This is a genomic window from Microbacterium sp. SCN 71-21, assembly GCF_001725695.1.
Classification (GTDB): Bacteria; Actinomycetota; Actinomycetes; order Actinomycetales; family Microbacteriaceae; genus Microbacterium; species Microbacterium ginsengisoli.
Window position 1 is genome coordinate 1 of the sequence record NZ_MEGA01000003.1, and the last position, 56,049, is coordinate 56,049.

Consider the following 56,049-nt stretch of genomic DNA (forward strand, 5'->3'; position numbering starts at 1 on the left):
AACGCCGCAGGCGCAGCCGGTTCTGGGCGAGCAGGATGCCGAGGAAGACGATGAGTGCCCCGACGGGCTCCTGCCACGAGACGCCCTCGCCGAGCACGATGACGCCGAGCACGACGCCGACGACGGGCGTGATGTAGGTGACGGTCGATGAGCGGGTCGGGCCCCAGGCGCGCACGGTGTTCTGGTTCCAGACGTAGGCGACGCCCGTGCCGAGGAACCCGAGCAGCAGCATGCTGCCGACGACCCCCACGTCGAGGGTGATCGGGGTGAGCGCGACGACCGGGGTGAGGAGCAGCATGATGACCGCTCCGAGCCCGATGTTGAGCAGCGAGAACACGAGCGCGGACATGCCGGTGTTCGCGACGAAGCGGCGCATGTACGCGAGGCTGAATCCGTAGCAGGCGGTCGCACCGAGCAGTGCGAGCTGCGCGACGATGTCATGGCCGAGGTCGAGCCCCTGCCAGGGGCCGATGATGACGACCACGCCGAGGATGCCGACCCCGATGCCGACCAGCTGCACGGGCTTGAGACGCTCTACGCGGAACAGGAGCCCCGCCATGATCGCGGTCATGATCGGCGTCGTCGCGTTGTAGATGCTGCCGAGCCCGCTGCTGACGTGCTGCTCGGCCCACGCGAACAGCAGGTAGGGGGCGACGCAGAAGGTCACAGCGAGCATGAGCATGTGCCCCCACACGCGTCCGAATGCCGGCAGCCGCTCTCGGCGCCACAGCACGATGGCGGCGAGGGCGAGTGCACCGAGTACGAGACGGCTCCACACGATCTGCACCGGCGACAGGCCGGTGAGTCCGACCTTCATGAACAGGAAGCTGGCGCCCCAGACGATGCCGGTGAGGACGAACTGCACGGTCGTCGACGCGGCGCGGGTGGGGGCCCGGGTGGGGGGAGCGGTGGTGGCCACCCCCGGCACACTACGCGGGGGTGCGGACGCTGCACATCCCGTGCCACTGCGACGTCGGATATCCGCCGGAGAACGGCGGGATCGCGTCGATCAGGGCACGGGGTGCGCGGCGTCGTACGCGCGGAAGCCGGGCGACAGGCGCACGAGCACGGCGACGATCCCGATGATGAGGAATCCGCCGAGCAGCGGCGGGAACCACAGTGCGGTGAAGGTCGCGAGCGTGCCGGCGTAGAGGGCACCGATACGGGGTCCGCCGGCCACCACGACGGTGAAGATGCCCTGCAGGCGTCCGCGCATCGCGTCGGGCACGGCCGACTGCATCATGGTGGAACGGTAGATCGCGCTGACGTTGTCGGCGGCTCCGGAGACGGCGAGCACCGCGGCGCCCGCGGCGATCAGCACGACGTTCGGGGTGTTCGGGCCGACCGTCTCAGGCGCGAACGCGCCGAGGGCCGCGGCGGCGAGCACCGCGCCGAAGGCGAGGATGCTTGCGCCGTAGACGATGATCGACCGCTCGATCCCGAGGCCGTGGTGCCGATAGCGTGCGATCGGTCCCGACAGCAGGCTCGACAGCAGGGCGCCGAGCGCGACGGCGGCGGTGAGCACGCCCGTCGTGATCGCGCCACCTCCGAGCAGCACGGCGCCCACGGCGGGGAAGAGGGCGGTCGGCTGTCCGAACGTCATCGCGGTGATGTCGAGGATGTACTGCAGCCGGATGTTCCCGGCCTTCCGGAGGAATCCGAGCCCGTCGCGCAACGACTCGAGGCCGGGTCGCGCGATCGTGCCCTCGGGGCGCAGGCGCGGCAGGGTCCACAGGCCGAGGAACAGCGACGACATGAGCAGCACGTCGACCGAGTACGTCCAGGCGTACCCGACGGTCGCCACCAGCACGCCCGCGAGCGCGGGACCTGCCATCACCATGATGCCGACGGTCACGCCCTGCAGTGCGGCGGCCGCCGGGAGGAGGTCGCGGGGCAGCAGGCGCGGCGTGATGGCCGACCGTGTGGTCATGACGATCGAGTTGGCGGCGGAGTTCACGACACTCAGGAGGTACAGCGACCAGAGACTCTCGACCTGCGTCCACGCGAGTGCGGCGATGAGGGCTGTCGACACGAACGTGACGGATGCCGCGATGAGGGCGACTGCGCGCCGGTCGAACGCGTCGGCGAGCATGCCGCCGTAGAGGCCGGCGAGCACCATCGGGATGAGCCCGGCCACCGCGATCATCGACACCGCGAAGGTGTCGCCGGTGAAGTCGTAGACCTGCAGCATGACGGCGACGATCGTCAGCTGGCCGCCGAGGCCCGACAGGGTCGCTCCCACCCAGAGCCGCGCGAAGGCGGGCACCGTGGTGAGAGGGCGGATGTCGATGAATGCGCTGCGGCGGGCGTTCACGATCGGGTCGAGGGGGATGAAGACGAACGCACGCGTCGAGCCTAGTCGTGCCGGATGTCGCGGCCCGCTGCCGCGGTCGCGGTGGCCGCCCGGCGCTGGTAAGCTGTTCCGGTTGCCGTTCGATCGGCCGCGGAGAAAGAGAGCTCGCACATTCGGTGACGGGCACCGCGCAACGAGGAGAAAGGGGATCGCTCTATGGCACTGGAACAGGACGTCAAGAAGGCGATCATCGAAGAGTACGCGACGCACCCCGGTGACACCGGATCCCCCGAGGTGCAGGTCGCTCTGCTGACGCAGCGCATCAAGGACCTCACCGAGCACCTCAAGGAGCACAAGCACGACCACCACTCGCGTCGTGGTCTGTTCCTGCTCGTCGGTCAGCGCCGTCGTCTGCTCGGCTACCTCCAGGACATCGACATCGCGCGTTATCGCTCGCTGATCGAGCGTCTCGGCCTTCGCCGCTGAGTCACCCGGCGTACATCGTCTTCTGAGGCCCGTCCCACGGTGTGGGGCGGGCCTCTGCTCGTTCCCCGCGCCTCGCCCTTCGTCGCTCGCAGCGCACGGCGGGTGTGACGACGATCGGCCCGCCCCCGGAAGGGGCGGGCCGATCGTCGTCAGGTGTCAGACTCGTGCGGCGCGTGCGGCGACGAGGTCGGCGTGCCAGCGTTCGGCCACGTCCGGATGTGCGCGAAGGCGCGACTTGAGGGCGTTCTCGCCGTAGGTCGCGAAGATGGGGTTCGTGGGGTCGTCGGTTACGCCTCGCGCCTGGGCGGCGAGCTCCGCCGGCAGGTCGATGATCGGCAGCTGAGCGTCGAGGGTCGGGTTGAAGAAGAACGGAACCGAGATGCGCTCGTCGGGGTACCGGGGCGAGATCACACGGTGGTTGGTCGCCTTCAGGTAGCCCTGCGTCGCATATTCGAGCAATTCGCCGATGTTGACCACGAACGCGCCCTCGACCGGCGGGGCGTCCACCCATGCGCCGTCGCGCTCGACCTGCAGCCCGCCCTTGCCGGGCTCGACCCACAGCAACGTCAGCACGCCGGAGTCCTTGTGGGCGCCGACTCCCTGCTGAGGCGTCGGGTCCTCCTTGCCGGGGTACCGCACGATCTTGATCAAGGTGGAGGGCTCACCGAAGTGCTGGTCGAAGTACGACTCCTCTGCGCCGAGGGCCAGTGCCCATGCCCGCAGCAGCGTCCGCGCCACGTCGCTGAGGCGCTCGTGCCAGTCGAGCACGACCTCCTTGAGCTCGGGCAGGTTCTCGGGCCACAGGTTCGGTCCGATCAGTCGCGCATAGTCGGGCGCGTCGGCATCCGTGATCGGTTCGCGCTCGGGCCCGATATCGATCTGTTCGCGCCAGTCGACCTTCCCCTGCGTGCGCTCGCCCCCGACGCGGGTGTAGCCGCGGAACTGCGGCGAGTTGAGGTTCTCGATCGCCAGCTTCTCGGCCTCGGGCAGGGCGAAGAGCTCCTTGGCGACCCGCAGCAGCCGCGCTTCCTCGGCGGGAGCGATGCCCGTGCCGGTGAGGTAGAAGAATCCGACGTCGTGCGTCGCGGCCCGAAGTTGCGCGCGGAATTCAGCGGCCTCAGCCTCGCCCTGGCGCAGCAGAGAGAAGTCGAGCACGGGAAGCGAGAGATCGGTCATGCGTCGAGGCTATGTCGGAACAGGCCGCACAGCTCGTTTGTTGCACCCCGTGACCGGAGCGCTTGCGCGGGGGCGCGCAGGCCGGGCGATAGCCTTCGCTCCGAAGGGGAGGGGCCGCATGACGACACTCGGCGACGCCGCAGAGCTGGATGCCGCGATCGGCGCCGTCGACTGGGCCGCCCTCCCGCCGGGTGTGGTGCGCGCCGACCTCGATGCGCCGAGCGGTCGCCTTGCACGCATCGTCGCCGGCGCTGAGGATGCCCCGCGGGTGCTCCTCGTGCCCGGGGCGACAGGCTCGAAGGAGGACTTCCTGCTGATGATCCCGTCGCTGCTCGCGGCGGGCTATCGCGTGGAGTCGTACGATCTCGCCGGCCAGTTCGAGTCGGGTGGCGCGGGTCCGGAGAACCTCGACCCGCCGCGCGCGCATTACGACTACGACCTGTTCTACGCCGACCTGCGGGCTGTGCTCGATGCCGGACGCGCGCCCGCGCATGTGCTGGGCTACAGTTTCGGGGGTCTTGTGGCACAGGTGCTGCTGGTCGCGCAGCCCGAGCTGTTCGCGTCGCTCGCGCTGCTCACCTCGCCGCCCGACGTCGGCCAGGTGTTCCGCGGGGTGAAGCGCATCGGACGGTTCTCGGGGGCGACCTCGCCGCACGCGGGTGCGTCGCTCATGCTGTGGGGCATCCGCAACAACCTCAACCGGGTGCCGCCGGAGCGCATCGCCTTCGTGCGAGAGCGCTTCGCGCAGACGCGTCGGGCGAGCGTCGACGACATCGTGGGGCTCATGAAGCGGATGCCGGATGTCGCGGAGGCTGTCGCCGCCCTGCCGTTGCCGAAGCTCGTGGCGACAGGCCGTCACGACCTGTGGCCGGAAGCGCAGTATCGGGAGTACGCGGCGCGGATCGGGGCATCCATCGCGGTCTACGACACCGGGCACAGCCCGTGCGAGACGACGCCGCATCAGCTGGTGCGCGATCTGCTGGGCCTGTACGGCGAGACCGATCAGACCCCGCGGGAATAACCGTGGACGCGAGGTGTTTCACAAATTACATTCACGTGCATACAATCGTGAGTACGTAGACGAAAGCGGGACACCATGAGCGAGAACAGCGCACCCACCCCCGCCGTGCAGTTCGGCATCTTCACCGTGAGCGACATCACGCAGGATCCGACCACGGGCACGACCCCGAGCGAGGCCGAGCGCATCCGCGCGACCCTCACGATCGCGAAGCACGCGGAAGAGGTCGGGCTCGACGTCTTCGCGCTCGGCGAGCACCACAACCCGCCGTTCTGGTCGTCCTCGCCCACCACGACCCTCGCCTACATCGCCGCCCAGACCGAGCGGCTCATCCTCTCCACCGCGACGACGCTCATCACCACGAACGACCCGGTGAAGATCGCCGAGGACTACGCGATGCTGCAGCACGTCTCCGGCGGCCGCGTCGACCTCATGCTCGGGCGCGGCAACACCGGCCCGGTCTACCCCTGGTTCGGCAAGGACATCCGCCAGGGCCTGCCGCTCGCGATCGAGAACTACGCGCTGCTGCACAAGCTGTGGCGCGAGGACGTCGTCGACTGGGAGGGGAAGTTCCGCAGCCCCCTGCAGGGCTTCACCTCGACCCCGCGTCCGCTCGACGGCGTCGCGCCGTTCGTCTGGCACGGCTCGATCCGCACCCCCGAGGTCGCCGAGCAGGCCGCCTATTACGGCGACGGGTTCTTCGCAAACAACATCTTCTGGCCCGCCTCGCACTTCCAGCGGCTCATCACGCTGTACCGCGAGCGCTTCGCCCACTACGGCCACGGCACCGCCGAGCAGGCGATCGTCGGACTCGGCGGTCAGGTGTTCATGCGCCCGAAGTCACAGGACGCCGTGAGCGAGTTCCGCCCGTACTTCGACAACGCCCCCGTCTACGGCCACGGCCCGTCGATGGAGGACTTCACCGAGATGACCCCCCTCACGGTCGGGTCGCCGCAGCAGGTCATCGACCGCTACGCCGGCATGCGCGACCTGTTCGGCGACTACCAGCGACAGCTGTTCCTCATCGACCACGCCGGCCTGCCGCTGAAGACCGTGCTCGAGCAGCTCGACCTGCTGGGCTCCGAGGTGGTTCCCGTGCTGCGCAAGGAGTTCCAGACCAACCGTCCCGAGACCGTCCCGGATGCCCCGACCCACGCGTCGCTCGTCGCCGCGGCCTACGACGGCGCCGCTCCGCGCGAGGCGCGTCCGCGCGCGAACCGCGGCGACAACCTCACCCACGGTTCGCCCTATGAGGACACCAAGGAGCGCGCCGGCGCCGCCTTCGGCGCCGCCGCGACCCGGACGGGGGCCTGAGATGACCGCCCGCCGCATCGCGGTCGTCACCGCGGGATTGTCGAACCCGTCGTCGACGCGCATGCTCGCCGACCGCCTCGCCGCCGCGACAGTGCGCCAGCTGTCGGAGCGGGGGATCGAGGCATCCGTCGACACGTTCGAACTGCGCGACTACGCCCACGACATCACGAACAACCTGCTGACCGGCTTCGCGCCGGCGCCGCTCGAGACGATGATCAACACCGTGGTCTCGGCGGACGCGCTCATCGTCGTCACCCCGATCTTCTCGACGAGCTACTCGGGACTGTTCAAGTCGTTCATCGACGTGCTCGACCCCGACGCCCTCACCGGCACCCCGGTGCTCATCGGCGCGAACGCGGGCACCGCACGGCACTCGCTCGCGATCGACTACGCGATCCGGCCCGTGTTCGCCTACCTGCACGCCCAGCCGGTGTCGACGGGGGTGTTCGCGGCGTCGTCCGACTGGGGTGGCGCGGGCGACCAGGTCGCGCCGCTCGCGTCGCGCATCGAGAAGGGCGCCGCCGAACTGGCGGAGGCCATCGCACTGCACGCCGAGAAGGCGGCATCCGACCCGTTCGACCCGTCGTCGTACCTCGGCGAGGGCCGCTCGTTCGGCCACCTGCTCGGGGGCCTCGCGGGGGAGTGACCCCCGCGGGTCAGGCGATCTCTGACTCGACGAGCGTCTTGAGCGTGCCGAGGCCGGTGAGGAACGTGTTCGCGAGCATCTTGTCGAGGAACAGCTTTCCCATGATCCAGGTGCGCACGTTCACCTCACCCGACACGATCCAGTGCACATCGACACCTCCGGCGGCCGCCGGAGTGATGGAGAACACCACGTCGGAGGTCGAGGGCTTGGGCGTCCAGAAGGTCATCGCGACGTTGAGTCGCGACGGACGCTCGGTGCCGGTAATCTCCATGCGTCCCTTGCCGAGGCGCTTTCCCTCGTAGAGGAACACCGAGCCGACTCCGCTCGTGGGGCCCTCGTTGCTGGTCACGGTGGTCGGGTCCATCGTGGGGAACGGGTTCCAGTCGTTGAAACGGCCGAGCTCGTTGATGCGGTCGAAGACGGCTTCGGCGGGGGCGTCGATGTGCTCGACGACGTCGACGTATTGGCGAGGCATGGCGCTCACCCTAGTGGGTCGGCCGGTGGCGTGTCTGCGGGCGCGGTCGGCACGACCCCGCGCCGCGCGAGCGCAGCATCGACGACGAACCCGATCGCCAGCGCGACCACGATCGAGACGAGCACGGCGACGATCGGGCCGCCCGGCAGCAGCACCGCTGCGGCCGCCCCGATGAGCGCCTGATAGGCCGCCCAGCCGAGGGCGGCCGTTCCCGTCACGCCGAGATAGCGAGCGGCGGGCACGTGGGACGCCCCGGCGACGAGATTCACGGCGAGGCGGGCGAACGGGATGAACCGGGCGGTGAACACCACGGCCCCCGCGCGTCGGTGCAGTCGGGCCCGCGCCCAATCGAACGCCGCGCGGATCTTCGGCCGCTGCATCCATCGCCATCGCTCTAGCCCGACCGTGCGCCCGATCAGGTAGCAGCACGTGTCGCCGGCGAATGCGGCGACAGCCGCGACCAGGATCACCGCGACGATGAACGGATGCCCCGTGGCCACCGCCAGCGCGCCGAACGCCGTCACCGCGGTCTCCCCGGGGAGGACCACCAGGAAGGCGTCGCCGAACACGAGCGCGGCCAGCAGGGGGAGCGCCCACGGGCTCTCGGCGAGCCCGGTCAGCCAGTCGTCGACCATCGGATGCCCACGATCCCAGGCGGGAGTCGACACGTCGGGGAACCCTCGGTGACCGGCGGTGGGAACCTGGGTGAACACTCGGCGATCGCGGCCGATTCGGGGCATCCGCGTGTCGTAGGCACCCCACCCTGGTGTCGTGAGAGTCGCGCTGGTCGCTGAATCCTTCCTCCCCCACATGAACGGGGTCACCGGCTCTGTGCTCCACGTGCTGCGGCACCTGGGCGAGGCCGGGCACGAGACCCTCGTCATCGCCCCGAAGGCGCCCGACACGATCGGCGCCGTCGATGCCGCCCGCACCGAGCTGCTGCGATCGGTGCCGATGCCCTCCTATCCGCAGGTGCGTCTCGTGTTCGCGCGGGCCGCCCGCATCGCCGGGATCCTCCGCGACTTCCAGCCGGACGTCGTTCACCTCGCATCGCCCTTCGTGCTGGGCTGGCAGGCGCTCGTCGCCGCCGACGGTCTGCACCTGCCGTCGGTCGCGATCTACCAGACCGACGTCGTCGCCTACGCCCGGAAATACGGCCTGCCGAAGGCGACCGCCCTCGTCGAAGGCCACGTCACACGCCTGCACCGTCGCGCGACCTCGACTCTCGCGCCCTCGACCGCCTCGATCGCACAGCTGAACGAGCTGGGCGTCGACCGGGTGCGGATGTGGGGGCGCGGCGTCGACGCCGAGCGATTCGCGCCCGAGCGGCGCAGCGATCTGTGGCGCGCGCGCACGGCCCCCGGCGAGCAGCTCATCGGCTACGTCGGGCGTCTCGCGCCCGAGAAGCAGGTGGAGGACCTGCGGGCCGTCGCCGACATCCCCGGCACCCGGCTCGTCATCGTCGGCGACGGGCCCTCGCGGGCGCAGCTCGAACGCGAGCTGCCGCGCGCGATGTTCCTCGGCCACCTGGGTGGCGACGATCTCGCCCGCGCGGTCGCGAGCTTCGACGTCTTCGTCCACCCGGGGGAGAGTGAGACCTTCGGTCAGACCATCCAGGAGGCGCTCGCGAGCGGGGTGCCGGTCGTCGCGACCGGGCGCGGCGGCCCGGTGGACCTCGTGCACTCGAGCCTCGACGGCTGGCTCTATCGGCCGGGAGACCTGGGCGACCTGCGCGCCCGGGTCGAGGATCTCGTCGGCGACGACGCAAAACGCCGCGCGTTCTCCCGGGCGGCGCGCGAAGGCGTGAGGGAGCGCACATGGAGCGCGCTCGTCGGCCGGCTCGTGCAGCACTACGACGAGGCTCGGGACATGCGACGCATCGATGACGCGCTCTTCGTGCGCGCCGCGATCCGCCCGGAGACCGTCGCACGCACGGCCCCCGCGCCGCATCCGATCGCGTGGCACCGCTACGTCGCCCTCGGCGACTCGATCACCGAGGGCCTGTGCGACACCTCCCGTATGCCGGCCGGAATGTACCGGGGCTGGGCCGACCGGCTCGCGATGCTGCTCGCGCACGGATCGGCGGGCGCCGCGCCGTTCCGGTTCGCAAACCTCGCGGTGCGCAGCCGCCGCGTGCGCGACCTCGAGACCGATCAGGTCACCCGAGCTCTCGGCCTGCGCCCGGACCTCGTGTCGATCCTCATGGGGGCCAACGACCTCGTCGGGCACGGCGCCGACCCGCTCGCGCTCGCCGCCCGCCTCGAGGCGCAGGTGCGTCGCCTGCGGGACGCCGGCGTCGACGTGCTGCTGGTCACTCCCTTCCTTCCGCGGCGCCGCGCGGCGCGGCTGTTCGCGCGACGGTTCGCCGTCTACGCCTCGGAGCTGCGGCGCATCGCTCGCGACACCGGGTCGATGCTGCTCGACACCGAGGCGCATCCGGCGCTCGGCGACCTCGACATGTGGGCCGACGACAAGGTGCACATGCGCTCCCGCGGCCACCGCTTCCTCGCGTACCGGGCGGCGGAAGCGCTGGGGGTGCCCGATGCCGAGGCGCTCGGCGGGCTCGATGCCGCCCTTCACGCCGACGACGACGCCCCGGATCCGCACGGCTGGCTGCGCCGGCACGCGCTGCCGTGGATCTGGCGCCGCCTGCATGGGCGCACCGCGGGGGACGGGTTGTCGGCCAAGCACGACGACTACGTCGACCTTCCGGTCGGCGGTGACGGCGTGCGAGGCCGCGTCTGAGGCTCAGTACCAGCCGGTCGCCTGCGAGTGCGCCCACGCACCGCAGGGGGAGCCGTAGCGCGCGCTGATGTAGGCGAGGCCCCAATTGATCTGCGTGTTGCCGTTGGTGCGCCAGTCGGCTCCGGCGGTGGCCATCTTCGAGCCCGGCAGCGCCTGCGGGATGCCATACGCCCCGCTCGAGGGGTTCAGGGCGTTCGCCCGCCAGCCCGATTCGCGATTCCACAGCGACACGAGGCACGAGAACTGGTCGGATCCCCAGCCGTACGCCCCTATCGCGCCCCGGGCGTAGGCCTGCGCGCCGGCCGGATCGACGACGACACCGTAGTCGGTGCCGCCGGACGACCCGGAACCCGACCCGCCTGATCCCGCCCCGCCGGTTGACCCTGACCCGCCCGACCCGGACCCCGCCCCGCTCGACCCCGACCCAGACCCGCCGCTCGGTGCCGTCTGCGGCGGTTGCGCCGCGACCTGCTGCGCGAGCAGGTACTGCTGCTCGAGTGCGGCCGACGTGTTCTTCAGCGAGGCGAGCTGGGCGATGAGCGTCGCCTGCCGTGCGAGGGTGCGGCTGACGGATGCCGCATCCGCCGCCGCCGCGGCCTGCGCGGCCTGCGCGGTGGCCGTCGCCGCATCGGCCGCCTGCGCGCGAGCTGCCTGCGCGGCATCCGCCTGCGTGCGCAGCGTCGATGCAAGGCCGGCCGTGCGGGTCGCCTCGCCGAGCACGACCTGCCAGGTCGCGCCGAGGCGATCGAGCAGAGAGAGTCGGGAGAGCAGGTCGGTCGGGTCGGCGCTCGTGAGCAGCCGCGCGAGCACCGGGCCGTCGGTCTGCGTGCGGTAGAGGGTGGCTGCGAGTGTCGCGGCCGCAGTGGTGGCGCGGCGGGCCGCGGCATCCGCTGTCGCGCTCTGCGCCGCCAGGTCGTCGGCGCGCGCGGTCGCAGTCGCGAGCTCGGCGGCGGCCGCGTCGGCGGCTGCCGTGGCGGTCATCGCCGCGGTCGAGGTCGCCGCCGCCTCCTGCTGCGCGCTCGCGAGGATCTGCTGGATCGTGGCGATCTCGGCCTGCGTCGCGGCCACCGATGACTTGGCCGCCTGCACCTGCGCCCACGTGGGATCGTTCTCCGCGCCGTCGGCCGCGGTCGGTGCGGAGATTCCCACCACGAGCCCGAGCACCGCGGCCACCGCGACCGCGCCGGCGCGGTGAGCGATGTGCCCGATCGATCCCACCATGTGACCGACGCTAACCGGCTCGACGGGACCCCGCCACCTCGTGCGCCTCACCGCACCCAGCGGTACTCCGACTCGGGACGACCCGGGCTGCCGTACCGGGCGGCGCGCTCGATGCGCCCTTCCCCGGCCAGGTGCTCGAGGTAGCGGCGCGCCGACACCCGCGACATCCCGAGCAGTTCGCCGGCCTCGGCGGCCGAGAGCGGCCCGTGTTCGCGCACCGCATCGATGACCCGCCGCAGCGAGGTCTCGGCGAGCCCCTTCGGAAGGGATGCCGCGACCCGCGGCCGCGACGCGCCGAGCACGCCGTCGATCTCGCTCTGGGTGGCCGCGCCCGTCGCCGACGCGACCCGCTCGCGATAGTCCCGGAACGGCTCGACCCGTTCGCGGAACGCCGCGAAGGTGAACGGCTTCACCAGGTACTGCACCGCACCGAGAGCGACCATCTGCCGCACGACCTCGGCGTCGCGCACGCTCGTGACCGCAACGACGTCCACGTCGACGCCGGCGGCGCGAGCCTGGCGCAGCACGTCCACGCCGGTGCCGTCGGGCATGGTGACGTCCAGCAGGACCAGGTCGATTCCGCCCGGCGGCGGCTGCTCGACCAGCGCTCGGTGGGCTGCGCGCGCTGACGTGCACTCGGCGACGACCTCGAAACCGGGCAGTCGTTCGACGTACGACCGGTGCAGCTCGAGGGTGAGCGCCTCGTCGTCGACGATCATCACGCCGATCACGCGGCGCCTCCGCCCGGCAGCGTCACGGTGAACCGGCTCGGCGTCGTGCCGATCTCGACCGTGCCGCCCGCGTCGCGCACGAGGGCGCCGACAAGCGCCAGGCCGACCCCGCGTCCGCCCGCGCTCGCGGCCTTCGTCGAGAACCCGCGCTGGAAGATGCGCTCGCGCAGTTCCGCCGGCACCCCGGCCCCGCTGTCGGCGACCTCGATGATGAGACCCGTACCCGATACGTCGGGGCTCAGCCGCGTCGACACCCATCGGGGTGTGGGGCCCGCAGCCGCGGCATCCAGCGCATTGTCGACGAGGTTGCCGACCAGCGACACCATCTCCATCGGCGGCAGGAGGCCGCCGGGAGCCTCCGCATCGATGTGGGTCTCCCAGCGGATGCCCCGCTCCGCCGCCTGGGACGCCTTGCCCAGCAGCAGCGCTCCCACCGCCGGGTCGCCGGACGTGCCTGCGGCGACGTCGACGAGCGCCTGCGACTGCCGCGACGCCTCGGTCAGGAGCGCGATCGCCTCGTCGATGCGGCCGAGCTCCACCAGGGAGGCGGCGGTGTGCATGCGGTTGCCGTGCTCGTGGGTCTGCGCACGCAGGGCCTCGCCGAGCGTGCGCATCGACTCGTACGAGGAGAGGGTCTCGCGCACGCCCCGGGCCGACAGGTCGCCGGTCACGCGTCGAGTCACCCGGCGCACGACGAGCGCGACGGCGAAGCCGGCGGCGACGGCCACGATCGCGGCGATCGCGACGACGGGGAGCCGCTCGAGGAAGAGTGCGCCGATGCTGCCGGTCGTGACCCCGACCGACACCCACCCCACCAGCCGTCCGTCGTCGTACACGGGCGTGATGGTGCGCAGCGACGGGCCGAGCGTGCCGGTGTACTCCTCGGTGAAGGTCGCCGGCGGCTGCGGGATCGTGCCGATGTAGGTCTCGCCGATCACCGACACGTCGCGATGGGTGACGCGGGTGCCGTCGGGCTCCATGATCGTGATGAAGTCGATGCGGGCATCCGTCATGACCCGTGCGGCGACCGGCTGCAGCACCGCCGTCGCGGCCGTGCGGGTGTCGTCGGCGAGCGCGTTCTGCACCGCGGGCGTGTCGGCCAGCGCGAGTGCCAGGGTGCGGGTGACGCGCTCCGACTCGGCGGTCACCGACTGCTGCGTCGTCCACAGCAGCACCGCCGCGAGAGCGGCGGTGACCACGATGACCGCGATCACGAGCGCGACGAACACCACGGATGCCGCGCTGCGCGCTCGTCGTCGAATCGCCACGGTCCGATCCTCCCCGATCAGCGCCGGGTGGGGGCGCGTTCACTACGACCATAAGTTCCGGATGCCGCGCCCCCCGGCCGACGCTGGGCACACCCCGCGCGGCTCGCGTGGGTGAGACGACGACGTTTCGACCCTGGAGGCCCTCATGGCTCGCATTCCCCGCACCACCGGCATCGCCCTCCCCGCTCCGCCTCCGCGGCTGCGGCGCCTCGACAAGCACACCTGGCTCTACGTAGCGGTCATCGCCGCCGTCGTGCTGGGCGCGATCCTCGGGCTCGCCGCCCCCGGGTTCGCCCGGGCGCTCGAGCCGATCGGCACCGGCTTCGTGAGCCTCATCAAGATGATGATCGCGCCGATCATCTTCTGCACGATCGTGGTCGGGGTCGGCTCGATCGCGAAGGCCGCGACGGTCGGCAAGATCGGCGGTCTCGCCCTCGTCTACTTCCTCGCGATGTCGACGTTCGCACTCGCGATCGGCCTCGTCGTCGGCAACCTCATCCACCCGGGCGAGGGCCTGAACATCAAGGGCGCGACCTATGCGGCGCCGAGCACCGAGGGCACGAGCACGCAGGACTTCATCCTCGGCATCATCCCGACCACCTTCTTCTCGGCGTTCACCGGCGGCAGCGTCCTGCAGGTGCTGTTCCTCGCGCTGCTCGTCGGCTTCGCGCTGCAGGGCATGGGGGAGCGGGGCAAGCCCATCATGGACTTCGTAAAGAACCTGCAGGCGCTCGTGTTCCGGGTGCTGGGAATGATCCTGTGGCTCGCCCCGGTGGGCGCGTTCGGTGCCATCGCGGCGGTGGTCGGCAAGACCGGCGTGCAGGCGATCCTGAGCCTCGGCGTGGTGCTCGTGGCGTTCTACGTCACGTGCTTCCTGTTCATCGCGGTCGTGCTCGGCTCCCTGCTCGCCGTCGTCGCCCGCGTCAACGTGTTCTCGCTGATCCGCTACCTCGGCAGCGAGTACCTGTTGATCGTCGGCACCTCCTCGAGCGAGTCGGCGCTGCCGCGGCTGATCGCCAAGATGGAGCACCTCGGCGTCTCTAAGCCGGTCGTCGGCATCACGGTGCCGACCGGGTACTCGTTCAATCTGGACGGCACGGCGATCTACCTCACGATGGCGTCGCTGTTCATCGCGACGGGCATGGGCACGCCGATGTCGATCGGTGAGCAGATCAGCCTGCTGGTGTTCATGATCATCGCGTCCAAGGGTGCGGCGGGCGTCACCGGCGCCGGTCTCGCAACCCTCGCGGGCGGACTTCAGGCGTTCCGCCCGGACCTCGTCGGCGGCGTCGGCGTCATCGTCGGCATCGACCGGTTCATGTCCGAGGGGCGGGCGGTCACGAACTTCACCGGCAACGCCGTCGCGACGGTGCTCATCGGCACCTGGACCAAGCAGATCGACGCCGACCGGATGCGCCGAGTGCTGCGCGGCGAGCTGCCGTTCTCGGGCGGCGTCGGCGACGACCACGGCCCGGCAGGTGCCACCCCGGTGGCCGAGCCTGCGCCCGAGCGCATCCCCGCGGGCGTGCGCTGAACGGCAGCGGGGGTGCGGGTGTCCCTATCCGCACCCCCGCTCAGACGGGCCGGACTGGTAAGATCGGCGCGGATGCCTCTGCGGCATCCTCACAACTGAACACCTGCTCGCACACGCGAGCACAGGAGCAGGCCGGCAGGAAGCTGGTCCCCTGTGGTGGGTTCCTCGATCCGGATGCTGCGGCCCCGGCGGCGGGTGATCTTCTACTGGTGGCCAGCGCAGGCGTTAGGCATCACACTGCCCGCGCTCATAACTGCCTGTTCCTGCTCCTTCGCATGCCCTCGCCGGCGACACGCGCCCGCGAGGATAAACAAAGAAGGAGAGACCTCTTGGAAGGTCCTGAAATCACCGCGACCGAAGCCGTCCTCGACAACGGCCGCTTCGGCACCCGCACCATCCGCTTCGAGACCGGACGCCTCGCCCAGCAGGCGCAGGGTTCGGTCGCCGCCTACCTCGACGAGGAGACGATGCTGCTGTCGGCCACCAGCGCCAGCAAGCAGCCGCGTGAAGGCTTCGACTTCTTCCCGCTGACCGTCGACGTCGAGGAGCGCTCGTACGCCGCCGGCAAGATCCCCGGCTCGTTCTTCCGCCGCGAGGGCCGCCCCTCGACCGAGGCGATCCTCGTCTGCCGTCTCATCGACCGCCCGCTGCGCCCGTCGTTCGTCGACGGCCTGCGCAACGAGGTGCAGATCGTCATCACCGTGCTCTCGATCGCCCCGGGTGAGTTCTACGACGCCCTCGCGATCAACGCCGCGTCGGCCTCCACCCAGATCTCCGGCCTGCCGTTCTCGGGCCCGATCGCCGGTGTCCGCCTCGCGCTCATCCCGGGTCACGGCGAGCACGCCGACCAGTGGGTCGCGTTCCCGACCGCCAAGCTCCTCGAAGACGCCGTCTTCGACCTCGTCGTCGCCGGCCGTGTGCTTCCCGACGGCGACGTCGCGATCATGATGGTCGAGGCCGAGGCCACCGAGCACAGCTGGAACCTCATCAAGGCCGGCGCCACCAAGCCCAGCGAGGAGATCGTCGCGCAGGGCCTCGAGGCCGCCAAGCCCTTCATCACCGAGCTCGTCGCGGCCCAGACCGCCCTGGCGAACACGGCCGCGAAGGAGATCCAGCCCTACCCGGTGTTCCTGCCCTACTCGCCCGAGGTCTACGACTTCGTCGCGGCCCGCTCCTACGACGAGCTCAAGGGCGTCTACCAGATCGCCGACAAGATCGAGCGCCAGAACGCCGACGACGCGATCAAGGACCGTGTGAAGGCGGATGTCGCCGCCGCCGTCGAGGCGGGCGAGCTCCCGGTCGCGGCCCTCGCCGAGGTGGGTGCCGCCTATAAGTCGGTCACGAAGAAGATCGTGCGCGGCCGCATCCTCTCCGAGGGTGTGCGCATCGACGGTCGCGGCCTCGCCGACATCCGTCCGCTGGACGCCGAGGTCGAGGTCATCCCGCGTGTGCACGGCTCCGCGATCTTCCAGCGCGGTGAGACTCAGATCCTGGGTGTCACGACGCTGAACATGCTCAAGATGGAGCAGCAGATCGACTCGCTGTCGCCCACGACGAGCAAGCGCTACATGCACCACTACAACTTCCCGCCCTACTCGACCGGTGAGACCGGCCGCGTGGGCAGCCCGAAGCGTCGCGAGATCGGGCACGGCTTCCTCGCCGAGCGCGCGCTCGTGCCGGTGCTGCCGACCCGCGAGGAGTTCCCGTACGCGATCCGTCAGGTCTCCGAGGCCCTCGGATCGAACGGCTCGACGTCGATGGGCTCCGTGTGCGCCTCGACCCTGTCGCTGCTGAACGCCGGTGTGCCGCTGCGCGCTCCGGTCGCGGGCATCGCGATGGGTCTCGTCTCCGACGAGGTCGACGGTCACACCCGCTACGCGGCGCTGACCGACATCCTGGGCGCGGAGGACGCGCTCGGCGACATGGACTTCAAGGTCGCGGGCACGAGTGAGTTCGTCACGGCGATCCAGCTCGACACGAAGCTCGACGGCATCCCGTCGGAGGTCCTCGCGGGCGCCCTCACCCAGGCGAAGGACGCGCGTCTGCGCATCCTCGAGGTGCTGACGGCTGCGATCGACGGTCCGGATGAGATGGCGCCGACCGCTCCGCGCGTGATCAGCGTGCAGATCCCGGTCGACAAGATCGGCGAGCTCATCGGCCCCAAGGGCAAGACGATCAACGCGATCCAGGACGAGACCGGCGCCGACATCTCCATCGAGGAGGACGGCACCGTCTACATCGGTGCTGTCGACGGCGCGTCGGCCGAGGCCGCGCGTGCGCAGGTCAACGCGATCGCCAACCCTCACAACCCGGAGGTCGGCGAGCAGTTCCTGGGCACGGTCGTGAAGATCGCGACCTTCGGTGCGTTCATCTCGCTCCTTCCCGGCAAGGACGGCCTGCTGCACGTCAGCGAGGTGCGCAAGCTCGCCGGTGGGAAGCGTGTCGAGAACGTCGAGGACGTCCTCTCGGTCGGTCAGAAGCTGCTCGTGCGCATCACGAAGGTGGATGACCGCGGCAAGCTGTCGCTCGAGCCGGTGCTCGACGACCAGGCCGCGGCGGATGCCGAAGAGGCTCCCGTCGAGGACTGATCACCGTCCCTGACGACTGCCCGCCCGGATTCTCCGGGCGGGCAGTCGCCGTTTCAGGCCGGAAGAGGCGTGATCAAAGCGTTATGGCGCGTTCACTCCTCGGACGCGTGGGAGCGCCTCGGGTACTCCGGTGTGCCCTAGCCTCGAATCACGCGCGGGGGGCGACCGCGTCGCCGGCGCGAGAAGGGGGCTGCGCATGGCCTGGGACGACCGACTCCTCGGTCGCTCGCGTGCGCCCGAGACGCCGCACCCGTCGGCGCCGATCCCCGTGCAGGGTCCGGCCGTGGGGGCCGGGCTTCGTATTCCGCTCGGGGAATCAGGGTTCTCCGTCTTCCCGCTGATCCTCGGCGGCGGCGACTTCGGGTGGACAACCGACCTGCCGACCGCTCACCAGGCGCTCGATCGCTACGTCGAGCTCGGCGGAAATGCGGTGCACACCTCCGACAGCTACGGCGCCGGACGCAGCGAGCACATCGTCGGCAGCTGGATCGAGTCCCGGGGCCTGCGCGAGAGCGTGGTCGTGACCGCGAGAGTGGGCGCGCACGAAGACCACCCGGGTCTCGGGCCGGTGGCACTCGTGCGGGGCGTCGAGGCGACGCTCACCCGTCTGCGCATCGATGTGATCGACGTGCTCTACCTCGATGCGACGCGCGATTCGACTCCGCTCGAAGAGGTGCTCGCCACGGTCGACTGGCTCGTCGGCGCGGGCAAGGTGCGCGCGGTGGGGGCGTACGGCCTGCGGCCCGAGGCTCTCGTCGAGGCGCGTATCTACGCGTCCGCGGGCTATCCGCGTCTCACGGTGGCCGACGTGCCGTACAACCTGGTGAGGCGCAGCGAGTTCGAAGGCGACATGAGGCTCGTCGTCGGTGCGCAGCAGATCGCGCTGACCCCGTCTCATCCGCTCGAGCACGGCTTCCTCTCGGGTGCGCAGAGGCAGCGCCAGCGCATCGTGCTGAGCGTGCGCGCCGCGCAGCTCGCCTCCAACCTCAACCGGCGCGGCACCCGTGTGCTGCGGGCGATGGACGGCATCGGCGCTGAGCTCGGCGTGTCGAACGCGGCGATCGCGATCGCCTGGCTGCTCGCGCAGAGCTCGGTCGTGGCACCCATCGTGAACGCGCAGGATGCCGATCAGGTGAGTGATCTCGTGCAGGGTGTCGGGGTGCGCCTGACGCGCGCGCACCTCGCCGAACTCGCCCGCGCCCTCGACTGAAAGCTCGATTAGGGTGGAAGGCGGCCTTGCGGCCCCCGGATCCCGATGAAGAGAGCTGAGACGTGACGCACTACCTCTACCTCGTGCGGCACGGTGAGCATCAGGACGCTCAGCACGGTCTCGAAGACGGCCCGCTCTCGCCCCGCGGCCGCCGGCAGGCAGAGCTCATCGCCGACCGCCTCTCGGGGGTTCCGTTCGATGCGGTGTGGCATTCGCCGCTGCTGCGCGCGGCTGAGACGGCGCGGGTGATCGCCGAACGACTGCCGTCGATCGACCCGCAACCGTCATCGCTGCTGTTCGATTGCATTCCGAGCGGTCCGAGTCCCGAGATGCCGCCGATCTTCGAGCCCTTCTTCGGCGGGGTGAGCGAGGAGGAGATCGATGCGGGGCGCGCGCAGATGGGCGACGCGACCGCGATGTTCCTGAGTCGCAAGCCGCAGGCCTCTCACGAGCTGATCATCACGCACAACGTCGTGATCGCCTGGTTCGTGCGGGAGGTCATGGAGGCGCCCGAGTGGCGATGGATGACCCTCAACCAGGCCAACTGCGGCCTCACCGTGCTCGCTCAGCGCACGGGCCGTCCATGGGTGCTCGTGTCGCACAACGACCTCGCTCACCTGCCGTTCGAACTGCGCACGGGGCTGCCCGAGGTGCCCCTGGTCTGAGCGGATGCCGCGGCATCCGCTCGCCACTCAGAGCCGCTTGCCGTACCAGCGCGTCGCGTTGGGGTTGTCGTTGTAGGGCGGGATCGTGACGAATCCGCTCGAGTCGTAGAGACCTGCCGCCGCCGTCAGAGAGTGGTGGGTGTCGAGCACGAGCTCGGTGGCGCCGAGCCGGCGCGCCTCGTCCTCGAGGGCATCGAGCAGCAGGCGTCCCCACCCGCGCCCCCGGCCGGTCGGTGAGACGAAGACATTCTTCACCTCGTACCGGATGCCCGCCTCACCATCGGCGATGCGGCGCACGCCGCCGCATCCGACCGCGACACCGTCCTCGTCGATCGCGAGGAACACGCCCGCGGGTGGCACGAACGCCGCCGGGTCGGGGAACGTCGTACTGTAGCCGCCGCCGGGGAAGGTGTCGGTGCGCATCGAGAAGTACTCCTCGAGCAGGGCGTGCACATCGGGATCGGCGGGGGAGACGACGCGGGCGCTGGCCATGCGCTCGAGCGTACCGGCCGCCCGTAGGCTGATCCCATGACCACACGCGTCGCCATCGTCGGCGGGACCGGAAAGCTCGGTCGCGTCATCCTCGAGGTCGTCGAGTCCGAGCCCGACTTCGCCGTGCACGCGGTGCTCTCCTCACGCGACGACATCGCCGCGATCGACGGCGCCGACCTGGTGGTGGATGCCTCGACCCCCGCCGTCTCGATCGACGTCGTCCGCGCCGCGATCGAACGCGGCATCAACGTGCTCGTCGGCACGAGCGGCTGGTCGGCCGAGCGCATCGCCGCGGTGCGGCCGCTCGTCGACGCACAGGGCACCGGCGCCGTGTTCATCCCCAACTTCTCGCTCGGCTCCGTCGTCGGCTCGGCGCTCGCCGCCGTCGCGGCGCCCTTCTTCGCGTCCATCGAGATCGTCGAGGCCCACCGCGACACCAAGGTCGACTCGCCGAGCGGCACCGCCGTGCGCACGGCCGAGATGGTCGCGGCGGCCCGCTCCGAGGTGGGGCCGGTGCAGGCGCCGCACGTCGACCAGCGGGCGCGCGGTCAGCGGGTCGCGGGCGTTCCGGTGCACTCGCTGCGTCGCCCGGGTGTCGTGGCACGCCAGGAGGTCATGCTGTCCGGCCCGGGGGAGACGCTCACGATCGTGCACGACACGGCCGACCCGGCCGCGGCCTACGCTCCCGGCATCCGCCTGGCCCTCCGCGCCGCGCGTGACGCCCGCGGCGTCGTGATCGGGCTCGACAGCTTCGTCGACCTCGGCATCCGTCTGCCCGGCGCCACGCCGACGACGTCAGGCCCCGGTATCGCCGACGGCGTGCCCGGTCAGGTCGCGCGGGCGACAGACGTATGACGACCCGCATCGGCGTCGCGATCATGAGCGCCGCACTGCTTCTCTACATCGTTCTGGTCGGGCAGCGGGCAGTGCTGTTCATCGCGACCGGCGAGCCCATCGCGATCGCTCTCGGCGTCGCCCTCATCTTCTTCCCGCTCCTCGCGGTCTGGGCGCTCGGGCGGGAGCTGTGGTTCGGGCATCGCGCCGCGGTGCTCGGACGCACCCTCGAATCCGACGCGGATCTCCCCGAGGAAGAGCTCACGACGCTGCCGAGCGGACGGGTCGTGCGGGCAGAGGCGGACGCCGCCTTCCCGCGCTATCGCGAGGAGGTCGAGGCGGCCCCCGAGGACTGGCGGGCGTGGTACCGCCTCGGGCTCGCGTACGACGGCTCCGGCGACCGGCGCCGGGCGCGCGCCGCGATCCGTCGGGCGATCGCCCTCGAGCGGCGGGGACGCCGCGGCATCCCCTCGACCTGACCGGGATCGCGTCGGGGGCGGTTTCCGGCCGGCGGCGTCAGGCGGCCGGTACCGCGGCGGCGACCGCGTCGTCGACGGTCGGGTGAGTGAACGTGAACCCGGCGTCGAGGAGGGTCTGCGGGCGCACGTCGGCATCGCTCGTGAGCAGCGCATCGGTCGCGTCGGCGCCGAGCACGAGGCGCATACCCCATGCCGGCGCCCGTAGCAGGAACGGCCGGTTCATGCGCCGGGCCAGCGCGAAGCCCAGATCGTTCGCGGTCGCCCGTGCCGGGCCCGTGAGGTTCACGGGGCCTGAGATCTCGCCGTCGATCACCGCACGGATCGCCCGCACCTCGTCCTCGAGCGAGATCCACGGCCACGACTGCGTGCCGCGGCCGATCGGGCCGCCGAGGCCGAACCGGGTCAGCAGGATCAGGGGCTTCAGCACGCCGTCGCGATGCACGACGGGAGCCGTGCGCAGCAGCGCGACCCGGGTGACGGAAGCAGCAGCCTCCGCGGCCGCCTCCCAGTCGACGCAGAGCCGGGCGAGGAACGTGTCGCCGGCGGCCGAGCTCTCGGTGAGCACCTGTCCCGGCTCCGAGCCGTAGTAGCCGACGGCCGATGCGGAGACGAACGCGGGCGCGCCGGCTCCCAGACGCAGGAGGGCGGCCGCCAGGGTCTCGGTGGGTTCCAGGCGCGACCGCCGCAGCTGCTGCTTGTACGACGCCGACCACGGGAACCTGCCGACGCTCGCGCCTCCGAGGGAGACCACGGCGCGCGCCCCGGCCAGCACGGACTCATCGAGCCCGCCCGTCTCTGGCGCCCACGACACCTCGTCGGCTGCGGTCGCCTCGCGCCTGACGAGTCGTGTCACCGGCACGCCGTCCGCACGCAGCGCATCGGCGAGAGCCGATCCGATGAGCCCGGACGCGCCGGCGAGCACGACCCGTTCGGAGGTGTCAGGCAAGCGTGGCCTCGAGGGTGATCTCGATGCCCGAGAGGGCCTGGGACACGGGGCATCCGGCCTTCGCCTCGCCCGCGAGACGGTCGAAGTCCTCGGCGCTGATGCCCGGCACGACCGCGTGCACGTTGAGGTGGCTGCCGGTGATGCCGGTGCCTGGGATGAAGGTCACGGATGCCGTCGCCTCGATGCTCTCCGGCGGGGTGCCGTTCTGCGTGAGGGCGTGGGAGAACGCCATGCTGAAGCACGAGGAGTGTGCCGCGGCGATGAGCTCTTCGGGAGTCGTCACCGACGACGATCCCTCAGACCGGGCCTTCCAGTTGACCGCGAACGGTCCCTGGTTGGAGCTCTCGAACGCGACCTCGCCGGACCCCTCCGCGAGGGAGCCCTTCCACGACGTGCTGGCTTCGCTGGTGACGCTCATGCGGTGCTCCTTCGATCGGATGGCGCGCCGAGATCCGACGCCGTCGCCAGCCTAAGCGGGGCGGGCGACGGGCACGAGGGGCTTGACGTCGATCAGACCGCCGCGGTCGAGCGGCGACCGATGAGGCCCGCGCGCTGCAGCAGCAGATAGAGCTCGCATCCGAGGCACAGGCCGAAGACCGCGTTCAGGAATGCGGCGACGAAGGCGGCCGCCGCGGCGATCGGCAGCGCCCACGGCACACCGATCAGGTGCAGCACGATGCCGACGACGCTGACGAACAGGCCGACGCCCTGCGCGAAGCGCGGCGGGCGCGGGTCCTCGAGCTCGGTGGGGGGCTTCAGCCGCGGGCGTACGACAGAGCGGAACAGTGCGCCCCACGGGGCGGTGCGCGGCGAGGCGACGCTCCACAGGAACAGCAGCGCGATCACGACCAGCAGCAGGAATGCCGGGTCGGTCACACGCTGCGCGAGGGTGGTGCCGGTCTGGGTGGCGGTGCCGATCAGCGCCAGGTACACGTCGATGATCAGCAGCACCGTCGTGATAGATGCCGCGAACCGCGGTCCGCGCGGATCGATCCCGGCGGGGGAGTTAGACACGGGTGTTCTCCTTCTGAAGGCGGGTGAGCTCCAGCTCGACGGCGGTGCGGGGGGCTGCGCCGGTGAAGCGCGTGCGCACGCGTCCGGAGCCGTCGAGGATGAGGGTTGTGGGGGTCTGCAGCACGCTGAAGCGCTTCGCGATGTCGGGACGGTGCGTCAGGTCGATGTCGACATGGCGCACGCCCGGGTGGGCGCCGGCGATCTCGCCGAGGGCCCGGTGCACGCCCGGGCAGCGTGCGCAGAACTCGGTGGAGAACTGCACGAGGGTGGCCTGCTCGCCGAGCTCGTCGAACCCGAGTCGCTGCGGGTTGACCACATCCCCGGACTCGATGCGCGTGGATCGGCCGAGGCTCCGCTTCGACAGCACGCCGAACACGCTCGCCACGGCCACCAGGCCGACGAGCACGAGGGCGACGATGATCGGATCCATCTGAGAAACGGTACCCGCGACGACCGAGGGTGGGGGCGGATCGACGGAGTGTGACAGCTCGGCGTAACAATCCGCGGCGCTAGTCTGTCGGCTGTGACCGATGCCGATGCGCGCCCCGAGATCCAGTTCCGCAGCGACGTGACCGTCGAGCTCGTGCGTGCGAGCGCGTCGGACGCCGATGTCCTCTTCGCCGCGCGGGTGTCGACGCAGGGCGAGCAGACGCTGGAGTCTGCGGCATCCGGGGAGGAGGCCTCGCCCCGTGATCGCGGCCTCATCAACTACCTGATGCGCGACCGTCACGGCTCGCCGTTCGAGCACAACTCGCTCACCTTCTACGTGCAGGCGCCCATCTTCGTGTTCCGCGAGTTCATGCGCCACCGCATCGCGAGCTACAACGAGGAGTCGGGCCGCTACCGCGAGCTGCGTCCGGTGTTCTACGTGCCCGGCCCCGAGCGCAACCTGCTGCAGGTCGGCAAGCCCGGCGCGTACGAGTTCCTCCCCGGCAGCGACGAGCAGGTCGCGCTGGTGGCCGAGACGACCCGGGCCGCCTCGATCGCCGCCTTCGAGGCCTATCAGCGCATGCTCGAGGCGGGCGTCGCCCGTGAGGTCGCGCGCATCGTGCTGCCGCTGAACATCTACTCGTCGATGTACGTGACGGTCAACGCCCGCTCGCTGATGAACTTCCTCTCGCTGCGCACCAAGGTCGAGGGCACTCGGTTCCCGTCGTTCCCGCAGCGTGAGATCGAGATGTGCGCGGAGCAGATGGAGGCGTACTGGCGCGAGCTCATGCCCCTCACCCACGCCGCGTTCACCGCGAACGGGCGCGTCGCCCCCTGACGGATGCCGCGGCCGGCCGCCCGCTCGTGACGCGCGGGCGCACCACGTAGGCTGGCGCCATGGCGCGCACGGCTCTCATCACCGGCGCGAGCGCGGGCCTCGGGGCCGAGTACGCTCGCCAGCTCGCACAGCGCGGGGCCTCCCTCGTGCTCGTCGCCCGCAGTCATGATGCGCTCGAGCAGCTCGCCAGCCAACTGCGCGGCAGCTACGGTGTCGAGGTCGAGACGCTGGCCGTCGATCTTCTCAAGCGTCGCGAGCGCGCGAAGGTGGAGGCGCGCCTGCGCGATCGCGCTCGTCCGATCGAGCTGCTGATCAACAACGCCGGGTTCGGTCTGCCGCTCGCGTTCGAGCGCAACGACGTCGAGCTCGAGGTCTCCCACCTGAAGCTCCACGTGGAGGTGCCGCTGCGGCTGACCCACGCGGCCCTCGGCGCGATGCTCGAGCGCGGCCGCGGGCGCATCGTCAACGTCGCCTCGGTCGCCGGCTTCCTCCCGCGCTCGACCTACGGCGCCTGCAAGGGCTGGCTCATTTCGTTCAGCCGCTGGGCGAACGTGCAGTACACGCCTCGGGGCGTGACGGTCACCGCCGTCTGCCCGGGCTTCACGCACACGAGCTTCCACGAGCGCATGGGGCTCGCGCCCGGGAACGAAGGAGTGCCCTCGGGTCTCTGGCTCGATGCGTCACTCGTCGTCTCGGAATCGTTGCGGGATGTCGCCCGTGGCAAGTCCGTCTCGATCCCGTCGCTGCGGTACAAGATCCTGGTGCGCCTGACCGCGCTCCTCCCCGATGCGATCGCCGCCCGCATCGGCCAGCGGGGGCGCTGATTCCCGCAATCCAGGGCCGTGTGAACCGATAGCCTTGTGACCATGACGCACACGGGCAATCCCTTCGGACAGGTGCTCGTCGCGCTCGTCACCCCGATGACGGCCGACGGCGAGGTCGACTGGCCCGCCGTCGAGAAGCACATCGACGACGTGATCACCGCGGGAGCCGACGGCATCGTCGTCACCGGCACGACGGGGGAGACCTCGACCCTCACCGACCCCGAGAAGCTCAAGCTCGTCGAGGTCGGCAAGGATGTCGCATCCGGTCGGGCGAAGATCATCACCGGGGGCGGCTCGAACGAGACCGCCCACGCGATCGAGCTCTACAAGGCCAGCGAGAAGGCCGGCGCCGACGGCATCATGATCGTCACGCCGTACTACAACAAGCCCACGCAGGCCGGCATCCTCACGCACTTCCGGCTGGTCGCCGACGCGACCGACCTGCCGGTGATCCTCTACGACATCCCCGGTCGCACCGGCGTGCCCATCAAGTACGAGACGATCCTGCGTCTCGCGAAGCACCCGAACATCCTCGCGATCAAAGACGCCAAGGGCGACTTCAGCGAGGTCAGCCGTGTGCTCAACCAGACCGATCTGCTCTACTTCTCCGGTGACGACGCGAACGTGCTGCCGCACCTCGCGATCGGCGCGACCGGACTCATCGGCGTCACCGCGAACATCACGGCCACCCCGTACCGCACGATCGTCGACGCGGTGAACCGCGGCGACCTCGCGGCGGCGACCGCCGAGCACCAGCGCCTCGAGCCGCTCGTGCGTGCCGTCATGACGCATGTGCCCGGCACGGTGAGCGCGAAGTACATCCTCCACGGCCTCGGCCGCATCGGCAGCCCCCGCGTGCGCCTGCCGCTCGTCGGCCCCGAGGAATGGGAGGCCGCGATCATCGAGGACGAGCTCGCCCTCGTGACCGGCGTGCCCGGCGCCGATTTCTCCAACTTCCGCCCCGACCGCAACGCGGCCGCGGGCGGTGCGCTGCCGAAGGTCCACGGCACGACCCGCTGACACCGTCCGCCGCGAGTGCGGACACAAACGCCGCGCGAGCGGCCATACCGAGACGCCGCCCCCGCGGCGAGATGACGGATGCGCGCGAGGCGCGGCATCCCGGAAAGGCTCTGCATGCCCACCCAGGTCTACGATCCGCCCGCCCTCGACTCCGGCACCCTGCGCGTCACGCCCCTCGGCGGACTCGGCGAGGTCGGCCGCAACATGACCGTGTTCGAGTACGACGGGCGTCTGCTCGTGGTCGACTGCGGCGTGCTCTTCCCCGAGGAGCACCAGCCCGGCGTCGACCTGATCCTCCCCGACCTCGGTCCGCTGCGGGACCGGCTGGCCGACATCGAGGCGGTCGTGCTCACCCACGGCCACGAGGACCACATCGGCGCCGTCCCCTACCTGCTGCGGCTGCGCCAGGACATCCCGATCATCGGCTCGCAGCTGACGCTCGCCCTCACCGAGGCGAAGCTCAAGGAACACCGCATCAAGCCGTATTCGCTGACCGTCGCCGAGGGGCAGCGCGAGAAGGTCGGTCCGTTCGACCTCGAGTTCGTCGCCGTCAACCATTCCATCCCCGACGCGCTCGCCGTCGCGATCCGTACGCCCGCGGGCCTCGTGCTCGCGACCGGCGACTTCAAGATGGACCAGCTGCCGCTCGACGGCCGCCTCACCGACCTGCGGGCGTTCGCTCGGCTCGGCGAGGAGGGCGTCGACCTCTTCCTCGTGGACTCCACGAACGCGGATGTCCCGGGCTTCACGCCGCTCGAGCGCTCGATCGGCCCCGTGCTCGACCAGGTCATCGCCAAGGCCCCGCGCCGCGTGATCGTCGCGAGCTTCTCGTCGCACGTGCACCGCGTGCAGCAGGTGCTCGACGCCGCTGCCGCTCACGGCCGTCGGCTCGCCTTCCTGGGACGCAGCATGGTGCGCAACATGACGATCGCCGAGGACCTGGGCTACCTGACGGTGCCCGACGGCGTGCTCATCGACTACAAGAAGGCGCAGAACCTTCCCGACGACCAGGTCGTCTTCATGTCGACCGGATCGCAGGGCGAGCCCATGGCGGTGCTCAGCCGCATGGCGAACCTCGACCACGCCATCGAACCCGGACCGGGCGACACCGTGATCCTCGCGTCGAGCCTCATCCCCGGCAATGAGAACGCCGTCTACCGGGTGATCGACGGGCTCACCAAGCTCGGCGCGAACGTCGTGCACAAGGCCAACGCCAAGGTGCACGTGTCGGGTCATGCCGCCGCGGGCGAGCTGCTCTACTGCTACAACATCCTCAAGCCCCGCAACGTGCTGCCGGTGCACGGCGAGTACCGCCACCTCATGGCCAACGCGAAGCTCGCGCAGGAGACCGGCGTCGAGCCGGAGCGCACGATCCTCGCCGAGAACGGCACGGTCATCGACCTGAAGGACGGCCGAGCGCGCATCGTCGGCCAGCTTGACGTGGGCTTCGTCTACGTCGACGGCTCGAGCGTGGGCGAGATCACCGACGCCGACCTGAAGGACCGCCGCATCCTCGGCGAGGAGGGGTTCATCTCCGTCATCGTCGTGGTGGATGCCGCGACCGGCCGCATCGTCTCCGGGCCTGACATCCACGCGCGCGGTGTCGCCGAGGACGACTCGGTCTTCGACGCGGTGAAGCCGAAGATCGCGGCTGCTCTCACCGAGGCTGTGCAGTCGGGCGTGCGCGACACGCACGCACTGTCGCAGGTCGTGCGGCGCACGATCGGTCGCTGGGTCAACCAGTCGCTGCGTCGTCGCCCGATGATCGTGCCGCTGGTCATCGAGGCCTGAGCGGATCGGGCGCGGGCATCGGCGGGACTACGATCTGAGGCATGCCCGAGTCGTTCGCGATCCGGCCGGCGACGAGGTCGGACGGAGCGTTTCTCGCCGACATGGTCGTGGAAGCGGCCAATTGGCGACCGGGTTCGGCGCGCCCTCGGCACGAGGTGCTCGGCTCGCCCGAGCACAGCCGCTATCTCGCCGGCTGGATGCGCCCCGGCGACGCGGGATTCGTCGCGACCTCGCCCACCGGTGAGCCGATCGGTGCGGCCTGGTATCGCATGTTCCCGCGCTCGGACCCCGGCTTCGGATATGTCGCCACCGGTGTGCCCGAGCTGATCATCGGGGTGCGTCCGATCTGGCGGGCGCACGGTGTGGGCCGCGCATTGCTCCAGCGTCTCGCCGCCCACGCCGCGTCCGCCGGATATCAGCGTCTGAGCCTCAGCGTCGAGCGCGGCAACTTCGCCGCCACGTTGTACCGCTCCGAGGGCTTCGCGGTGACTCAGCCCACGAGCGGCCGCGACATCATGGTGAAGCGGCTGCGGTGAGGCATCCGCTCGTCGTCACGCCGCCTTCAGCAGCGCGGTGACGCCGAGGCCGCCGGCCGCGCAGACCGAGATGAGTGCCGTGCCGCCGCCCCGCTCGTGCAGGATCTTCGCGGCCCGCCGGTCGCCGCGAACGGATGCCCCGTGGCGAGGCTCCCACCCTTGATGTTGAGCTTCGCGCGGTCGATGGGCCCGAGCGGGGCGTCGAGTCCGAGCCGGGTGCGGCAGTAGTCGGCGTCCTCCCACGCCGCGAGCGTGCACAGCACCTGTCCGGCGAAGGCCTCGTGGATCTCGTACACGTCGATGTCCTGCAGGGTGAGCCCGTTGCGCGCGAGCAGGCGCGGCACCGCGTAGGCGGGTGCCATCAGCAGGCCTTCCGGGCCGGGGCCGGCGAAGTCGACGGCGGCCGTCTCCGCGTCGATGACGTACGCGAGGGGGTGAAGGCCCCGTTCGGCACCCCACGACTCCGTGCCGAGCAGCACCGCCGACGCGCCGTCGGTGAGGGGCGTCGAATTGCCGGCCGTGAGCGTGCCGCGTCCGCTCGTGCGATCGAAGACCGGGGAGAGCGTGCCGAGCCGCTCGAGGGAGATGTCGGTGCGCAGGTTGTTGTCGCGGGTGAGCCCGCGGTACGGCACGACGAGATCGTCGAAGAACCCCGCCTCCCACGCGGCGGCGGCGTTGCGGTGAGACGCATAGGCGAGCTCGTCCTGCGCGGCGCGGGTGATGCCCCACTCCTTCACCATGAGCTCGGTGTGCTCGCCCATGCTCAGGCCCGTGCGCGGCTCGCCGTTGCTGGGCACGTGGGGGCGCAGCATCCGCGGGCGGAAGCCGGCGAACAGCTTCGCCCGAGCACCGAACGAGCGCGCCTGGTTGGCGCGCAGAAGCAGATGACGCAGCCCCTCGTCGAGCGCGAGGGGGGCATCGGATGTCGTGTCGACCCCGCCGGCGATCGCCGAGTCGATCTGCCCGAGCGCGATCTTGTTCGCGACGGTCACCGCCGCCTGCAGCCCGGTGCCGCACGCCATCTGCACGTCGAATGCGGCGCTGGCGGGGGAGAGGGTCGTGCTGAGCGCCGACTCGCGGGTCAGGTTGAAGTCGCGCGAGTGCTTGAGCACGGCTCCGGCCGCGATCTCGCCGATGCGCTCGCCGTGCAGGTCGAACGCGTCGGCGACGGCCTGCAGCGTGGTCGTGAGCATGTCCTGATTGGATGCGTCGGCGTAGGCCGTGTTCGAGCGTGCGAACGGGATGCGTCGGCCGCCGTAGACGGCGACGGGGCGGGGTGGGGTCATGGGGGATCCTCCGTGCCCGCGTCGGCGCGGGCCTTCCGGCATCCTCCCACCGCATGCGGGGGTGCGGCTCGTGGCGGCGTGTGGCCGCGGCATCCGCGTCGCTACCGGCCAGTGTCGGCCCGGACGCCTACCGTGGAGGCATGCCCAGGAGCAGCAGCGCCACCTCGAGCGGCCGCGCGCCCGCGAAGAGCGGTGCGTCGCGCGCTCGCAAGCCCGAACCGACCCCGCGCGGCTACGTCGGCGAGCCTGACAGGCCGGCCCTCGCGGTGCGCGCCTGGATGGGGCTCGCGCACGGCGTCGGCGGGCTGTTCCGCGCGTTCGGGCCCGAGACGCTCGAGAAGGAGCAGCGCCGCGACGGGCTCCCGTTCCTGCTGGTCGTCCTCGCGGTCGCGGGCGCCGTGGTCGAGTGGTTCCTCATCGGCACGGATGTCTCCGCCTCCGTCTCCGCCTACAGCGTCGGCGGGCTGGTCGGACGGCTCGCGTTCCTCATGCCGGTGCTGCTCGTGCTCCTCGCCGGGTGGCTGTTCCGTCATCCGGCCTCGGTGCACGACAACGGCCGCATCGGCATCGGCTTCCTGCTGTTCGTCGTCGCGATCGCGGGCTTCTGCCACGTGGCCGGCGGACGGCCTGCTCCCTCCCAGGGTCTTCCGGCGCTGAGCGGCGCCGGAGGCCTCTTCGGCTGGATGGTGGCCGAGCCGCTCGCCTACCTCCTCTCCCCGATCGGCGCGTACCTCGCCCTGGGGCTCCTCGCCGCGCTCAGCGTGCTGATCCTCACCAAGACCCCGCCGAACCGCATCGGCCGCAGGCTCGGCGACCTGTACGCGTGGATGTTCGGCACCGAGCGCGTGTCCGAGCCCGACGCCTCCGCCGAGGCGGCCGATGAGACGCTGCCGGCGTGGCGTCGCAACCGCGGGCGTCGTGAGAAGGATGCCTCGACCTCCCCGTCGCAGGACCTCACAGAGCTGCTCTTCACGACCGATGACGCCCAGGGCGGGTTCGACCAGGCCGTCGCACCGGTGCCCACCGATGCGATCACCGAGGTCGTCGATCCCTCGATCATCCGCGCGGCGCGCACGCAGGCGGCTCGCAACGCGGCGACCTCCCTCGTCGACGACGGCGACACCGGCCCGCAGGAGGCACTGCCCGATGTGGTCGGCTTCGGATCGGATGCCGCGGGCCTCCCGCCCGCCGCCCCCTACCGGCTGCCGGCCGTGACGACCCTGGCGCCCGGCGCGCCCGGCAAGGCGCGTTCGGCGGCGAACGACGAGGTCGTCCGGGCGATCACCGGCGTGCTCGACCAGTTCCAGGTCGATGCGCGGGTCACCGGCTTCTCCCGCGGACCGACAGTCACGCAGTACGAGATCGAGCTCGGCCCCGGTGTGAAGGTCGAGCGCATCACGGCGCTCACCAACAACATCGCCTACGCGGTGGCCTCCAACGAGGTGCGCATCCTCGCTCCGATTCCCGGCAAGAGCGCCATCGGCGTCGAGATCCCCAACACCGACCGCGAGATCGTCACCCTCGGCGACGTGCTGCGTTCCTCGACCGCGCAGCAGCAGACCCATCCCATGACGATCGGCGTCGGCAAGGACGTCAGCGGCTCCTACGTCGTCGCCAACCTCGCGAAGATGCCCCACCTGCTGGTCGCGGGCTCCACCGGTTCCGGCAAGTCGAGCTTCGTGAACTCGATGATCACGAGCCTGCTGATGCGCGCCAAGCCCGCCGACGTGCGCATGGTGCTCATCGACCCGAAGCGCGTCGAGCTGACCTCGTACGCCGGCGTGCCGCACCTCATCACCCCCATCATCACGAACCCGAAGAAGGCGGCCGAAGCGCTGCAGTGGGTCGTGAAGGAGATGGACATGCGGTACGACGACCTCGCGTCGTTCGGGTTCCGCCACATCGACGACTTCAACCGCGCCGTCGTCGCCGGTCAGGTCGAGTTGCCGGCCGGTTCCGAGCGCGTGCTCAAGCCCTACCCCTACCTGCTGGTCGTCGTCGACGAGCTCGCCGACCTCATGATGGTCGCCCCGCGCGACGTCGAGGACTCGATCGTTCGCATCACGCAGCTCGCCCGGGCCAGCGGCATCCATCTCGTGCTCGCCACCCAGCGTCCGAGCGTCGATGTCGTCACGGGTCTCATCAAGGCCAACGTGCCCTCGCGGCTCGCGTTCGCGGTCACGAGCGTCACCGACTCGCGCGTCATCCTCGACCAGCCGGGCGCCGACCGTCTCATCGGACAGGGCGACGGGCTGTTCCTGCCGATGGGGGCGTCCAAGCCGCTGCGCGTGCAGGGCGCGTGGGTCAGCGAGGCGGAGATCGAGAAGGTCGTCGCCCACGTCACCGGACAGGCCCGCCCCGACTACCGTGCCGACGTGCAGGCCGCCGCGGAGAGGAAGGAGATCGACGCCGACATCGGCGACGACCTCGAGCTGCTCCTCGCCGCCGCCGAGCTGATCGTCAGCTCCCAGTTCGGCTCGACCTCGATGCTGCAGCGCAAGCTGCGGGTCGGGTTCGCGAAGGCCGGACGCCTCATGGACCTCCTCGAGTCCCGCGAGATCGTCGGGCCCTCGGAGGGCTCGAAGGCGCGTGACGTGCTGGTCACCCCCGAGCAGCTGCCCGAGGTGCTCGCGCGTCTGCGCGGCGACGACGTGCCGGCCGCGGCATCCGCCCCCGCTGGGATCGATGAGCGTTACGCCGACGATCCGGTCGAGCGGCAGTTCGACGGCTACGATGTCCTCGACTCCGACGGAGACGAGGATGCCTGGAGCCTGACCGGCCGCGACTGACCATGACGACGATTCCGCGACAGCTGCCCAACGCGATCACCATCGCGCGCATCCTCTGCGCGCCGGTCTTCCTGTGGCTGCTGCTCTCCGACGGCGGCACCGACGGAGGCCTGCGGTGGGCCGCCGCTCTGCTGTTCGTCGTCGCGATCGCGACCGACGGCATCGACGGCTACCTCGCCCGCAAGTACGAGGTCGTGACCGACCTCGGCAAGATCCTCGATCCGATCGCCGACAAGGTGATCACCGGCTGCGCGTTCGTCGGCCTCTCGATCCTCGGCAAGCTGCCCTGGTGGGTGACGATCATCGTCCTCGTGCGCGAGATCGGCATCACCGTCTACCGGTTCATCGTCATCAGCGACCACGTGCTCGCCGCAGCGTGGATGGGCAAGCTCAAGACCGTCGCCCAGGCCGTCGCGATCACGCTCGCCATCGCGCCCCTGTGGACGGTGCTCGGCGGCTGGGTCTCATGGTTCGTCGTGGCGACCATGTGGATCGCCGTCATCCTCACGATCGCGAGTGGCATCGACTACCTCGTGACCGAGATCCGCGGCGCCCGCGCGGCGCGGCGGTCGGCCACGTGACCGACATCGACGCGCACGACGGCAGCGCCGACGCGGAGGAGACGCTCGTGCGCTCCCGACCGGCGGCGCCCGCCTCCGACGCGGCCCGCCTCATCGCCCGGCTCGACGACCTCGGCTGGCGCATCGGTGTCGCGGAATCGCTCACGGGCGGCGCAGTGACCGCCCAGCTCGTCGCGGTGCCCGGGGCATCCGCTCACGTGCAGGGCGGAGTCGTCGCCTACGCGACCGAGCTGAAGGCCACGCTGCTCGGCGTCGATGCCGAGGTGCTCGCGCTCCACGGCGCCGTGCAGCCCAAGGTCGCCCGCCAGATGGCGGAAGGGGTGCGCGGCGCACTCGCCCTCCCAGGAGTCGAGGTGCAGGTCGGCATCGCGACGACCGGCATCGCGGGGCCGACCTCGCCCGACGGGCAGCCGGTGGGAACCGTGCACATCGCCGTGTCCACCCCCCTCGGCACGCGTGTCGAATCGCTGCAGCTCGACGGTGACCGCGACGGCATCCGTGCAGAGACGGTGCGCCGCGTCATCCGGCTCGCTCTCGACGCCCTCTGAGGGGTCACCGTGGCGAGGGGAATAGGGCCTGTTTCCGGTCGGTTACATTCGGTGATTCTGACCCGATGCCCAGCGGCGCGGGTTAGATTGACTGCAACCGGTGAGGTAGCGTGGTCCCCCCGGACCGCGACCCGAGATGAGTGAGGAGGGGACCCGAATGATCCTGGTACGTCATGAGATCGGCGAAGTCCTGCGGGACCTGCGCCAGCAGAAGGGCCGTACCCTCCGTCAGGTGGCCAGCCGCGCGAGCATCGCGCTCGGCTACCTCAGCGAGGTGGAGCGCGGGCAGAAGGAGGCGTCGAGCGAGATCCTCGCCGCGGTCGCCGATGCGCTCGATGTATCGATCGCGATGATCATGCGCGAAGTCGCCGACCGACTCCTGGTGCTCGAGGGCCTGCAGGTCTTCCCCGATGTCGTCCCCGACGAGCTGGTGGCCTCGGTCGAGCCCGAGCTCTCGCTGCGCTGAGGTGCGACGCAGCGAATTCGAACGCGCGGTGTCCGACGAGTTCGGAGCGCGCGGTCCCGCGATCGTCGCGGACCTGGTGCTCTCCGAGCTCGGCGGGCGCACCCCCGTCGAGGCGCTCGATGCCGGCCTGGCGACGCGCGACGTCTGGCTCGCCCTGTGCGAGGCGACGGATGTCCCGCTCTCGCGCCGTCACGGCGCCGGACGCCTCGAGCCGAAGCGTCACTGACCCGTCCGTCGCTCCGATGAATGACGGTGTGTCGTTCGGCGTGTCGTCGAAGATCCGTTCGATGTCGGCGTAGTCTCCTTCACATCCGGTGACGTTCTCGTCGCCCTCACGGAATGCCGCAACGCCCCCGACCGATGTCGGAGGTGCGGCCTAGCGTGAGGGACGTCGAACGACACCAGACGCCTTGCCGGGAACACCCTCACCGTGGGGGCGGCCCGGCAGCCTACAGGCAGCGGAACGCGAGCAGAAGGAGCACGCCATGCCATCACCCGTCGAGCGCGAGAAGGCCCTCGAGTCGGCCCTCGCCCAGATCGACCGCCAGTTCGGAAAGGGCTCGGTCATGCGGCTGGGCAGCGACGAGCGCGCGCCGGTCGAAGTCATCCCCACCGGTTCCATCGCCCTCGACGTCGCCCTCGGCGTCGGTGGTCTTCCTCGCGGCCGCATCATCGAGATCTACGGTCCGGAGTCGTCGGGTAAGACCACGCTGACCCTCCACGCGATCGCCAACGTGCAGCGCGCGGGCGGCATCGCCGCATTCATCGACGCCGAGCACGCGCTCGACCCCGACTACGCCGCGAAGCTCGGCGTCGACATCGACCAGCTGCTCGTCTCGCAGCCCGACACCGGTGAGCAGGCGCTCGAGATCGCCGACATGCTCGTGCGTTCGGGCGCAATCGACCTGGTCGTCATCGACTCGGTCGCCGCCCTCGTCCCCAAGGCCGAGATCGAAGGCGAGATGGGCGACTCGCACGTGGGCCTGCAGGCGCGCTTGATGTCGCAGGCGCTCCGGAAGCTCACCGGTGGCCTGAACCAGACCAAGACCACCGCGATCTTCATCAACCAGCTGCGCGAGAAGATCGGCGTCTTCTTCGGCTCGCCCGAGACCACCGCCGGCGGGAAGGCGCTCAAGTTCTACGCGTCGGTACGCCTCGACATCCGCCGCATCGAGACGCTGAAGGACGGTACCGACGCGGTCGGTAACCGCACTCGCGTCAAGGTCGTCAAGAACAAGATGGCGCCGCCCTTCAAGCAGGCGGAGTTCGACATCCTGTTCGGCACGGGCATCTCGCGCGAAGGAAGCCTCATCGACTTCGGTGTCGAGCACGGCATCGTCAAGAAGTCGGGCGCCTGGTACACCTACGACGGCGAGCAGCTCGGTCAGGGCAAGGAGAACGCCCGGTCGTTCCTGCTCAAGAACGAGGACATCGCGGCTGACATCGAGCAGAAGATCAAGGCCAAGCTCGGCGTGGGCGTCCCGAAGGACGCCGATGCCGCCGTCGAAGACGAGCTCGCGAAGCGTCGTCCGGCCTGATCATGACGGTACCTCCTGGGGGCGAGCCCGACGGGCTCGCCCCCGTCATCCCCCTCTTCGGGCGCTCCGCGTCGGCCGGCCTGCCGCGTCCGACGTTGGCGTCCTCCTCGACGGATGCCTCTCCCGACGCGCCTGCCGAACCCGACACGCGGTGGCACACCACCTGGACGGCACCGGCCGCCCGGGGGCTGCACGCGCTGGGAGCCGTCGACGACTCGACGCGCGCGCCGGATCGCGGGCGAAGCCCGTCGTCGGGTCGCGCGATCGCCGGCCCCGGTGACGGCGAGACACCGCCGCCGGCGATCGACGCCGCGGCGGCGGAGCAGACCCTGCTGAAGCGCCTGCGGGGGCGGAGTCTGTCGGTGCGTGAGGCCCACGGTGTGCTGCGGGCCGAAGGACTTGATCAGATGCAGATCGACGAGATCATCGACGCCTGCGTCGATCGCGGTTACCTCGATGACGCGGCCCTCGCCGAGCAGCTCGTGCACAAGGGGCTTCAGAAGCGGCAGGGGAGGGGCGCCGTACGTCAGGCGCTCGTGCAGCGCGGTCTCGACCGCGAGGTGATCGACGTCACGATCGACCAGCTGCCCGATGACGAGGAGGAGCGCGCGCTCGAGTTCGCGCTCGGCAAGGCCCGCACCCTGCGCTCACTCCCTCCCGAGGTGGGGCTGCGCCGTCTCGTCGGACAACTGCAGCGCCGCGGCTTCAACGGGGCGACGTCGATGCGGGTCGCGCGGCAGGCCCTGGGCGAGCGACCCCGTACCTCCGGGGTGCGATTCACCGACTGACTCCGTCGCGTGCTGGTCAGGCCGTCTGTCGTGGAGCCGACCGTAGAATGACAGGCATCATGACCTCCCCTCGCAGTACCCCGACTCTCATCGCGCCGTCGTCGGCAGCCCTCGACGTCGACGGGCACGCGCGCACGTACGAGGTGCGCACATTCGGCTGCCAGATGAACGTGCACGACTCCGAGCGGCTTTCCGGCTCTCTCGAGAGCGCCGGGTACGTGCGCGCGGCCGACGGCGAGGATGCCGACGTCGTCGTGATCAACACCTGTGCCGTTCGCGACAACGCCGCCGGCAAGCTGTACGGCACCCTCGGCCACCTGAAGGCCCGCAAGGACGCCCGCGCCGGCATGCAGATCGCCGTCGGGGGATGTCTCGCCCAGATGGACAAGCAGGTCGTCCTCGACAAGGCGCCGTGGGTCGACGTCGTCTTCGGCACGCACAACATGGGCTCCCTTCCGACCCTTCTCGAGCGCGCACGACACAACGGCGATGCCGAGCTCGAGATTCTCGAATCGCTCGAAGTGTTCCCGTCGACCCTCCCGACCAAGCGCGACAGCGCCCACAGCGGCTGGGTGTCGATCTCCGTGGGCTGCAACAACACCTGCACGTTCTGCATCGTGCCGAGCCTGCGCGGCAAAGAGCGCGACCGGCGACCCGGAGACATCCTCAGCGAGATCAAGCTGCTGGTCGATGACGGCGCCATCGAGGTGACGCTCCTCGGTCAGAACGTCAACAGCTACGGCGTCGAGTTCGGCGACCGCGAGGCGTTCGGCAAGCTCCTGCGTGCCGCCGGCGAGATCGACGGTCTCGAGCGCATCCGCTTCACGAGCCCCCACCCCGCCGCGTTCACCGACGATGTCATCGACGCGATGGCCGAGACCGGTTCTGTCATGCCGCAGCTGCACATGCCGCTGCAGTCCGGCTCCGACCGCATCCTGAAGGCCATGCGCCGCTCGTACCGCAGCGAGCGCTTCCTCGGCATCCTCGACAGGGTGCGCGCCCGCATCCCGCACGCGGCGATCACGACCGACATCATCGTCGGCTTCCCGGGCGAGACCGACGAGGACTTCGAGGACACCCTGCGCGTCGTCGAGCAGGCACGCTTCGCGAGCGCGTTCACCTTCCAGTACTCGATCCGCGAGGGTACGCCGGCGGCCACTATGCCCGACCAGGTGCCGAAGGCGGTCGTGCAGGAGCGCTACGAGCGCCTCGTCGCGCTGCAGGACCGCATCTCCCTCGAGGAGAACCAACGCCAAGTGGGACGCACCGTCAACGTGCTCGTCTCCACCGGTGAGGGCAAGAAGGATGCCGCGACCCTGCGTCTGACCGGGCGCGCCGAAGACAACAGGCTCGTGCACTTCGCGGTGCCCGCCGGTTCGCCCGAACCGCGCCCGGGCGACGTCGTGACCGTCGAGATCACGCAGGCGGCGCCGTTCTACCTCCTCGCCGACGGCGAGCAGGGCGCCCTGCGCATCCGTCGCACCCGTGCCGGTGACGCCTGGGATCGCGGGCAGGCGGAGGCGTGCGGCATCCCGTCTCCGCATGGCGAGTCCGCACCGGGCGCGCCCGTGCGGCTGGGGCTGCCCACGCTCCGCGTCGGGGTGTGAGCGGCCGCGTCATCGCGGTCGTCGGCGCCACCGGCACCGGCAAGAGCGATCTATCGCTGCGGCTCGCCGACCACCTCGCCGCGACCGGCGGTGCCGCCGAGATCGTGAACGCCGACGCGATGCAGCTCTACCGCGGCATGGACATCGGCACCGCCAAGCTCACGGTCGCCGAGCGCCGCGGCATCCCGCATCACCTGCTCGACGTGCTCAGCGTGCGAGACGACGCCGCGGTCGCCTGGTACCAGACCGAGGCTCGGCGTCTCATCGATGAGATCCACGCGCGCGACGCCGATGCGATCCTCGTCGGCGGCTCGGGACTCTACGTCTCCGGCGTGATCTACGACTTCCGCTTCCCCCCGCGCGACGAGGCGGTGCGCGAGCGCCTCGAGGCGGAGCTCTCGGAGGACGGACCCGGCGTGCTGTTCGCGCGTCTGCGCGATCTCGACCCGGCCACGGCGCAGCGCATCGACCCGGCCAACGGGCGGCGCATCGTGCGCGCGCTCGAAGTGCTGGCGCAGGGCGAGGCGACGCACGGTGCAGCGCTTCCCGATGCCCCGGTGCTGTGGCGCGCGGACACCCTGCTCATGGCCCCCGGGGTCGCGCGCGACGAGCTCGTCGTCCGCCTCGACGCCCGCGTCGAGCGGATGTGGCGCGACGGCATCGTCGCCGAGGCCGAACGGCTGCGCGCCGACGGACTCGACGAGGGCGTCACCGCGCGCCGCGCGATCGGCTACGCACAGGCGCTCGATCAGCTCGACGGCGTGCTCACCGAGGCTGAGGCGATCGCCCAGGCCCAGGCGCTCACCCGCCGTTATGCGCGGCGGCAGGTGTCCTGGTTCCGCCGCTACGACGGTCTTGCGTGGGTCGAGCCGGATGCCGCGGCATCCGACGCCCTCGACGCGGCCCTCGCACGGCGCCCGTAGACTCGACCCATGCCCGCATTGCCGTTCACCAAAGGCCAGGGGACCGGCAACGATTTCGTGATCATCGCCGACCCCGACGGCGTCGTCGACCTCTCCGACGCCCAGGTCGCGGCTCTCACCGACCGCCGCTTCGGCATCGGCGCCGACGGAACGCTGCGTGTCGTGCGCTCCGCGGCGATCGCCGAGGGCGCCAAGGCGGCGGCATCGGGAGTCGAGTGGTTCATGGACTACCGCAACGCGGACGGCTCGGCGGCGGAGATGTGCGGCAACGGCATCCGTGTCTTCGCCCGCTACCTCGAGCAGGCGGGACTCGCGACATTCGGCGAGCAGCGCATCGGCACGCGCGCCGGCGTCAAGACCGTGCGTCGCGACGGCGACGGCTTCGAGGTCGACCTGGGTGTGTTCGTCGTCGACGAGACCGACGTTCTGGTGCAGGCCAAGGGTCTGCCGGTGGCGCGACCCGGTCTTGGCATCGACGTGGGCAACCCGCACGTGGTCGTCGCACTTCCTTCGCATGACGAGCTCGACGGCCTCGAGCTGGCGTACGTTCCCCAGCTGACGCCCGCACCGGCGGCGGGCGCGAACGTCGAGTTCGTCGTTCCGGGAGAGCCTCTCGTGGTGGACGGGGTCGGTTCCATCCGCATGCGGGTGTTCGAGCGCGGTGTCGGCGAGACGCTCAGCTGCGGCACCGGCGTCGCCGCCGCGGCCCTCGCTGTGCGCCATTGGGCGGGCCCCGCCGCCCCCGACCGCTGGCGCGTCGCCGTGCCGGGCGGCGAACTCGGCGTGCGGGTCGTCGACGGTCACGTGCTGCTCTCCGGCCCAGCCGTGCTCACCTACACGGGCGAGGTCGCCCTCGCCTGAACGGCGGGTGCTCCGGGCGAGGTCGCGCTCGCCTGACCGGCGGGTGCGCGTTCGACGGACGTCGCTCGCGGCGGGCTATCGCCTCGAGCGCGACCGCGGGGAATCGGCCGACAAGCGCCCGATCAGTCGACCGGGTAGGGCAGCTCGATCGCCTCGGTCGGCGGGGTGCCGTGTCGGCGCACCTTGAGGACGCGGTACCCCCGCGCGGTCGCCGCGCGGTGCACGCTGTAGCCCATGGGGAAGGTCGCCGAGATCCACCGCTGCAGGGAGTCCGACCCGAGGTTGCGGGCGACGACGAACCAGCCGTCGGAGCGCTCGTCGAGCCGCGGGATCCAGCGCTCGAGCATGTCGTGCAGCTCGTTCTTGCCGACGCGGATGGGCGGGTTCGACCGGATCGTGCGGAACACCACGTCGTCGGGAACATCGTCGGGCGTCACCGCGTTGACGTTCTCGAGGCCCAGGCGCTCCGCGGTGGCGCGGACGAGTCCGAGGGCCCGCTGGTTGACATCGACCGCCCAGATGGTGGCGCGCGGCGACTCGATCGCCAGCGACAGTGAGATCGGACCCCACCCGCAGCCGAGGTCGAGGAAATGACCTCCGGGAGGCGGCGGGGGCGTGTTCGCCAGCAGCACGGACGTTCCGGCGTCGAGGCGATCGGGACTGAACACGCCGTTCGCGGTCGTCACCTGCACGTCGCGTCCCGCGAGCGTCACGGTGATCAGCCGCTGCTGTTCGGGACTGGCCGGAGACGCACTGAAGTAGTGGTCGCTCGGCATGGTGCGAGCGTAGCGGAGAGCGCGTCTGGGCGGGAGGCTAGAGTGAGCGGATGCCGCGGCCACGGGGCATCCTCGAAAGGAATTGATGACGGACGACATCGACACCGCGCACGCGAGTCGACAGGATGACGCCGTGGAGCGGGTGCTCGCTCGGGCGGAGGCGCGGGCGGGAGTGCGTCGCTTCGACGAGCTCGGGTCCGCGCAGGCTCTGCAAGACGCGTCGACCGCGTACGGCGGCGAGACCGACGGCGAGCAGTGGGACCGTGAGGAGCGTGCCGCGCTGCGGCGTGTACCCGGGCTCTCGACCGAGCTCGAGGACGTCACCGAGGTCGAGTACCGGCAGCTGCGACTCGAGAACGTCGTGCTCGTCGGCGTGCATCCGCAGGGTGAGCAGGAGGACGCCGAGAACTCGCTGCGCGAGCTCGCCGCGCTCGCCGAGACCGCGGGTGCCGCGGTGCTCGACGGCGTGCTGCAGCGTCGGCCGCACCCCGACCCCGCGACCTACGTCGGTCGCGGCAAGGCCGAGGAGCTGCGCGACATCGTCGCCGCGGTCGGCGCCGACACCGTGATCGCCGACACCGAGCTCGCACCGAGCCAGCGGCGTGCCCTCGAAGACGTCGTGAAGGTGAAGGTCATCGACCGCACCACCGTCATCCTCGACATCTTCAGCCAGCACGCGAAGTCTCGTGAGGGCAAGGCCCAGGTCGAGCTCGCCCAGCTCGAGTACCTCCTCCCGCGCCTGCGCGGGTGGGGTGACTCGATGAGCCGTCAGGCCGGTGGCCAGGTGGGCGCCGGCGGCGCCGGCATGGGTTCGCGCGGACCGGGTGAGACGAAGATCGAGCTCGATCGCCGCCGCATCCGCACCCGCATGGCGATGCTGCGCCGGCAGATCCGCGACTTCGCGCCGGCCCGCGATGCGAAGCGCGCCGAGCGCAAGCGCAACACGATCCCGTCCGTCGCGATCGCCGGCTACACGAACGCGGGGAAGTCGAGCCTGCTGAACCGGCTCACGAGCGCGGGTGTGCTCGTGGAGAACGCGCTGTTCGCGACGCTCGATGCGACAGTGCGGCGGGCCGAGGCATCCGATGGACGCGTCTACACGCTCACCGACACCGTCGGGTTCGTGCGCAACCTGCCTCATCAGCTCGTGGAGGCATTCCGCTCCACGCTGGAGGAGGTCGGCGACGCCGATGTGATCGTGCACGTCGTCGACGGCTCCCACCCCGACCCTGCCGCGCAGCTCGCGACGGTGCGCGACGTGATCGGCGAGGTCGGCGCGCGCGCCACGCAGGAGCTCGTCGTCTTCAACAAGGCCGACCTCGTCGATGCCGACGCGCGCCTCGTGCTGCGCGGACTCGTGCCGGGCGCGTACTTCGTGTCGTCGCGCACGGGTGAGGGCATCGCCGAGCTGCGTGCCGCTGTCGAGGCCGCGCTGCCGCTGCCGGCGGTGGAGATCACGGCGCTCGTGCCTTACGGTCGCGGGGACCTCGTCTCCGCGGTGCACGACACCGGGCTCATCGTGAGCCAGTCGCACGAGGAGACCGGCACTCTGCTGCACGCTCACGTCTCCGAGCGTCTCGCCGCTGAGCTCGCCCCGTTCGCGCGCTGAGCGTTCAGGTCCGTCAGTCGTGAGCGGCGACCCTTCGGCGCTCAGTCGAGCGCGAGCGGCGGCAGCCCCGGTGGAGTGAATCCGAACACGGCGCCGAGGAAGGCGAGCTCGGTCTCGGCGGCGTCGATGATCGTCTCCCGGCGGCGGAAGCCATGCCCCTCGCCCTCGTAGAGACGGTAGGCGTGCGGGATGCCGCGCGCCGCCAGCGCGTCGCGGATGGCCTCCTACTGGGCGGGTGGCACCACGGCATCGTCGGCGCCCTGCAGCAGCAGCACGGGCGCCGCGAACCGGTCCGTGTGTGACAGCGGGGATCGCTCGAGATAGACGGCCTCGGCCTCCGGCAGGGGACCGATGAGGCCGTCGAGGTAGCGCGACTCGAAGTCGTGCGTGTCGGCGGCGAGGGCGCGCGCATCGGCCACGCCGTAGCGCGAGATGCCCGCCGCGAACACGTCGCTGCCGGCGAGGGCGGCGAGCACGGTCCATCCGCCCGCGGAGCCGCCGGCGATCGCGATGCGGGCGGCGTCAGCGTCGCCTTCCGCGACGAGACCGGCCACCGCGGCGAGGACGTCGTCGACGTCGACGATGCCCCACTGACCGTCGAGGCGCTCGCGGTAGGCGCGTCCGTAGCCGGATGACCCGCCGTAGTTGACGTCGAGCACGCCGATGCCGCGGCTCGTGAGGTAGGCGATCGATCCTGACAAGCCCCCCGCGACGTGGGAGGTGGGTCCGCCGTGCACGGTGACCACGTACGGCGCGCGCTCGCCGGCGGGCGCCACGATTCCGGGAGCGGTCGGCGGGTAGACGAACGCGTGCACCGGCCCGTGCGGACCGGGGTAGGTGACCGCACGCGGGGTCGGCAGCCAGGCGTCGGGCAGCGGCGCGGCGCCGCCGACCACGGCCTCCGCGGCGCCGGTCTCGACGTCGACGAGCCACAGTCCGCTCGACACGGCCGAGCCCGCGCCCGTGAGCAGCACGCGCGAGCCCGCGGCATCCTCGATGAGCAGGTGGCTCGAGACCGGCAGCGGGATGCCGCGACTCGTCCCGTCCGCCTCGATGACGTCGAGCTCGTCCCGGCCGTTGGTGCGGAGGGCGGCGATGCGGCCGCCACCGAGCGGCGCGAACCAGCGACTGCCGAGCACCCACAGCGCGCCGCCGGTGTCGGCGTCGGCGGGCGCGACCTCCGTCACCATGCCGCCGCGCACCCGACGGAGGTTCCAGCGCCCGGTCTCGTCGTCGGAGTAGAGCAGCGCGCCGTCCGGCTCCCACGTCGGCTGTACCGGCGCGCTCGCGCCGCCGGCGACGACGGATGCCTCGTCCGGCCGCCCGAGTGGAGCGCGCCGGAGTTCGCTGCGCTCCCACGGCATGTGCGGGTGGTTCCAGCCGATCCAGGCGATCTCACGCCCGTCGGGGGAGAGCGCGGGCTGGGCGACGAAGTCGGTGCCGGATGCGACGACCTGCAGCGCGGTCGGGTCGTCGGAGGCAGATCCGTCGAGCGGGATGCGCACGGCGTCGTGGGTCGTGCCGCGCGCGTCCTGGGTCTCGCGCACCGCGAGCAGCGCACCGCCCGTGACGGTGAGCCCACCGAAGCGCTGTCCGAGCCCGCCCGGCGTGAGAGGCTGAGGTTCCTCACCCGGGGTGAGTGAGTAGACCCGCTGGTCGCCCTTCTCGACGAACACCAGCCCGCCGTCGCCGCGAGGAGCCCACGCGCCGCCGCCGTACTCGTGCACCGCCGAGCGCGCGCTCCACGGTGCCGGAAGAATCTCCGCCACCTCTCCGCCCTCGAATCGCCGGCGCACGGTGCCGCGGCCGCCCTCCTCGGGCACCGACGCGCCCCACCAGATCTCCGATCCGACCAGGCGCGCGCCGTCGAAGCGGGGCGAGGAACCGGCGATGTCGGAGGCGGACAGCGGTGACGGCCAGGAGCCGTGGGGGAGAGTCTGCGGCATCCCTCCACGCTAGCCGCGGGCCGCGGCATCCGCCCGCTCGGCGCGGAGCGGGAGACGCGTGCGCGGTGCTCGCGTGACTCCGGGCGTCACACACGGCTGCGCACATCGCTCGGTGCTTTATGCTCTGATCCCACCCGTATGCGCATTCTGCGCACCTCTTCCACCGTGTGAAATGACCTCTTCCGTCGACTCCGTGCCCGCGCCTGCGCCGTTCTCGTTCGAGCTGTACCCGCCTCGCACGGCGGCGTCAGAGGCGGCTCTGCACGAGACGATCGCGCGCCTCGCCGAGGTCGGGCCGCGGTTCATCTCGGTGACGTACGGTGCCGGCGGATCCACCGGCGGACGCTCGCTCGAGGTGCTGCGTCACATTCGCGCCACGACCGATGTCGAGCCGCTGGCGCACCTCACGTGCGTGGGCAACACCTATGCGGGCGCCAACCGTCTCATCCGCGAGTTCCTCGACGCCGGCATCCGCAGCTTCCTCGCGCTGCGCGGAGACCCGCCCGCGGGCACCTCCGAGGACGACGTGTACCTGGGTGACCTGGAGAGCGCCGCCCAGCTCGTGCAGCTCATCGACCGCGTCCAGGCCGAGCGCGCTCCCTACCAGGAGTCCGGGATCCCCGGCATGCCCGGCGCCGCCCGCGTCGATCCGCGCCCGCGGGTCGACATCGCCGTCGCGGCCTTCCCGAACGGCCACCCGCGGTCGCGGCATCCGCGCGAGCACATCGACGCGCTGCTGGCGAAGCAGGCCGCCGGTGCGACCCTCGCCATCACCCAGCTGTTCTTCCACGCCGACGACTACGTCTGGTTCGTCGACCGCGCCCGTACGGCGGGAGTCACCATCCCGATCCTGCCGGGGATCATGCCGATCACCGGCCCGGCACGGCTGCGCCGTGTGCTGCAGCTGACCGGCGAGGAGATCCCCGCCGACCTTGCGATCGCGCTCGAGGTCGAGCCGACCGCCGAGGGCCAGCGGGAGATCGGCATCGCGCACGCCGCGCGTCTCGCCGAGGAGGTGCTGGCCGGTGGAGCGCCCGGTGTGCACCTCTACGCGTTCAACAACCACGACACCGTGCTCTCGGTCCTCCGTGAAGCAGGTATTCTCACCGCGGGCGCCTCCGGCCCCGCCTCCACCCCAGTGAAGGAGTCACGTCGATGACTGCACCCGCCCTGCCCGAGGGAACCATCCTCGGCTACCCCCGCATCGGCCGCCGCCGTGAGCTCAAGCGCGCCGTCGAGTCGCACTGGGCGGGCGCGCTCTCCGAGGCCGACCTCGAGGCCACGGCGGCCGACCTCCGCCGTGCCACCCGCGAGCGTCTCGTCGAGCTCGGTCTCGGCCGAACCGACTCCTCGATCCCCGAGTCGTTCTCCTACTACGACCAGGTGCTCGATGTCACCGCGACCGTCGGCGCCCTGCCGGCCCGCTTCACCCGTCTGCGCGAGAGCGACGGCAGCGTGCCGCTGTCGGCCTACTTCACGGCCGCCCGCGGCGAGGGCGATGACGCGCCGCTGGAGATGACCAAGTGGTTCGACACGAACTACCACTACCTGGTTCCCGAGATCGGTCCCGAGACCCGCTTCGCGCTCACGAGCGACCGCTTCGCCCGCCAGGTCGCCGAGGCCCGCGCCGACGGCTTCGTCACGCGCCCCGTCGTCGTCGGCCCCGTCACGTTCCTCGCGCTGGCGAAGGCGACGGATGCCGCGCCCGCCGGCTTCGCTCCGACGAGCCGCCTCGATGACCTCCTGCCCGTCTACGTCGAGCTGCTCGCGTCGCTGAAGGCGGCCGGAGCCGAGTGGGTACAGCTCGACGAGCCGGCCCTCGTCAGCGAGAGCGTCGACGTCGACCCCGCCGCTCTCGCGGCGCTCGCGGAGCGCGCCTACGCCGTGCTCGGCGGTGCCGCCGACCGCCCGTCGATCCTCGTGACCGCCGGCTACGCGCAGCTCTCGCCCGAGGCGTGGCAGGTTCTGGCCGCCGCCCCCGTCGAGGCGCTCGCGATCGACCTCGGCCGCGGTGCGCTTCCGGCGGCCGTCCCCGGGCTCGAGTCCAAGACCCTCGTGGGCGGCGTCGTCGACGGCCGCAACATCTGGCGTGGCGACCTCGAGGCCGCCTGGCAGAAGCTCGAGGCGCTGAAGGGGCTGGGCGCGGCATCCGTCGTCGCCGGCACCACCACCTCGCTGCAGCACGTGCCGCACGACGTCGCCGACGAGCCCGCGCTCGATGAGCGTCTCGTCTCGTGGCTCGCGTTCGCCGATCAGAAGGTCGGCCAGATCGCGGTGCTCGCGCGTGGCCTGGCCGAGGGTCGTGACGCGATCGCCGACGACCTCGCCGCCGCGACGGCGGCGCTCGAGGACCGTCGGTCGGCACCGGGCGTGCGTGTCGACGCGGTGCGTGCCCGCACCGGCGCCCTGACCGACGCCGACTTCTCGCGCGGCGACTACGCGGAGCGTGCCGCGGCGCAGGATGCCGCGCTGCACCTTCCGGCGCTCCCGACGACCACGATCGGGTCGTTCCCGCAGACCGGTGACATCCGTCGCGCCCGCGCACGCCACGCGAAGGGCGAGCTCACCACGGCCGAGTACGACGGGTTCCTCCGCGACGAGATCGCCGCGGTCATCACGCTGCAGGAGGATCTCGGTCTCGACGTCCTCGTGCACGGCGAGCCCGAGCGCAACGACATGGTGCAGTACTTCGCCGAGAACCTCGACGGCTTCGCGGTGACGCAGAACGGCTGGGTGCAGTCCTACGGCTCGCGTGCGACGCGTCCGTCGATCCTCTGGGGCGACGTGTCGCGTCCGGCGCCGATCACGGTGGCGTGGGCCGAGTACGCCCAGTCGCTCACCGCGAAGCCCGTCAAGGGCATGCTGACCGGCCCGGTGACGATCCTCGCGTGGTCGTTCGTGCGCGACGACCAGCCGCTGGGCGAGACCGCGAACCAGGTCGCCCTGGCGCTGCGCGACGAGATCGGCGACCTCGAGCAGGCCGGCATCGCGATCATCCAGGTCGACGAGCCCGCGCTGCGCGAGCTGCTTCCGCTGAAGAAGGCCGACCAGCCCGCCTACCTCGACTGGTCGGTGGGATCGTTCCGCCTGGCGACCGCGGGAGCCGAGACGGCCACCCAGGTGCACACGCACCTGTGCTACTCGGAGTTCGCCGTCGTGATCGACGCGATCGCCGCCCTCGACGCCGACGTCACCTCGATCGAGGCGGCGCGCAGCCGTGGCGACGTGATCGACGACATCTCTGCGTCGGGCTTCAGCCACGGCATCGGCCCGGGTGTCTACGACATCCACTCGCCCCGCATCCCGAGCGTCGAAGAGGTCACCGAGCTCCTCGAGCGCGCGGTCAAGGCGATCCCGACCCGCCAGATCTGGGTCAACCCCGACTGCGGTCTGAAGACCCGTGGCTACGCCGAGACGAAGGCCTCGTTGCGCAACCTCGTCGCCGCGACCGTCGCGGTGCGCGAAGAGGTGGGCGCCCCCCAGGGCTGAGCGCCCCGCGAACGACAGAGGGCGGCGACCGGATGCTTCCGGTCGCCGCCCTCTCGTCGTCTCGGTGTCGTCAGACCGCGCGCATGAGCGCGACGACTTTGCCGAGCACGACCGCCTCGTCGCCGAGGATCGGCTCGAACGCGGAGTTGCGCGGCAGCAGCCAGGTGTGGCCGTCCCGCTGGCGGAAGGCCTTGACGGTGGCCTCGCCGTCGAGCATCGCGGCGACGATGTCGCCGTTCTCGGCGGTGGACTGCGAGCGCACGACCACCCAGTCGCCGTCGCAGATGGCGGCGTCGATCATCGACTCGCCCTGCACCTTGAGCATGAACAGGTCGCCCTTGCCGACGAGCTGGCGGGGGAGGGGGAAGATCTCCTCGACCTGCTGCTCAGCCGTGATCGGGATGCCGGCGGCGATGCGCCCGACGAGGGGCACCATGGCGGCGTCGCCGACCGAGGGGGCCGTGTCGGCGGGGTTCTCGGCCGCGGTGCCGGGGAGGTCGATGAGCACTTCCATCGCACGGGTCTTGCCCGCGTCGCGACGCAGGTAGCCGCTCAGCTCGAGCTGGTTCAGCTGGTGCGTGACGCTCGAGAGCGACTTGAGTCCCACGGCGTCGCCGATCTCGCGCATGCTCGGCGGGTATCCGTGGCGCGCGATGGAGCGCTGGATGACCTCGAGGATCGCCAGCTGCTTGTCGCTGAGGCTCTTGCGCCGACGCGTCTGCGGCTTCTCCCGACCGGGCATCGCACGCTCCTTCCCTGGGCCGCCTCGTCGTTCTCGTTCGAATGTCGGAGGTCGGTGATGTGCTTCAGATGTCGAAAACCTATCCGGCTCTCGGCGCCCTTCGCGGGAGCGGGCACGCGTGTCGCGTTCGAAAGTCCTCGAAGGCGAGAGCCGGTTGACACTCGACAATATCGAAGATAGATTCGGAAAAGAAGTTCGCAAGACCGGCCCCCGGCCGGGTCCGGTCTTGCGACACTTCACCACTCTGAGGAGGCAGACATGACGACGATCCCGCTCACGCTCGCACCGCGCACCCGACTGCGGATGACGCGTCGTGGCCGCCGCGTGCTCGTGTTCCTCGCCGCACTGCCTTTCCTCATCGGGGTCTCGGCGGGCATCGTGTCGGGCGGGGCGGCTCTCGCGTCGCGCGACGCCGGTGCTCCGGCGGGCACTTACCAGACCGTCACGGTCGAGGCCGGTGACTCGCTGTGGTCGATCGCGGAGCGCGTCGCGCCGCAGGCAGATCCGCGCGACGTGGTCGACGCGTTCGTGCGGCTCAACGCACTCGGAAACGGCACGGTGGTGGCCGGCGAGCAGCTGTCGATCCCCACCGAGTACGCTCCGGCTCACTGATCTCGACCGTCGGGTCGGCGCGTATCCCGCCTCTACGATGGAACGGTGACCCGTCTCGAAGACCTTCCGATACGCGACGACCTGCGCGGGCTCGTCCCGTACGGCGCCCCGCAGGTCGCGCTCCCCGTCGCTCTGAACGTCAACGAGAACACGCATCCGGTTCCGGATGAGGTCGCCAGCGACATCCTCGATTCCATCGCCCGCGCGCTGCGCGACGTCAACCGCTATCCCGACCGCGAGTTCACCGCGCTGCGCGAGGGCTTTGCGGACTATCTCGGCAACGGGCTGCTCCCCGAGCAGATCTGGGCCGCGAACGGGTCGAACGAGGTGCTCCAGCACGTCCTGCAGGCCTTCGGCGGCCCGGGACGTCGGGCGTTCGGCTTCACGCCGACGTACTCGATGTACCCGCTTCTCACGCGCGCGACCGGCGCCGAGTGGGTCGCCGGCGAGCGGGCCAGCGACTACACGCTGTCTCCGCAATCCGCGGCCGACCAGGTGGCCGCCGCTGACCCCGACGTCGTCTTCCTGTGCGCTCCCAACAATCCGACCGGCACGCCGCTGCCGATCGATGTGATCACCGCCGTCTACGAGGCGAGCCGCGGCATCGTCATCGTCGACGAGGCCTACATCGAATTCGCCCCGCGCGACGCGGTCTCGGCGATCTCGCTCCTCGAGGGCCGGGAGCGCCTGGTCGTCTCCCGCACCATGAGCAAGGCGTTCGCCTTCGCCGGTGCGCGCGTGGGCTACCTCGCCGCCGACCCGGCGATCATCGACGCGCTGCGCCTCGTGCGCCTGCCGTACCACCTGAGTGCGCTCACACAGGCCGCCGCATCGGCGGCGCTGCGTCACGCGGAGGTCATGCTCGGGATGGTCGACGAGATCGTCGCGCAGCGCGACCGCATCTCGGCGACAGTCGAGGCGCTGGGCTTCCGCGCCCACCCGTCGTGGACCAACTTCGTGCTGTTCGGTGACGTCGACGACCCGCGGGCGACCTGGCAGGCGCTGTACGACCGGGGCGTGCTGATCCGCGACGTCGGCATTCCGCACCACCTGCGGGTGACGGCGGGCACCGCGCAGGAGACGACGGCGTTCCTCGATGCCCTGGCCTCGCTAGAATCGGGCGCATGAGCGCCGCACCCGCAGCATCCCGTACGGCGTCGATCACCCGCAGCACCAGCGAGTCGTCGGTCGAGCTCACCCTCGACCTCGACGGCACCGGGCGCAGCAGCATCGACACGAGCGTCCCGTTCTTCGACCACCTGCTGACGGCGTTCGCGAAGCACTCGCTCACCGATCTCACCGTGCGCTCGAGCGGCGACACGCACATCGATGCTCACCACACGGTGGAGGACGTCGCGATCGTGCTCGGTCAGGCGATCCGCCAGGCGCTCGGCGACAAGGCCGGCATCTCGCGCTACGGCGACGCGCTCGTGCCGCTCGATGAGGCCCTCGCGCAGGCTGTGGTCGACATCAGCGGCCGTCCGTACCTCGTGCACACCGGCGAGCCGGAGGGGTACGAGCACCACCTGATCGGCGGCCACTTCACCGGTTCGCTCGTGCGCCACACGTTCGAGGCGATCGCGTTCAACGCGGGCCTCACCGTGCACGTGCGCGTGCTCTCGGGTCGCGACCCGCACCACATCGCGGAGGCCGAGTACAAGGCGTTCGCGCGAGCGTTCCGTCAGGCGAAGGCGCTTGACCCGCTCGTCGAGGGCATCCCCAGCACCAAGGGCGCTCTGTGACGCGCACGCCGCTCGTCGCGGTGCTCGACTACGGGTCGGGCAACGTGCACTCCGCGGTGAAGGCGCTCGCGGTGGCCGGCGCCGACGCGCGCCTCACCGCCGATCGCGCGCTCGTGCTCGAGGCCGACGGTCTGGTGGTGCCAGGGGTCGGCGCGTTCCGAGCCGTCATGGAGGCGCTCCGCGCCAGCGGGGGAGACGAGCTCATCGACCGGCGCCTCGCCGGAGGACGTCCCGTGCTCGGAATCTGCGTCGGCATGCAGGTGCTGTTCGGCCGCGGGGTCGAACGCGGCGACGACACCCCGGGTCTGGGGGAGTGGCCGGGGGTGGTGACCGAATTGGATGCCCCGGTGCTCCCGCACATGGGATGGAACACCGTCGAGCCCGGCGAGGGGTCGACGCTGTTCGCCGGCGTCGAGGACGAGCGGTTCTACTTCGTGCACTCCTTCGCGGCGCAGCAGTGGTCGCTCGAGGTGCAGCCGCCCTTCCCCACGCCGTCGCTGACCTGGGCGACCCACGGGTCCCGGTTCCTCGCAGCCGTGGAGAACGGCGCGCTGTCGGCGACCCAGTTCCACCCGGAGAAGTCGGGGGCCGCCGGCATCCGGCTGCTGTCCAATTGGATCGGCTCGCTCTCCGCGGGATAACCTCTCCCGGGCGCGCGTCGGCGCGCCGCGGCATCCGCCTGTTCGCTTCACCCGAGGACCCATGAACGACTTCGCTTCCACGCCCGAACTGATCCTCCTTCCCGCGGTCGACGTGGCCGACGGCAAGGCCGTGCGCCTCACCCAGGGGGAGGCCGGCAGCGAGACGAGCTACGGCGACCCCGTCGAGGCCGCCCTCGAGTGGGCCCGCCAGGGTGCGCAGTGGATCCACCTCGTCGACCTCGACGCGGCGTTCGGTCGGGGCAGCAACGCGGCCCTGCTGCGCAAGGTCATCACGCACGTCAAGGGTGTAAACGTCGAGGTCTCCGGCGGCATCCGCGACGACGCCTCGCTCGAGGCGGCTCTCGAGTCGGGCGCGGCGCGCATCAACCTCGGCACCGCGGCCCTGGAGAACCCGGAGTGGGCGGCAGATGTCATCGGCCGCTACGGTGACGCGGTCGCCGTCGGCCTCGACGTGCGCGGAACGACCCTCGCCGCCCGCGGCTGGACGCGCGACGGCGGCGACCTGTGGGCCGTGCTCGACCGGCTGGAGGAGGCTGGCTGCACGCGGTACGTCGTCACCGACGTCACCAAGGACGGCACGCTGCGCGGCCCGAACCTCGACCTGCTGCGCACCGTCGCCGACCGCACGCCGAAGCCGGTCATCGCGTCCGGCGGCATCTCGAGCCTCGACGACATCGCGGCGCTGCGCGAGCTCGTGCCGCACGGTGTCGAGGGCGCGATCGTCGGCAAGGCGCTCTATTCGGGGGCGTTCACCCTGCGCGAGGCGCTGGATGTCGCCGGAGCCTGAGTCGCGGCATCCCGGTCAGGGCGAGGCCTGCGGCCACGACCACGGCTCGGCGCACGATCCTCACCTGACCGATTCGGCGGGCACTCCGTGGGCGGGTCGCAGCTTCGAGCCGAACCCGCACGCGGGCGACGACGGCTCGGCCGACCCCGCTCTGCGGGCGGCGCTGGAGGCCTTCCATGCCGGCGAGGGCGATCAGGTCGCCGTCGCGACCGCGTACCGCACGGCGCGCCTGCTGATCCCGCTCATCGCCGAGAAGGGAGACGAGGGTGTGGGCCCGACCGGCCTCGTCGTCGACAAGACGCAGGAGCTGTCGATCGTCACGGTGGCTGCGCCCGACGGGCGACGCGTGCTGCCGGTGTTCACATCGGTGGCGACCATGAGCGCCTGGGATGCCGCGGCTCGCCCGGTGCCCGCCGACGGCGTGCGCACGGCGCTCGCGGCCGCGAACGACGACACCGACCTGATCGTGATCGACCCGGGCTCGGACACAGAGTTCGTGCTGCGGCGCCCCGCCGTGTGGGCGATCGCCAAGGGTGAGGAATGGGAGCCGTCCTTCGCCTCGCCGGCGGTGTTCCTGGGCCTTCAGCGCAGCATCGCGCACGAGCTCGCGGTGCTCGATCTGCAGGTGGCTCCCGGGGATCCGCGCGCGCGGGGTCTGGGCTCCGAACTCGTCGTGCACCTGAATCTCGCGGCGGGCCTCGATCAGCAGGAGCTCGACGCCGTGCTCGCGCGACTCGCCCGCCGGTGGGCCGCCGATGACGCGGTGGCGACCCTGGTCGACTCGCTGTCGGTCAAGTTGCACCGCGCGCGCTGAGCTGCGTCGCGCCGCCGCTCTGCCATCGCGACCGGACGAGTGCGCGCCGGGGCGGGGTCAGGTGACCGGGCCGGTCCACTTCTCGCCGGGTCCCTTGCCGATCGGGTCGGGAACGACGGATGCCTCGCGAAAGGCGAGCTGCAGGGAGCGCAGGCCGTCGCGGAGTGACCGCGCGTGCATGTCGCTGACCTCGGGGGCGGCGGCGGTGAGGAGGCCGGCCAGGGCGTTGATGAGCTTGCGGGCCTCGTCGAGGTCGGTCTGCGACTCCGGGTCGTCGGCGAGGCCGACCTTGACGGCGGCCGCGCTCATGAGGTGCACGGCGGTCGTGGTGATGATCTCGACCGCGGCCACGTCGGCGATGTCGCGCACGGCGCTCGACGCGGCGCGCTCCTGCTCCTCCCAGCGAGCGTGGCGCTCGTCGTCGGTGAAGGCGTTGTCGTCGGGGCTCGTGTGCACGTCGTTCTCTCTGCTAGACTGTGCGGGCATCCGAGCGTCTGCTTCGGATCGAAAGTGGATCACATCCCACCCGCGCTTGCCGCCCAAGGTTACCGGGTCGAACGCACAGCTCCGGTTCTCCGGTGGCGGCCTTGTGGCGCGTGCGGGCGCGAACGTCGTGACGTCGCGTGGGTGGAGTGTGCGAATCTTCCGCCCGCTTCGCACCCGCGTCGCGGTGGCACCCGCTACGTAAGAGGAGTTCCGCATCAGCGATCCCCGCACCAATGAGCGCATCCGCGTCCCCGAGGTCCGCCTCGTGGGTCCGAACGGCGAGCAGGTAGGCGTCGTCCGTATCGAGGTTGCGCAGCGTCTGGCCCAGGAGGCAGACCTCGACCTGGTCGAGGTGGCCCCCAACTCGAAGCCGCCCGTCGTCAAGATCATGGACTACGGCAAGTTCAAGTACGAGGCCGCGCAGAAGGCCAAGGAGGCCCGGCGCAATCAGGCGAACACGGTCTTGAAGGAGGTGCGGTTCCGCCTCAAGATCGAGGCTCACGACTACACCACCAAGCTCAAGCGCGCCGAGGGATTCCTCAAGTCGGGTGACAAGGTGAAGGCGATGATCCTGTTCCGCGGTCGCGAGCAGTCGCGTCCGGAACTGGGTGTGCGCCTGCTTCGCAAGTTCGCCGAGGATGTCTCCGAGTTCGGCACCGTCGAATCGAACCCCACGATCGACGGTCGCAACATGGTCATGGTGATCGCGCCTCACAAGAACAAGTCCGAGGCGAAGGCGGAGCAGAACGCCCAGCGTGCCGCGAACAAGGAGGCCGCCCGTTCGGCCGCCCGCGGCGACACCCCCACTGACGAGCAGCCCGCTCCGGTTCCGGCCGAGTAGGGCGCCACGATTCCCGTCCGCGGGACACAACACAGAAGGAAACCGACATGCCGAAGCAGAAGACCCACTCGGGTGCCAAGAAGCGCTTCAAGATCACCGGCACCGGCAAGCTCATGAAGCAGCAGGCCAACCTGCGCCACAACTTCGAGGGCAAGCCCACCAAGCGCACCCGCCGTCTGTCGCAGGAGCAGGTGCTCGCCCCGGGCGACGCCAAGGTCGCGAAGAAGCTCCTCGGCCGCTGAGCGCGCCGACCCACGTGAGGAAGACAAGAAATGGCTAGAGTCAAGCGGGCCGTCAACGCCCAGAAGAAGCGTCGTACCATCCTCGATCGCGCCTCGGGTTACCGTGGCCAGCGGTCGCGCCTCTACCGCAAGGCGAAGGAGCAGGTCACCCACTCGCTCGTCTACGCGTACCGCGACCGTCGCAAGCGCAAGGGCGACTTCCGCCGTCTGTGGATCCAGCGCATCAACGCCGCTGCCCGTCAGAACGGCATCACCTACAACCGCTTCATCCAGGGCCTCGGCCTCGCGGGTGTGCAGGTCGACCGCCGCATCCTGGCCGACCTCGCGGTGAACGAGCCCGCGACGTTCGCGTCGCTGGTCGCGACGGCGAAGGCCGCCCTTCCGGCCGACGTGAACGCGCCCAAGGTCTCGGCCTAAGCGTCACACGCTGCACGGGGCGTCCTCCTTCGGGAGGGCGCCCCGTTCGTCGTTCCCGGGCGAGGCACCCCACCGCTCTAGACTGGCCGCGTGCTCGAGAATCCCCGATCGCCGCGCGCCCGAGCGGTCGCGAAGCTCGCCAAACGGGCGGCGCGCGACGAGACCGGCCTGTACCTCCTCGAGGGTCCGCAGGCCGTGCGCGAGGCGCTCGCCTTCCGTGCCGACGGCCTGGTCGAGCTCTATGCGACGCCCGCCGCCTGGGATCGCCACGCCGACCTCCGCGAGGCGGCATCGCGCGCGGGGCTCCGCGTAGAGCTCGCGTCCGACGCGGTGATCGAGGCGATGGCTGACACCGTCACTCCTCAGGGCATCATCGCTGTCGCCCGCCAGGACGAGGCATCCATCGACGACGTTCTCGCCCGTGCACCGCGACTGCTCGCGATCTGCGAAGAGATCCGCGATCCGGGCAATCTCGGCACGATCATCCGCGCGGCCGACGCCGTCGGCGCCGATGCGGTGGTTCTGACCGGGCGCACGGTGGATCCCTACAACCCGAAGGTCGTGCGGTCGACGACCGGGTCTCTGTTCCACGTGCCGGTGGCGCGCGTCGAGTCACTGGAAGACGTGATCGACGCGGCACGCGCGGCAGGACTGCGCGTCGTCGCCGCCGACGTCAAGGGCGACGATCTGCTCGACGCGCGGCGAGCCGGGGAACTCGACGGCCCGACCGCCTGGGTGTTCGGAAACGAGGCGCACGGGCTGCCCGATGAGGCGCTCGAGTGGGTGGATGCCGCGCTGCGCCTGCCGATCTACGGGCAGGCCGAGTCGTTGAACCTCGCAACTGCGGCGAGCGTCTGCCTCTACGAATCGGCGTTCGCCCAGCGCGGCTGACCGGCCGGATGCCGTGTCGCGGAAGCCGGCCGA

General features: G+C 70.9%; 55 protein-coding genes and 2 pseudogenes. 39 read left to right on the forward strand and 18 right to left on the reverse strand.

Annotated elements, in window-relative coordinates:
- On the reverse strand, window positions 1-928 hold a 928-nt coding region (locus ABT08_RS00760; RefSeq protein ID WP_288113696.1), incomplete at its 3' end, for a DMT family transporter.
- A gap of 81 nt (window positions 929-1,009) precedes the next feature.
- The gene (locus ABT08_RS00765) at window positions 1,010-2,314 is read right to left on the reverse strand and encodes an MFS transporter (protein WP_056209419.1); all 1,305 of its coding nucleotides are present in this window, start codon (window positions 2,312-2,314) and stop codon (window positions 1,010-1,012) included.
- Window positions 2,315-2,509: 195 nt separating this feature from the next.
- On the opposite strand from ABT08_RS00765, the gene rpsO reads away from it, so the two are divergent.
- Window positions 2,510-2,779: a 30S ribosomal protein S15 gene (gene rpsO / locus ABT08_RS00770; RefSeq protein WP_045245804.1), complete on the forward strand. Its 270-nt coding sequence runs from the start codon at window positions 2,510-2,512 to the stop codon at window positions 2,777-2,779.
- A gap of 156 nt (window positions 2,780-2,935) precedes the next feature.
- On the opposite strand, the gene ABT08_RS00775 is transcribed toward rpsO, so the two are convergent.
- Complete coding sequence (locus tag ABT08_RS00775) at window positions 2,936-3,955, reverse strand: isopenicillin N synthase family dioxygenase (RefSeq protein WP_045245802.1); 1,020 nt, start codon at window positions 3,953-3,955, stop codon at window positions 2,936-2,938.
- Window positions 3,956-4,073: 118 nt separating this feature from the next.
- Between ABT08_RS00775 and ABT08_RS00780 the strand changes: the two genes are divergently transcribed.
- The 3 genes from ABT08_RS00780 to ABT08_RS00790 all read left to right on the forward strand — a co-directional run bounded on the left by ABT08_RS00780 (window position 4,074) and on the right by ABT08_RS00790 (window position 6,933).
- Complete coding sequence (locus ABT08_RS00780) at window positions 4,074-4,976, forward strand: alpha/beta fold hydrolase (RefSeq protein ID WP_288113698.1); 903 nt, start codon at window positions 4,074-4,076, stop codon at window positions 4,974-4,976.
- Between the two features lie 75 nt (window positions 4,977-5,051).
- Complete coding sequence (locus tag ABT08_RS00785; RefSeq protein ID WP_045245800.1) at window positions 5,052-6,287, forward strand: LLM class flavin-dependent oxidoreductase; 1,236 nt, start codon at window positions 5,052-5,054, stop codon at window positions 6,285-6,287.
- Between the two features lies 1 nt (window position 6,288).
- The gene (locus tag ABT08_RS00790; RefSeq protein WP_056209416.1) at window positions 6,289-6,933 is read left to right on the forward strand and encodes a CE1759 family FMN reductase; all 645 of its coding nucleotides are present in this window, start codon (window positions 6,289-6,291) and stop codon (window positions 6,931-6,933) included.
- Window positions 6,934-6,943: 10 nt separating this feature from the next.
- Here the strand turns inward: ABT08_RS00790 and ABT08_RS00795 are convergent, their stop codons facing one another.
- Both ABT08_RS00795 and ABT08_RS00800 read right to left on the reverse strand, forming a co-directional pair.
- Complete coding sequence (locus tag ABT08_RS00795) at window positions 6,944-7,408, reverse strand: SRPBCC family protein (protein WP_288113700.1); 465 nt, start codon at window positions 7,406-7,408, stop codon at window positions 6,944-6,946.
- 5 nt (window positions 7,409-7,413) lie between these two features.
- A complete protein-coding gene (locus ABT08_RS00800; RefSeq protein ID WP_288113701.1) occupies window positions 7,414-8,148 on the reverse strand; it encodes a DedA family protein in 735 nt (244 codons plus the stop codon).
- A 31-nt stretch (window positions 8,149-8,179) separates the two neighbouring features.
- On the opposite strand from ABT08_RS00800, the gene ABT08_RS00805 reads away from it, so the two are divergent.
- Window positions 8,180-10,153 carry a GDSL-type esterase/lipase family protein gene (locus ABT08_RS00805; RefSeq protein ID WP_056209414.1) on the forward strand — a complete coding sequence of 658 codons (1,974 nt, stop codon included), beginning with the start codon at window positions 8,180-8,182 and terminating at the stop codon, window positions 10,151-10,153.
- Window positions 10,154-10,156: 3 nt separating this feature from the next.
- Here the strand turns inward: ABT08_RS00805 and ABT08_RS00810 are convergent, their stop codons facing one another.
- The 3 genes from ABT08_RS00810 to ABT08_RS00820 are packed head-to-tail and all read right to left on the reverse strand — an operon-like array spanning window position 10,157 to window position 13,373.
- Window positions 10,157-11,374, reverse strand: coding sequence for an aggregation-promoting factor C-terminal-like domain-containing protein (locus tag ABT08_RS00810; protein WP_056519512.1), 1,218 nt, complete (start codon window positions 11,372-11,374; stop codon window positions 10,157-10,159).
- Between the two features lie 47 nt (window positions 11,375-11,421).
- Window positions 11,422-12,105 carry a response regulator gene (locus ABT08_RS00815; RefSeq protein WP_056519509.1) on the reverse strand — a complete coding sequence of 228 codons (684 nt, stop codon included), beginning with the start codon at window positions 12,103-12,105 and terminating at the stop codon, window positions 11,422-11,424.
- A complete protein-coding gene (locus tag ABT08_RS00820) occupies window positions 12,102-13,373 on the reverse strand; it encodes a sensor histidine kinase (RefSeq protein WP_288113703.1) in 1,272 nt (423 codons plus the stop codon). The genes ABT08_RS00815 and ABT08_RS00820 overlap by 4 nt, the downstream gene beginning before the upstream one ends.
- A gap of 145 nt (window positions 13,374-13,518) precedes the next feature.
- Here ABT08_RS00820 and ABT08_RS00825 point away from each other — a divergent pair, with 145 nt between their 5' ends.
- The 4 genes from ABT08_RS00825 to ABT08_RS00840 all read left to right on the forward strand — a co-directional run bounded on the left by ABT08_RS00825 (window position 13,519) and on the right by ABT08_RS00840 (window position 19,370).
- Entirely contained in the window at window positions 13,519-14,907 is a 1,389-nt protein-coding gene (locus ABT08_RS00825; RefSeq protein ID WP_288113705.1) for a cation:dicarboxylate symporter family transporter, read from the forward strand.
- A 329-nt stretch (window positions 14,908-15,236) separates the two neighbouring features.
- Window positions 15,237-17,495, forward strand: a complete 2,259-nt coding sequence (locus tag ABT08_RS00830; RefSeq protein ID WP_056209409.1) for a polyribonucleotide nucleotidyltransferase — start codon at window positions 15,237-15,239, stop codon at window positions 17,493-17,495.
- A gap of 196 nt (window positions 17,496-17,691) precedes the next feature.
- Complete coding sequence (locus ABT08_RS00835) at window positions 17,692-18,705, forward strand: aldo/keto reductase (protein ID WP_045247588.1); 1,014 nt, start codon at window positions 17,692-17,694, stop codon at window positions 18,703-18,705.
- 62 nt (window positions 18,706-18,767) lie between these two features.
- The gene (locus ABT08_RS00840; protein ID WP_045247589.1) at window positions 18,768-19,370 is read left to right on the forward strand and encodes a histidine phosphatase family protein; all 603 of its coding nucleotides are present in this window, start codon (window positions 18,768-18,770) and stop codon (window positions 19,368-19,370) included.
- 27 nt (window positions 19,371-19,397) lie between these two features.
- On the opposite strand, the gene ABT08_RS00845 is transcribed toward ABT08_RS00840, so the two are convergent.
- The gene (locus ABT08_RS00845; RefSeq protein ID WP_288113708.1) at window positions 19,398-19,862 is read right to left on the reverse strand and encodes a GNAT family N-acetyltransferase; all 465 of its coding nucleotides are present in this window, start codon (window positions 19,860-19,862) and stop codon (window positions 19,398-19,400) included.
- A 36-nt stretch (window positions 19,863-19,898) separates the two neighbouring features.
- Between ABT08_RS00845 and dapB the strand changes: the two genes are divergently transcribed.
- Together dapB and ABT08_RS00855 are read left to right on the forward strand one after the other, a co-directional pair.
- Window positions 19,899-20,717 (forward strand): 4-hydroxy-tetrahydrodipicolinate reductase, encoded by an 819-nt coding sequence (gene dapB / locus ABT08_RS00850; protein WP_288113709.1) that lies wholly within the window; start codon window positions 19,899-19,901, stop codon window positions 20,715-20,717.
- Window positions 20,714-21,175, forward strand: a complete 462-nt coding sequence (locus tag ABT08_RS00855; protein ID WP_045247592.1) for a hypothetical protein — start codon at window positions 20,714-20,716, stop codon at window positions 21,173-21,175. Before dapB ends, ABT08_RS00855 begins: the two co-directional genes overlap by 4 nt.
- A gap of 37 nt (window positions 21,176-21,212) precedes the next feature.
- Here the strand turns inward: ABT08_RS00855 and ABT08_RS00860 are convergent, their stop codons facing one another.
- From ABT08_RS00860 to ABT08_RS00875, 4 genes are all read right to left on the reverse strand, one after another.
- Window positions 21,213-22,121 (reverse strand): TIGR01777 family oxidoreductase, encoded by a 909-nt coding sequence (locus ABT08_RS00860; RefSeq protein ID WP_288113711.1) that lies wholly within the window; start codon window positions 22,119-22,121, stop codon window positions 21,213-21,215.
- On the reverse strand, window positions 22,114-22,539 hold the full coding sequence (locus ABT08_RS00865) for an OsmC family peroxiredoxin (protein ID WP_045247594.1): 426 nt from the start codon (window positions 22,537-22,539) through the stop codon (window positions 22,114-22,116). The genes ABT08_RS00860 and ABT08_RS00865 overlap by 8 nt, the downstream gene beginning before the upstream one ends.
- 92 nt (window positions 22,540-22,631) lie before the next feature.
- Complete coding sequence (locus tag ABT08_RS00870; protein ID WP_045247595.1) at window positions 22,632-23,135, reverse strand: DUF4395 domain-containing protein; 504 nt, start codon at window positions 23,133-23,135, stop codon at window positions 22,632-22,634.
- Window positions 23,128-23,565 (reverse strand): TlpA family protein disulfide reductase, encoded by a 438-nt coding sequence (locus ABT08_RS00875; protein WP_045247596.1) that lies wholly within the window; start codon window positions 23,563-23,565, stop codon window positions 23,128-23,130. The genes ABT08_RS00870 and ABT08_RS00875 overlap by 8 nt, the downstream gene beginning before the upstream one ends.
- A 93-nt stretch (window positions 23,566-23,658) precedes the next feature.
- Between ABT08_RS00875 and thyX the strand changes: the two genes are divergently transcribed.
- The 5 genes from thyX (at window position 23,659) to ABT08_RS00900 (ending at window position 28,573) form a co-directional block, all read left to right on the forward strand.
- Complete coding sequence (gene thyX / locus ABT08_RS00880; RefSeq protein WP_045247597.1) at window positions 23,659-24,402, forward strand: FAD-dependent thymidylate synthase; 744 nt, start codon at window positions 23,659-23,661, stop codon at window positions 24,400-24,402.
- A 59-nt stretch (window positions 24,403-24,461) separates the two neighbouring features.
- Window positions 24,462-25,226, forward strand: a complete 765-nt coding sequence (locus tag ABT08_RS00885) for an SDR family NAD(P)-dependent oxidoreductase (RefSeq protein ID WP_056209395.1) — start codon at window positions 24,462-24,464, stop codon at window positions 25,224-25,226.
- Window positions 25,227-25,268: 42 nt separating this feature from the next.
- Entirely contained in the window at window positions 25,269-26,246 is a 978-nt protein-coding gene (gene dapA / locus ABT08_RS00890) for a 4-hydroxy-tetrahydrodipicolinate synthase (protein ID WP_045247710.1), read from the forward strand.
- Between the two features lie 114 nt (window positions 26,247-26,360).
- Window positions 26,361-28,037, forward strand: a complete 1,677-nt coding sequence (locus ABT08_RS00895; RefSeq protein ID WP_056209392.1) for a ribonuclease J — start codon at window positions 26,361-26,363, stop codon at window positions 28,035-28,037.
- A gap of 41 nt (window positions 28,038-28,078) precedes the next feature.
- Window positions 28,079-28,573 (forward strand): GNAT family N-acetyltransferase, encoded by a 495-nt coding sequence (locus ABT08_RS00900; protein WP_056209389.1) that lies wholly within the window; start codon window positions 28,079-28,081, stop codon window positions 28,571-28,573.
- Window positions 28,574-28,588: 15 nt separating this feature from the next.
- On the opposite strand, the pseudogene ABT08_RS00905 reads toward ABT08_RS00900, so the two are convergent.
- Window positions 28,589-29,859 (reverse strand): annotated as a pseudogene (locus tag ABT08_RS00905) (acetyl-CoA C-acetyltransferase).
- A gap of 140 nt (window positions 29,860-29,999) precedes the next feature.
- Here ABT08_RS00905 and ABT08_RS00910 point away from each other — a divergent pair.
- The 10 genes from ABT08_RS00910 (at window position 30,000) to dapF (ending at window position 39,960) form a co-directional block, all read left to right on the forward strand.
- On the forward strand, window positions 30,000-32,648 hold the full coding sequence (locus tag ABT08_RS00910) for an FtsK/SpoIIIE family DNA translocase (protein WP_056209385.1): 2,649 nt from the start codon (window positions 30,000-30,002) through the stop codon (window positions 32,646-32,648).
- A 2-nt stretch (window positions 32,649-32,650) separates the two neighbouring features.
- Window positions 32,651-33,229 (forward strand): CDP-diacylglycerol--glycerol-3-phosphate 3-phosphatidyltransferase, encoded by a 579-nt coding sequence (gene pgsA, locus ABT08_RS00915; RefSeq protein WP_056209381.1) that lies wholly within the window; start codon window positions 32,651-32,653, stop codon window positions 33,227-33,229.
- On the forward strand, window positions 33,226-33,777 hold the full coding sequence (locus ABT08_RS00920; protein ID WP_416361463.1) for a CinA family protein: 552 nt from the start codon (window positions 33,226-33,228) through the stop codon (window positions 33,775-33,777). The genes pgsA and ABT08_RS00920 overlap by 4 nt, the downstream gene beginning before the upstream one ends.
- A gap of 157 nt (window positions 33,778-33,934) precedes the next feature.
- Entirely contained in the window at window positions 33,935-34,243 is a 309-nt protein-coding gene (locus ABT08_RS00925; protein ID WP_045247604.1) for a helix-turn-helix domain-containing protein, read from the forward strand.
- 1 nt (window position 34,244) lies between these two features.
- Window positions 34,245-34,469 (forward strand): DUF3046 domain-containing protein, encoded by a 225-nt coding sequence (locus tag ABT08_RS00930; protein ID WP_045247605.1) that lies wholly within the window; start codon window positions 34,245-34,247, stop codon window positions 34,467-34,469.
- Between the two features lie 259 nt (window positions 34,470-34,728).
- Window positions 34,729-35,781 carry a recombinase RecA gene (recA, locus tag ABT08_RS00935; protein WP_056209378.1) on the forward strand — a complete coding sequence of 351 codons (1,053 nt, stop codon included), beginning with the start codon at window positions 34,729-34,731 and terminating at the stop codon, window positions 35,779-35,781.
- A 2-nt stretch (window positions 35,782-35,783) separates the two neighbouring features.
- A complete protein-coding gene (locus tag ABT08_RS00940) occupies window positions 35,784-36,569 on the forward strand; it encodes a regulatory protein RecX (protein WP_288113713.1) in 786 nt (261 codons plus the stop codon).
- A gap of 59 nt (window positions 36,570-36,628) precedes the next feature.
- On the forward strand, window positions 36,629-38,176 hold the full coding sequence (gene miaB / locus ABT08_RS00945; protein ID WP_137877726.1) for a tRNA (N6-isopentenyl adenosine(37)-C2)-methylthiotransferase MiaB: 1,548 nt from the start codon (window positions 36,629-36,631) through the stop codon (window positions 38,174-38,176).
- On the forward strand, window positions 38,173-39,099 hold the full coding sequence (gene miaA / locus ABT08_RS00950) for a tRNA (adenosine(37)-N6)-dimethylallyltransferase MiaA (protein WP_273206390.1): 927 nt from the start codon (window positions 38,173-38,175) through the stop codon (window positions 39,097-39,099). Before miaB ends, miaA begins: the two co-directional genes overlap by 4 nt.
- Before the next feature lie 9 nt (window positions 39,100-39,108).
- A complete protein-coding gene (dapF, locus tag ABT08_RS00955) occupies window positions 39,109-39,960 on the forward strand; it encodes a diaminopimelate epimerase (RefSeq protein WP_056209372.1) in 852 nt (283 codons plus the stop codon).
- A gap of 122 nt (window positions 39,961-40,082) precedes the next feature.
- Here dapF and ABT08_RS00960 read toward each other — a convergent pair whose 3' ends face one another.
- Window positions 40,083-40,736 (reverse strand): class I SAM-dependent methyltransferase, encoded by a 654-nt coding sequence (locus ABT08_RS00960; protein ID WP_056209370.1) that lies wholly within the window; start codon window positions 40,734-40,736, stop codon window positions 40,083-40,085.
- 85 nt (window positions 40,737-40,821) lie between these two features.
- Here ABT08_RS00960 and hflX point away from each other — a divergent pair, with 85 nt between their 5' ends.
- Window positions 40,822-42,345, forward strand: a complete 1,524-nt coding sequence (gene hflX / locus ABT08_RS00965) for a GTPase HflX (RefSeq protein WP_056519496.1) — start codon at window positions 40,822-40,824, stop codon at window positions 42,343-42,345.
- Window positions 42,346-42,386: 41 nt separating this feature from the next.
- Here hflX and ABT08_RS00970 read toward each other — a convergent pair.
- Window positions 42,387-44,291, reverse strand: a pseudogene (locus ABT08_RS00970) (S9 family peptidase).
- Window positions 44,292-44,463: 172 nt separating this feature from the next.
- Here ABT08_RS00970 and ABT08_RS00975 point away from each other — a divergent pair.
- The gene (locus tag ABT08_RS00975; protein WP_045247614.1) at window positions 44,464-45,450 is read left to right on the forward strand and encodes a methylenetetrahydrofolate reductase; all 987 of its coding nucleotides are present in this window, start codon (window positions 44,464-44,466) and stop codon (window positions 45,448-45,450) included.
- Entirely contained in the window at window positions 45,447-47,780 is a 2,334-nt protein-coding gene (gene metE / locus ABT08_RS00980) for a 5-methyltetrahydropteroyltriglutamate--homocysteine S-methyltransferase (RefSeq protein ID WP_288113716.1), read from the forward strand. Before ABT08_RS00975 ends, metE begins: the two co-directional genes overlap by 4 nt.
- Window positions 47,781-47,850: 70 nt before the next feature.
- On the opposite strand, the gene lexA is transcribed toward metE, so the two are convergent.
- The gene (lexA, locus tag ABT08_RS00985) at window positions 47,851-48,522 is read right to left on the reverse strand and encodes a transcriptional repressor LexA (RefSeq protein WP_045247616.1); all 672 of its coding nucleotides are present in this window, start codon (window positions 48,520-48,522) and stop codon (window positions 47,851-47,853) included.
- Between the two features lie 258 nt (window positions 48,523-48,780).
- On the opposite strand from lexA, the gene ABT08_RS00990 reads away from it, so the two are divergent.
- The 6 genes from ABT08_RS00990 to ABT08_RS01015 all read left to right on the forward strand — a co-directional run bounded on the left by ABT08_RS00990 (window position 48,781) and on the right by ABT08_RS01015 (window position 53,139).
- Entirely contained in the window at window positions 48,781-49,134 is a 354-nt protein-coding gene (locus ABT08_RS00990) for a LysM peptidoglycan-binding domain-containing protein (protein ID WP_288113717.1), read from the forward strand.
- A 45-nt stretch (window positions 49,135-49,179) separates the two neighbouring features.
- The gene (locus ABT08_RS00995) at window positions 49,180-50,262 is read left to right on the forward strand and encodes a histidinol-phosphate transaminase (protein WP_288113718.1); all 1,083 of its coding nucleotides are present in this window, start codon (window positions 49,180-49,182) and stop codon (window positions 50,260-50,262) included.
- Window positions 50,259-50,876, forward strand: a complete 618-nt coding sequence (gene hisB, locus ABT08_RS01000) for an imidazoleglycerol-phosphate dehydratase HisB (RefSeq protein ID WP_045247619.1) — start codon at window positions 50,259-50,261, stop codon at window positions 50,874-50,876. Before ABT08_RS00995 ends, hisB begins: the two co-directional genes overlap by 4 nt.
- A complete protein-coding gene (hisH, locus tag ABT08_RS01005; protein WP_056209357.1) occupies window positions 50,873-51,517 on the forward strand; it encodes an imidazole glycerol phosphate synthase subunit HisH in 645 nt (214 codons plus the stop codon). The genes hisB and hisH overlap by 4 nt, the downstream gene beginning before the upstream one ends.
- A gap of 61 nt (window positions 51,518-51,578) precedes the next feature.
- Window positions 51,579-52,325 (forward strand): bifunctional 1-(5-phosphoribosyl)-5-((5-phosphoribosylamino)methylideneamino)imidazole-4-carboxamide isomerase/phosphoribosylanthranilate isomerase PriA, encoded by a 747-nt coding sequence (gene priA / locus ABT08_RS01010; RefSeq protein WP_045247621.1) that lies wholly within the window; start codon window positions 51,579-51,581, stop codon window positions 52,323-52,325.
- On the forward strand, window positions 52,309-53,139 hold the full coding sequence (locus ABT08_RS01015) for an SseB family protein (RefSeq protein ID WP_056209353.1): 831 nt from the start codon (window positions 52,309-52,311) through the stop codon (window positions 53,137-53,139). The genes priA and ABT08_RS01015 overlap by 17 nt, the downstream gene beginning before the upstream one ends.
- Window positions 53,140-53,196: 57 nt before the next feature.
- Here ABT08_RS01015 and ABT08_RS01020 read toward each other — a convergent pair whose 3' ends face one another.
- Window positions 53,197-53,625 carry a DUF1844 domain-containing protein gene (locus ABT08_RS01020; protein ID WP_056209350.1) on the reverse strand — a complete coding sequence of 143 codons (429 nt, stop codon included), beginning with the start codon at window positions 53,623-53,625 and terminating at the stop codon, window positions 53,197-53,199.
- A 214-nt stretch (window positions 53,626-53,839) separates the two neighbouring features.
- Here ABT08_RS01020 and infC point away from each other — a divergent pair, with 214 nt between their 5' ends.
- The 4 genes from infC (at window position 53,840) to ABT08_RS01040 (ending at window position 56,016) form a co-directional block, all read left to right on the forward strand.
- Window positions 53,840-54,466, forward strand: coding sequence for a translation initiation factor IF-3 (gene infC / locus ABT08_RS01025; RefSeq protein WP_082483203.1), 627 nt, complete (start codon window positions 53,840-53,842; stop codon window positions 54,464-54,466).
- A gap of 47 nt (window positions 54,467-54,513) precedes the next feature.
- Window positions 54,514-54,708: a 50S ribosomal protein L35 gene (gene rpmI / locus ABT08_RS01030; protein WP_045247624.1), complete on the forward strand. Its 195-nt coding sequence runs from the start codon at window positions 54,514-54,516 to the stop codon at window positions 54,706-54,708.
- Between the two features lie 30 nt (window positions 54,709-54,738).
- On the forward strand, window positions 54,739-55,125 hold the full coding sequence (gene rplT / locus ABT08_RS01035) for a 50S ribosomal protein L20 (RefSeq protein ID WP_056209345.1): 387 nt from the start codon (window positions 54,739-54,741) through the stop codon (window positions 55,123-55,125).
- Window positions 55,126-55,215: 90 nt separating this feature from the next.
- Window positions 55,216-56,016 (forward strand): TrmH family RNA methyltransferase, encoded by an 801-nt coding sequence (locus tag ABT08_RS01040; protein ID WP_045247626.1) that lies wholly within the window; start codon window positions 55,216-55,218, stop codon window positions 56,014-56,016.
- Window positions 56,017-56,049: the final 33 nt, after the last annotated feature.

Coding starts and splice junctions, on each gene's coding strand:
- hisB (WP_045247619.1), top strand. CDS start 50,259: ATGAGCGCCGCACCCGCAGCATCCCGTACGGCGTCGATCACCCGCAGC.
- rpsO (WP_045245804.1), top strand. CDS start 2,510: ATGGCACTGGAACAGGACGTCAAGAAGGCGATCATCGAAGAGTACGCG.
- ABT08_RS00925 (WP_045247604.1), top strand. CDS start 33,935: ATGATCCTGGTACGTCATGAGATCGGCGAAGTCCTGCGGGACCTGCGC.
- dapA (WP_045247710.1), top strand. CDS start 25,269: ATGACGCACACGGGCAATCCCTTCGGACAGGTGCTCGTCGCGCTCGTC.
- ABT08_RS00800 (WP_288113701.1), bottom strand. CDS start 8,148: ATGCCCCGAATCGGCCGCGATCGCCGAGTGTTCACCCAGGTTCCCACC.
- pgsA (WP_056209381.1), top strand. CDS start 32,651: ATGACGACGATTCCGCGACAGCTGCCCAACGCGATCACCATCGCGCGC.
- rpmI (WP_045247624.1), top strand. CDS start 54,514: ATGCCGAAGCAGAAGACCCACTCGGGTGCCAAGAAGCGCTTCAAGATC.
- dapB (WP_288113709.1), top strand. CDS start 19,899: ATGACCACACGCGTCGCCATCGTCGGCGGGACCGGAAAGCTCGGTCGC.
- ABT08_RS00865 (WP_045247594.1), bottom strand. CDS start 22,539: ATGAGCGTCACCAGCGAAGCCAGCACGTCGTGGAAGGGCTCCCTCGCG.
- ABT08_RS00825 (WP_288113705.1), top strand. CDS start 13,519: ATGGCTCGCATTCCCCGCACCACCGGCATCGCCCTCCCCGCTCCGCCT.
- ABT08_RS00975 (WP_045247614.1), top strand. CDS start 44,464: ATGACCTCTTCCGTCGACTCCGTGCCCGCGCCTGCGCCGTTCTCGTTC.
- ABT08_RS00910 (WP_056209385.1), top strand. CDS start 30,000: ATGCCCAGGAGCAGCAGCGCCACCTCGAGCGGCCGCGCGCCCGCGAAG.
- ABT08_RS00785 (WP_045245800.1), top strand. CDS start 5,052: ATGAGCGAGAACAGCGCACCCACCCCCGCCGTGCAGTTCGGCATCTTC.
- lexA (WP_045247616.1), bottom strand. CDS start 48,522: ATGCCCGGTCGGGAGAAGCCGCAGACGCGTCGGCGCAAGAGCCTCAGC.
- ABT08_RS00895 (WP_056209392.1), top strand. CDS start 26,361: ATGCCCACCCAGGTCTACGATCCGCCCGCCCTCGACTCCGGCACCCTG.
- ABT08_RS01015 (WP_056209353.1), top strand. CDS start 52,309: ATGTCGCCGGAGCCTGAGTCGCGGCATCCCGGTCAGGGCGAGGCCTGC.
- ABT08_RS00810 (WP_056519512.1), bottom strand. CDS start 11,374: ATGGTGGGATCGATCGGGCACATCGCTCACCGCGCCGGCGCGGTCGCG.
- hflX (WP_056519496.1), top strand. CDS start 40,822: ATGACGGACGACATCGACACCGCGCACGCGAGTCGACAGGATGACGCC.
- ABT08_RS00875 (WP_045247596.1), bottom strand. CDS start 23,565: ATGGATCCGATCATCGTCGCCCTCGTGCTCGTCGGCCTGGTGGCCGTG.
- ABT08_RS00990 (WP_288113717.1), top strand. CDS start 48,781: ATGACGACGATCCCGCTCACGCTCGCACCGCGCACCCGACTGCGGATG.
- ABT08_RS00795 (WP_288113700.1), bottom strand. CDS start 7,408: ATGCCTCGCCAATACGTCGACGTCGTCGAGCACATCGACGCCCCCGCC.
- recA (WP_056209378.1), top strand. CDS start 34,729: ATGCCATCACCCGTCGAGCGCGAGAAGGCCCTCGAGTCGGCCCTCGCC.
- ABT08_RS00775 (WP_045245802.1), bottom strand. CDS start 3,955: ATGACCGATCTCTCGCTTCCCGTGCTCGACTTCTCTCTGCTGCGCCAG.
- ABT08_RS00790 (WP_056209416.1), top strand. CDS start 6,289: ATGACCGCCCGCCGCATCGCGGTCGTCACCGCGGGATTGTCGAACCCG.
- ABT08_RS00835 (WP_045247588.1), top strand. CDS start 17,692: ATGGCCTGGGACGACCGACTCCTCGGTCGCTCGCGTGCGCCCGAGACG.
- dapF (WP_056209372.1), top strand. CDS start 39,109: ATGCCCGCATTGCCGTTCACCAAAGGCCAGGGGACCGGCAACGATTTC.
- priA (WP_045247621.1), top strand. CDS start 51,579: ATGAACGACTTCGCTTCCACGCCCGAACTGATCCTCCTTCCCGCGGTC.
- metE (WP_288113716.1), top strand. CDS start 45,447: ATGACTGCACCCGCCCTGCCCGAGGGAACCATCCTCGGCTACCCCCGC.
- ABT08_RS00885 (WP_056209395.1), top strand. CDS start 24,462: ATGGCGCGCACGGCTCTCATCACCGGCGCGAGCGCGGGCCTCGGGGCC.
- ABT08_RS01020 (WP_056209350.1), bottom strand. CDS start 53,625: ATGCCCGCACAGTCTAGCAGAGAGAACGACGTGCACACGAGCCCCGAC.
- ABT08_RS00845 (WP_288113708.1), bottom strand. CDS start 19,862: ATGGCCAGCGCCCGCGTCGTCTCCCCCGCCGATCCCGATGTGCACGCC.
- rplT (WP_056209345.1), top strand. CDS start 54,739: ATGGCTAGAGTCAAGCGGGCCGTCAACGCCCAGAAGAAGCGTCGTACC.
- ABT08_RS00855 (WP_045247592.1), top strand. CDS start 20,714: ATGACGACCCGCATCGGCGTCGCGATCATGAGCGCCGCACTGCTTCTC.
- ABT08_RS00960 (WP_056209370.1), bottom strand. CDS start 40,736: ATGCCGAGCGACCACTACTTCAGTGCGTCTCCGGCCAGTCCCGAACAG.
- miaB (WP_137877726.1), top strand. CDS start 36,629: ATGACCTCCCCTCGCAGTACCCCGACTCTCATCGCGCCGTCGTCGGCA.
- ABT08_RS00940 (WP_288113713.1), top strand. CDS start 35,784: ATGACGGTACCTCCTGGGGGCGAGCCCGACGGGCTCGCCCCCGTCATC.
- ABT08_RS00780 (WP_288113698.1), top strand. CDS start 4,074: ATGACGACACTCGGCGACGCCGCAGAGCTGGATGCCGCGATCGGCGCC.
- ABT08_RS00900 (WP_056209389.1), top strand. CDS start 28,079: ATGCCCGAGTCGTTCGCGATCCGGCCGGCGACGAGGTCGGACGGAGCG.